Annotated in this window: 49 protein-coding genes and 1 tRNA gene (1 of these 50 only partly in view); 34 read left to right on the top strand and 16 right to left on the bottom strand. The window is 64.8% G+C overall.

Annotated elements, in window-relative coordinates; translation table 11 throughout:
• Positions 1-294: 294 nt before the first annotated feature.
• On the bottom strand, positions 295-1,302 hold the full coding sequence (locus E1H16_RS06445; RefSeq protein ID WP_166741645.1) for a diacylglycerol/lipid kinase family protein: 1,008 nt from the start codon (positions 1,300-1,302) through the stop codon (positions 295-297).
• 460 nt (positions 1,303-1,762) lie between these two features.
• Here E1H16_RS06445 and mfd point away from each other — a divergent pair, with 460 nt between their 5' ends.
• The 8 genes from mfd (at position 1,763) to E1H16_RS06405 (ending at position 12,647) form a co-directional block, all read left to right on the top strand.
• Positions 1,763-5,314, top strand: a complete 3,552-nt coding sequence (mfd, locus tag E1H16_RS06440; protein ID WP_134322850.1) for a transcription-repair coupling factor — start codon at positions 1,763-1,765, stop codon at positions 5,312-5,314.
• A 68-nt stretch (positions 5,315-5,382) separates the two neighbouring features.
• A complete protein-coding gene (locus E1H16_RS06435) occupies positions 5,383-6,492 on the top strand; it encodes a SurA N-terminal domain-containing protein (protein WP_166741644.1) in 1,110 nt (369 codons plus the stop codon).
• Positions 6,492-7,112 carry a MazG family protein gene (locus tag E1H16_RS06430; RefSeq protein ID WP_134322848.1) on the top strand — a complete coding sequence of 207 codons (621 nt, stop codon included), beginning with the start codon at positions 6,492-6,494 and terminating at the stop codon, positions 7,110-7,112. The genes E1H16_RS06435 and E1H16_RS06430 overlap by 1 nt, the downstream gene beginning before the upstream one ends.
• Before the next feature lie 237 nt (positions 7,113-7,349).
• On the top strand, positions 7,350-8,633 hold the full coding sequence (eno, locus tag E1H16_RS06425) for a phosphopyruvate hydratase (protein WP_134322847.1): 1,284 nt from the start codon (positions 7,350-7,352) through the stop codon (positions 8,631-8,633).
• 6 nt (positions 8,634-8,639) lie between these two features.
• Entirely contained in the window at positions 8,640-9,284 is a 645-nt protein-coding gene (locus E1H16_RS06420) for an FtsB family cell division protein (RefSeq protein WP_134322846.1), read from the top strand.
• Positions 9,281-9,811 carry a DUF501 domain-containing protein gene (locus E1H16_RS06415; protein ID WP_134322845.1) on the top strand — a complete coding sequence of 177 codons (531 nt, stop codon included), beginning with the start codon at positions 9,281-9,283 and terminating at the stop codon, positions 9,809-9,811. The genes E1H16_RS06420 and E1H16_RS06415 overlap by 4 nt, the downstream gene beginning before the upstream one ends.
• Entirely contained in the window at positions 9,812-10,750 is a 939-nt protein-coding gene (locus tag E1H16_RS06410; RefSeq protein ID WP_134322844.1) for a Ppx/GppA phosphatase family protein, read from the top strand.
• A gap of 109 nt (positions 10,751-10,859) precedes the next feature.
• Positions 10,860-12,647, top strand: a complete 1,788-nt coding sequence (locus E1H16_RS06405) for an alpha/beta hydrolase (RefSeq protein ID WP_243837731.1) — start codon at positions 10,860-10,862, stop codon at positions 12,645-12,647.
• Here E1H16_RS06405 and E1H16_RS06400 read toward each other — a convergent pair.
• Together E1H16_RS06400 and E1H16_RS06395 are read right to left on the bottom strand one after the other, a co-directional pair.
• Positions 12,644-13,816 (bottom strand): hypothetical protein, encoded by a 1,173-nt coding sequence (locus E1H16_RS06400; RefSeq protein ID WP_134322842.1) that lies wholly within the window; start codon positions 13,814-13,816, stop codon positions 12,644-12,646. The genes E1H16_RS06405 and E1H16_RS06400 overlap by 4 nt on opposite strands.
• A 101-nt stretch (positions 13,817-13,917) precedes the next feature.
• Positions 13,918-14,307 carry a hypothetical protein gene (locus E1H16_RS06395; protein WP_134322841.1) on the bottom strand — a complete coding sequence of 130 codons (390 nt, stop codon included), beginning with the start codon at positions 14,305-14,307 and terminating at the stop codon, positions 13,918-13,920.
• A gap of 97 nt (positions 14,308-14,404) precedes the next feature.
• Between E1H16_RS06395 and E1H16_RS06390 the strand changes: the two genes are divergently transcribed.
• Positions 14,405-14,477 (top strand) — tRNA-Leu (locus E1H16_RS06390).
• A 199-nt stretch (positions 14,478-14,676) separates the two neighbouring features.
• A complete protein-coding gene (locus E1H16_RS06385) occupies positions 14,677-15,597 on the top strand; it encodes a Bax inhibitor-1/YccA family protein (protein ID WP_208378883.1) in 921 nt (306 codons plus the stop codon).
• 85 nt (positions 15,598-15,682) lie between these two features.
• Here E1H16_RS06385 and E1H16_RS06380 read toward each other — a convergent pair whose 3' ends face one another.
• The 3 genes from E1H16_RS06380 to greA all read right to left on the bottom strand — a co-directional run bounded on the left by E1H16_RS06380 (position 15,683) and on the right by greA (position 18,089).
• Positions 15,683-16,477 (bottom strand): SGNH/GDSL hydrolase family protein, encoded by a 795-nt coding sequence (locus E1H16_RS06380; protein WP_166741643.1) that lies wholly within the window; start codon positions 16,475-16,477, stop codon positions 15,683-15,685.
• Between the two features lies 1 nt (position 16,478).
• Positions 16,479-17,534 (bottom strand): SGNH/GDSL hydrolase family protein, encoded by a 1,056-nt coding sequence (locus E1H16_RS06375; RefSeq protein WP_134322838.1) that lies wholly within the window; start codon positions 17,532-17,534, stop codon positions 16,479-16,481.
• Between the two features lie 66 nt (positions 17,535-17,600).
• Complete coding sequence (gene greA / locus E1H16_RS06370) at positions 17,601-18,089, bottom strand: transcription elongation factor GreA (RefSeq protein ID WP_243837711.1); 489 nt, start codon at positions 18,087-18,089, stop codon at positions 17,601-17,603.
• A 168-nt stretch (positions 18,090-18,257) separates the two neighbouring features.
• On the opposite strand from greA, the gene mca reads away from it, so the two are divergent.
• Both mca and E1H16_RS06360 read left to right on the top strand, forming a co-directional pair.
• Complete coding sequence (gene mca, locus E1H16_RS06365) at positions 18,258-19,151, top strand: mycothiol conjugate amidase Mca (protein WP_134322836.1); 894 nt, start codon at positions 18,258-18,260, stop codon at positions 19,149-19,151.
• On the top strand, positions 19,148-19,543 hold the full coding sequence (locus E1H16_RS06360; protein ID WP_134322835.1) for a hypothetical protein: 396 nt from the start codon (positions 19,148-19,150) through the stop codon (positions 19,541-19,543). Before mca ends, E1H16_RS06360 begins: the two co-directional genes overlap by 4 nt.
• A 199-nt stretch (positions 19,544-19,742) precedes the next feature.
• On the opposite strand, the gene E1H16_RS06355 is transcribed toward E1H16_RS06360, so the two are convergent.
• Positions 19,743-20,735 (bottom strand): NAD(P)/FAD-dependent oxidoreductase, encoded by a 993-nt coding sequence (locus tag E1H16_RS06355; RefSeq protein WP_134322834.1) that lies wholly within the window; start codon positions 20,733-20,735, stop codon positions 19,743-19,745.
• Positions 20,736-21,016: 281 nt separating this feature from the next.
• On the opposite strand from E1H16_RS06355, the gene E1H16_RS06350 reads away from it, so the two are divergent.
• Positions 21,017-22,996 (top strand): thioredoxin domain-containing protein, encoded by a 1,980-nt coding sequence (locus tag E1H16_RS06350; protein WP_134322833.1) that lies wholly within the window; start codon positions 21,017-21,019, stop codon positions 22,994-22,996.
• A 225-nt stretch (positions 22,997-23,221) separates the two neighbouring features.
• Here E1H16_RS06350 and trhA read toward each other — a convergent pair whose 3' ends face one another.
• The gene (gene trhA / locus E1H16_RS06345) at positions 23,222-23,959 is read right to left on the bottom strand and encodes a PAQR family membrane homeostasis protein TrhA (RefSeq protein ID WP_134322832.1); all 738 of its coding nucleotides are present in this window, start codon (positions 23,957-23,959) and stop codon (positions 23,222-23,224) included.
• A 192-nt stretch (positions 23,960-24,151) separates the two neighbouring features.
• Between trhA and E1H16_RS06340 the strand changes: the two genes are divergently transcribed.
• The 6 genes from E1H16_RS06340 to tuf all read left to right on the top strand — a co-directional run bounded on the left by E1H16_RS06340 (position 24,152) and on the right by tuf (position 30,097).
• The gene (locus E1H16_RS06340; protein WP_243837709.1) at positions 24,152-24,979 is read left to right on the top strand and encodes an isoprenyl transferase; all 828 of its coding nucleotides are present in this window, start codon (positions 24,152-24,154) and stop codon (positions 24,977-24,979) included.
• Between the two features lie 70 nt (positions 24,980-25,049).
• A complete protein-coding gene (locus E1H16_RS06335) occupies positions 25,050-25,460 on the top strand; it encodes a hypothetical protein (protein ID WP_134322831.1) in 411 nt (136 codons plus the stop codon).
• Between the two features lie 298 nt (positions 25,461-25,758).
• Positions 25,759-26,133 carry a 30S ribosomal protein S12 gene (rpsL, locus tag E1H16_RS06330; protein WP_106849762.1) on the top strand — a complete coding sequence of 125 codons (375 nt, stop codon included), beginning with the start codon at positions 25,759-25,761 and terminating at the stop codon, positions 26,131-26,133.
• Positions 26,133-26,606 carry a 30S ribosomal protein S7 gene (rpsG, locus tag E1H16_RS06325; protein ID WP_134322830.1) on the top strand — a complete coding sequence of 158 codons (474 nt, stop codon included), beginning with the start codon at positions 26,133-26,135 and terminating at the stop codon, positions 26,604-26,606. The genes rpsL and rpsG overlap by 1 nt, the downstream gene beginning before the upstream one ends.
• A gap of 84 nt (positions 26,607-26,690) precedes the next feature.
• A complete protein-coding gene (gene fusA, locus E1H16_RS06320; protein ID WP_134322829.1) occupies positions 26,691-28,781 on the top strand; it encodes an elongation factor G in 2,091 nt (696 codons plus the stop codon).
• 119 nt (positions 28,782-28,900) lie between these two features.
• Positions 28,901-30,097, top strand: a complete 1,197-nt coding sequence (tuf, locus tag E1H16_RS06315; protein ID WP_134322828.1) for an elongation factor Tu — start codon at positions 28,901-28,903, stop codon at positions 30,095-30,097.
• A gap of 115 nt (positions 30,098-30,212) precedes the next feature.
• Here the strand turns inward: tuf and E1H16_RS06310 are convergent, their stop codons facing one another.
• From E1H16_RS06310 to E1H16_RS06290, 5 genes are all read right to left on the bottom strand, one after another.
• Positions 30,213-31,799, bottom strand: a complete 1,587-nt coding sequence (locus E1H16_RS06310) for an ABC transporter substrate-binding protein (protein ID WP_134322827.1) — start codon at positions 31,797-31,799, stop codon at positions 30,213-30,215.
• 233 nt (positions 31,800-32,032) lie between these two features.
• Positions 32,033-33,616 carry an ABC transporter substrate-binding protein gene (locus E1H16_RS06305; protein WP_166741642.1) on the bottom strand — a complete coding sequence of 528 codons (1,584 nt, stop codon included), beginning with the start codon at positions 33,614-33,616 and terminating at the stop codon, positions 32,033-32,035.
• A 193-nt stretch (positions 33,617-33,809) separates the two neighbouring features.
• Positions 33,810-35,387, bottom strand: a complete 1,578-nt coding sequence (locus tag E1H16_RS06300) for an ABC transporter substrate-binding protein (protein WP_134322825.1) — start codon at positions 35,385-35,387, stop codon at positions 33,810-33,812.
• A gap of 36 nt (positions 35,388-35,423) precedes the next feature.
• Complete coding sequence (locus tag E1H16_RS06295; RefSeq protein ID WP_134322824.1) at positions 35,424-36,659, bottom strand: alpha-hydroxy acid oxidase; 1,236 nt, start codon at positions 36,657-36,659, stop codon at positions 35,424-35,426.
• A gap of 2 nt (positions 36,660-36,661) precedes the next feature.
• Positions 36,662-37,441 (bottom strand): SDR family oxidoreductase, encoded by a 780-nt coding sequence (locus E1H16_RS06290; RefSeq protein WP_134322823.1) that lies wholly within the window; start codon positions 37,439-37,441, stop codon positions 36,662-36,664.
• A 186-nt stretch (positions 37,442-37,627) separates the two neighbouring features.
• Between E1H16_RS06290 and ilvD the strand changes: the two genes are divergently transcribed.
• Both ilvD and E1H16_RS06280 read left to right on the top strand, forming a co-directional pair.
• Entirely contained in the window at positions 37,628-39,334 is a 1,707-nt protein-coding gene (gene ilvD / locus E1H16_RS06285) for a dihydroxy-acid dehydratase (protein WP_134322822.1), read from the top strand.
• Positions 39,335-39,405: 71 nt separating this feature from the next.
• A complete protein-coding gene (locus tag E1H16_RS06280) occupies positions 39,406-39,945 on the top strand; it encodes a VOC family protein (protein WP_208378881.1) in 540 nt (179 codons plus the stop codon).
• 84 nt (positions 39,946-40,029) lie between these two features.
• On the opposite strand, the gene E1H16_RS06275 is transcribed toward E1H16_RS06280, so the two are convergent.
• A complete protein-coding gene (locus tag E1H16_RS06275; protein ID WP_134322821.1) occupies positions 40,030-40,599 on the bottom strand; it encodes a DoxX family protein in 570 nt (189 codons plus the stop codon).
• A 184-nt stretch (positions 40,600-40,783) separates the two neighbouring features.
• On the opposite strand from E1H16_RS06275, the gene chrA reads away from it, so the two are divergent.
• Genes chrA through E1H16_RS06250 form a run of 5 tightly spaced genes read left to right on the top strand, consistent with a single transcriptional unit; the run spans position 40,784 to position 44,911 of the window.
• A complete protein-coding gene (gene chrA / locus E1H16_RS06270; RefSeq protein WP_134322955.1) occupies positions 40,784-41,998 on the top strand; it encodes a chromate efflux transporter in 1,215 nt (404 codons plus the stop codon).
• Positions 41,999-42,057: 59 nt separating this feature from the next.
• Positions 42,058-43,068 carry a hypothetical protein gene (locus tag E1H16_RS06265; RefSeq protein ID WP_134322820.1) on the top strand — a complete coding sequence of 337 codons (1,011 nt, stop codon included), beginning with the start codon at positions 42,058-42,060 and terminating at the stop codon, positions 43,066-43,068.
• A gap of 28 nt (positions 43,069-43,096) precedes the next feature.
• Complete coding sequence (locus E1H16_RS06260) at positions 43,097-43,735, top strand: FMN-binding negative transcriptional regulator (protein WP_243837707.1); 639 nt, start codon at positions 43,097-43,099, stop codon at positions 43,733-43,735.
• A 3-nt stretch (positions 43,736-43,738) separates the two neighbouring features.
• Entirely contained in the window at positions 43,739-44,515 is a 777-nt protein-coding gene (locus E1H16_RS06255; protein ID WP_134322819.1) for a hypothetical protein, read from the top strand.
• Complete coding sequence (locus tag E1H16_RS06250) at positions 44,516-44,911, top strand: hypothetical protein (protein WP_134322818.1); 396 nt, start codon at positions 44,516-44,518, stop codon at positions 44,909-44,911.
• Here the strand turns inward: E1H16_RS06250 and E1H16_RS06245 are convergent.
• Positions 44,890-45,648 carry an SIR2 family NAD-dependent protein deacylase gene (locus E1H16_RS06245; RefSeq protein ID WP_134322817.1) on the bottom strand — a complete coding sequence of 253 codons (759 nt, stop codon included), beginning with the start codon at positions 45,646-45,648 and terminating at the stop codon, positions 44,890-44,892. The two genes, E1H16_RS06250 and E1H16_RS06245, sit on opposite strands and share 22 nt — an antisense overlap.
• Positions 45,649-45,864: 216 nt before the next feature.
• Between E1H16_RS06245 and E1H16_RS06240 the strand changes: the two genes are divergently transcribed.
• From E1H16_RS06240 to E1H16_RS06205, 8 genes are all read left to right on the top strand, one after another.
• Positions 45,865-47,304: an MFS transporter gene (locus E1H16_RS06240; protein ID WP_243837706.1), complete on the top strand. Its 1,440-nt coding sequence runs from the start codon at positions 45,865-45,867 to the stop codon at positions 47,302-47,304.
• Positions 47,304-49,391 carry a molybdopterin oxidoreductase family protein gene (locus tag E1H16_RS06235; RefSeq protein ID WP_134322816.1) on the top strand — a complete coding sequence of 696 codons (2,088 nt, stop codon included), beginning with the start codon at positions 47,304-47,306 and terminating at the stop codon, positions 49,389-49,391. The genes E1H16_RS06240 and E1H16_RS06235 overlap by 1 nt, the downstream gene beginning before the upstream one ends.
• A complete protein-coding gene (locus tag E1H16_RS06230; RefSeq protein ID WP_134322815.1) occupies positions 49,392-50,873 on the top strand; it encodes an FAD-dependent oxidoreductase in 1,482 nt (493 codons plus the stop codon).
• Between the two features lie 88 nt (positions 50,874-50,961).
• On the top strand, positions 50,962-53,553 hold the full coding sequence (gene nirB, locus E1H16_RS06225; RefSeq protein WP_134322814.1) for a nitrite reductase large subunit NirB: 2,592 nt from the start codon (positions 50,962-50,964) through the stop codon (positions 53,551-53,553).
• Positions 53,553-53,936, top strand: coding sequence for a nitrite reductase small subunit NirD (gene nirD, locus E1H16_RS06220; RefSeq protein WP_134322813.1), 384 nt, complete (start codon positions 53,553-53,555; stop codon positions 53,934-53,936). The genes nirB and nirD overlap by 1 nt, the downstream gene beginning before the upstream one ends.
• On the top strand, positions 53,929-54,684 hold the full coding sequence (cobA, locus tag E1H16_RS06215; protein ID WP_134322812.1) for a uroporphyrinogen-III C-methyltransferase: 756 nt from the start codon (positions 53,929-53,931) through the stop codon (positions 54,682-54,684). Before nirD ends, cobA begins: the two co-directional genes overlap by 8 nt.
• A gap of 5 nt (positions 54,685-54,689) precedes the next feature.
• Positions 54,690-55,817 (top strand): uroporphyrinogen-III synthase, encoded by a 1,128-nt coding sequence (locus tag E1H16_RS06210; RefSeq protein WP_134322811.1) that lies wholly within the window; start codon positions 54,690-54,692, stop codon positions 55,815-55,817.
• Between the two features lie 296 nt (positions 55,818-56,113).
• The gene (locus tag E1H16_RS06205; protein WP_243837704.1) at positions 56,114-56,944 is read left to right on the top strand and encodes a sirohydrochlorin chelatase; all 831 of its coding nucleotides are present in this window, start codon (positions 56,114-56,116) and stop codon (positions 56,942-56,944) included.
• A 268-nt stretch (positions 56,945-57,212) separates the two neighbouring features.
• Here E1H16_RS06205 and E1H16_RS06200 read toward each other — a convergent pair whose 3' ends face one another.
• Positions 57,213-57,671: the 3' portion of a hypothetical protein gene (locus E1H16_RS06200; protein ID WP_134322810.1), read on the bottom strand. The gene runs 117 nt beyond the window's last position; only the last 459 of its 576 coding nucleotides appear in the window; its start codon lies beyond the right edge, outside the window; its stop codon occupies positions 57,213-57,215.

Raw genomic sequence — 57,671 nt, 5'->3', positions numbered from 1 at the left:
GAAACGCAGGGATGTCTGGCTCTGTTCGTTTGTTGAGGTCGGCTCGGGTTGAGCACGCGAGTCGTGCAAATAACGCAGTGAAATCGAGGGGGCATCGCGCAGAGCGCGATGCCCTGCTGTTTTCACTGCGTCTTTTGCGGCCCGGTGCGCTGAGGTCGGTTGCTTTCGGGACGTCGGCAGCATTTCAACGCTGGTGGACTGGCTGCCCGGAACAATCGTGTTTCGCGGTCTGATACGTCTGGCTGAGGCAGGTCTGATGCTGGTCGATGGTCCTCGGCAGTCGGGATGCCGCGTTCACGCCCGCGGTTTCGGCACCCGTACCACCACCGCCCGATGATCCACACCGACGTCCAGTCGGCGCACGCCCGTGATCACGTCGCCGTCCACCTGTACCGGTTGAGGTTCACTGGGCTCGATCGTCACCTGGGGTGCGAATGCGTGCCGTAATCCCGGTGTGCGCGCACGCAGATGCAACAGTCCTTTCACCCCGATCGGTACCCATTGCACCGGATGCGTCACCGTGACCTCGAGTACGTCGAGTACGCCGTCGTCGATTACTGCGCCAGGGAACACAGCGATTCCGCCTGGCACCTTGCCGCAGTTTCCGATGACCACGCTCCAGGCCTGCACCGTGCGCGGTGGGTTGGCCGGGTACTGCAAGGTCATCTCAATCGGCCGCAGCCACGCGTGTCGACTGGCTGATTCCAGATATGCCAGCCATCCGGCGCGTTCCTTGAGCGCCGGACGGGTGCCCTGAACCGTAGTTGCGTCGTGTCCGATTCCGGCTAGGACCAGAAACACGTGATCGCGTTGCTGCGCGGACGTCGTCGTACGTGCCACTCCGATGTCGACCGCCGCCGCCTCGCCATGCATCGCGATCATCACCGCGACATTCAGATCGCGGGTCGGCAGCACCAAGTTACGAGCAAAAATGTTCGCAGTCCCGATCGGTATGATTCCGAGCGGGATCCGGGTATGCCGCAGCGCGTCAGCAACGACACGCACCGTGCCGTCTCCGCCGCACGCAATAATCAGATCGCAGCCGTCGGCTAGCGCGCGGCGAGTTTGTCCGGTTCCCGGTTCGGCGATACTCGTCTCGTAGAACAGCGGACGTGGCCAGCCTGCCTTCGCGGCGCCCTGATCCAGCAGTTCGCGCGCGAGCGTCGAATCACGCTTCTGCGGGTGCAGTACAACACCGATCTGGTGCGAGCCCTTTGCTGACCCGATCAGGCGGCCAGCGATCGGGAATCGGGTGGAACGCCGCCGCCCGAATGGTAGGCGAGTGGCGGGTAGCGGCGACATGATTCTCATCGTGCCGCAGACGACGTCCGTGCGGAACCGACCCGCTGTTGAGCGGGTCGCGAACCCGTATGAGTGCCGAGTAGCCCGCGGGGAATAGGTGGCTTTCTTGAGCCGGTCGTGGAAATGCGCGTGAGCGTAGATGGCACGCGGCGAGCGGCGGGTTCCTGAGGCGCTCGTGAAGTTCTCGTGAGCGCAGACGACGCCGGTGGTAAACCCGCGGGTTTGTTGAGCCGGTAGTGGAATCCTTGCGCGCCATGGCCCCGGGGAACGACAGATTGTCCAGCCGCCCGAGGAACCCTTGTGAGCGTTGGCGGCCCCGCGGGGCACCGACGGTTCGTGGACCGGAAACATGTCGCGCGGCGGCGTTAAGATGGGTGCATCAACCCCCTCGAAACCTCGTAGTGGGGCTGTTCTGCGTGCTGCCAGCACGCGGGCCTCAGCACGATCACGGAGATACGCGATGACCCAGCAGGCAACCGCTCGGCTACGGGGGCTGCTGGGCCTCCTCGATGACGACCCGGCTTTCGCGGCCGCGCTGGATTCGTTGGGGGCCGGTACCGATCAATCGGTGCGCTGCCCGCAACCGGTCCAGCCGTTCTTGATCGCCGCCGCGATCGCTCGCAATGAGCAGCGGCCGGTTGTCGCGGTGACCGCGACGAACCAAGACGCAGAACGGCTCACCGCTGCACTGGGTGCACTGCTGCCCGCAGACGAGGTCGGACACTTTCCGTCCTGGGAGACGTTGCCGCACGAACGACTTTCCCCGCGCGCCGACACCGTAGGCGCCCGGTTGTCCGTGCTGCGCCGACTGAAGTACCCCGAAGAGCACGGCAGATTGCGGGTGATCGTCGCGCCGGTGCGTAGCCTGCTGCAACCGATGGTTGCCGGTCTCGCTGAGTTGCGCCCGGTGCACCTGCACAAGGGCGATGAACGCGAACTCGAGCAGATCGTCACCGATCTGGTCGCTATCGGTTACGACCGCTGCGACATCGTGGAGAAACGTGGCCAATTCGCGGTACGCGGCGGGATTGTCGACGTATTTCCGCCGGTATCCGAGCACCCCGTCCGCGTCGAACTGTGGGGCGATGAGGTCGAGGAGTTGCGATTCTTCTCCGTGGCCGACCAACGCTCCCTCGGTGAGCTGCCGGAATCTCTGTGGGCGCCGCCGTGCCGCGAATTGTTGCTGACCGAGGAGGTGCGCAGTCGTGCCGCCGATCTGCTCGGCGAGCACCCCGAACTGGCTGAGATGCTCGAACCAATCAGCCTGGGCAACGTCGTGGAGGGTATGGAGTCACTGATCCCGGCGCTCGTCGACGCCGATCATGGGCTGGAGTTGCTCGTTCAGCAGATACCGAAGCAGTCGCTGATCGTGCTGTGCGATCCGCAGCGCGCCGGCGCTCGCGCGCTGGAAATGGTGCAGTCCAGTGAGGAGTTCCTGGATGCCTCGTGGGCGGTCGCGGCAGGTGGTGGCAGCTCACCTATCGATCTCGGCGCATCGACGTACCGAACCATCGAAGATGTACGCGAATCAGCGCTCGCTGCCGGACAGACCTGGTGGGATCTCGACCCGCTAGGTGGCGATACCGAGGGTGAACTGAGCGTGGACGCGCACGCCGTCGATCAGTACGTCGGCGATCCCGACCGGCTGATGCGCGACATCCGCGACTACACCGGCCGCGGCTGGTCAGTGGTGCTGACGTTCGCCGGTCATGGCCCGGCGTCCCGGTCGATCGAACGGCTCGCCGATGTCAATATCGCCGGGCAGCTGATCGAGGAGATCGCGACCTCGCCGCGAGGCGGCATCGTCACGGTCACGACCGCCGACCTGGATGCCGGCTTCCTCGCGCCGTCCGCCAAACTCGCGCTGATCACCGAGTCGGACATCACCAGTTCACGCGGCGCCGCGAGGAAGCAACTAGGCCGGATGCCGACCCGCCGTCGTAACGCGATCGACCCGCTGCAACTGCAGCCAGGCGATTTCGTCGTACACGAACAGCACGGCGTCGGTAAATACATCGAGATGGTGCAGCGTCAGATCAACGGCGCCGACCGTGAGTATCTGATCCTCGAGTACGCGTCCTCCAAACGCGGGCAACCGGGCGATCGGCTGTTCGTACCGACCGATCAACTCGAGCAGGTCACCAAGTATGTCGGCGGTGATATGCCGACCGTGCACAAACTCGGTGGAGCCGACTGGCAGAAAACCAAGAGCCGTGCGCGTAAAGCGGTTAAGGAGATCGCGGGCGAACTCGTTCGGTTGTACGCCGCACGCACGTCCGCGCCCGGATATGCCTTCGGGCCGGACACCCCATGGCAGCGTGAACTCGAGGACGCGTTTCCGTACGTCGAAACCCCCGATCAGTTGGCGGCGATCGACGAGGTCAAGGCCGATATGCAGAAGTCGGTCCCGATGGATCGGGTGATCTGCGGGGACGTCGGATACGGCAAGACCGAGGTCGCCGTCCGTGCGGCGTTCAAAGCCGTCCAGGACGGTAAGCAGGTTGCGGTGCTGGTGCCGACCACGCTGCTTGCGCAACAGCATTACCAAACATTCGTGGAGCGGTGCGAGCAGTTCCCGGTCAAAATCGCGCAACTGTCCAGGTTCACTCCCAAAAGCGATGCCGACACGTTGCTGGAAGGCGTCGCAGATGGTTCGGTGGATATCGCAATCGGTACGCACCGGTTGCTGCAGCCGTCGACTCGATTCAAGAACCTGGGCCTGGTGATCGTCGACGAGGAACAACGATTCGGCGTCGAGCACAAGGAATATCTCAAGCAGTTGCGTACCGCCGTCGACATGCTGACGATGTCGGCAACACCCATCCCGCGCACGCTGGAGATGAGCCTGACCGGTATCCGTGAGATGACCACGATGCTCACCCCGCCGGAGGAGCGGCACCCGATCTTGACCTTCGTCGGAGCGTATTCCGAGAAACAGGTCGGCGCGGCAATACGCCGTGAACTGCTGCGCGATGGTCAGGTGTTCTACCTGCACAACCGGGTGAGCTCGATCGATAAGGCTGCGGCCCGGATTCGCAATTTGGTTCCCGATGCCCGCGTAGCGGTCGCGCACGGAAAAATGAGCGAGGACCAGCTCGAGAAGGTGATGATGGGCTTCTGGGAACGCGAGTACGACGTTCTGGTGGCCACCACGATCATCGAAGCTGGACTGGATGTACCGAACGCGAACACCTTGATCGTCGAGCGCGCGGACATCCTCGGACTGAGCCAGTTGCACCAGATCCGCGGTCGGGTGGGCCGCTCGCGTGAACGCGCCTACGCATATTTCCTGTACCCGCCGGACAAACCGCTCGGTGACGTCGCGTACGACCGACTGGCCACTATCGCGCAGAACTCGGAACTGGGCGCCGGTATGGCCGTGGCGATGAAGGACTTGGAGATCCGCGGCGCTGGAAATCTGCTCGGTGGCGAACAGTCCGGGCACATCGCCGGCGTCGGGTTTGACCTGTACGTGCGGCTGGTGGGGGAGGCCGTCGCGGAGTACCGCGGTGACAAGCAGGCGCAGGACGTCGCCGAAATCCGCATCGATCTGCCGGTCAGCGCGCACGTACCGCACGATTACATCGACGGCGAGCGGCTACGGCTGGAGATCTATCGCAAACTAGCGGCTGTCACCAATGAGGAAGAAGCGGCAGCGGTGCGTGACGAACTGACCGACCGCTATGGCCCAGTTCCTACCGAGGTGGAGAATCTGATCGCCATCGCGCTGCTACGCGAGCGAGCCAAGGTCAGCGGCGTGCACGAAATTGCCGCTGGAGGCAAAATGGTGCGGATACAGCCGATGAAACTCGGTGACTCCGCTCAAATGAAGCTTGCCCGGATGTACAAGGGTGCGACGTACAAGCCAAACCTGTCGTTGGTCAGCGTTCCGCGGCCGACGGAAGGCAGCGGGGTTGCTGCACCGCCACTGCGCAACGCGGCGGTTGTCGAGTGGGCGCGGCAGTTGCTGCAGGACCTCGCACCCGTCCCGCAGCCAGTGGCCGGTGGTTAACGAGGTCACCAAGTCGGGTGTGAGACAGTAGTTCGGTTGTTCTACCTCTGCGAAAGGTCCTCTTCGTCGTGACTGTGAAGTTCCGTCGGCGTGCTGCCGGTGTCCTCGTTGGGGCAGCGCTCGGTTTCGCCAGCTTGACCGCGTGTTCGATGAACGCGAACACCGTTGCCGAGATCGGCGATCAGACCATCACGACCCAGGAGCTGGATCAGGCGCTTGAGGACGCGTACGCCGACCCGATTGTCGGTGACGCGCTCGAGGAGCAGGGTGAGGCGTTCCGCACCGAGTACCTCAACGACATGCTGTCGTACGAAATCTCGAAGGCCGTCGCTGCCGAGGCCGGGGTGAGCGTGAGTGACGAAGAGATCGACGATATGTTCGAGGAGTCGTTGCAGGGTCAGTCGATCGAGTCGGTCCAGGAAGCCGCCGCGGCCCAAGGCACTCCGCTGACGGCTGAACAGATGCGGATGCGGATCGCGACGAATCTGGTGAACGCGAAGTTCGGCGAAGAGGTCACCGGTACGACGCAGGAAGAACTGTCGGCCGAGAAGTTCGAGGAGCTGCAGAAGCAGCGCGAGGAGAACCCGGGGCAGTACTCCACCTATGACGTGCAGGCCACGGTCACTGCCGACCAGGCATTTGCCGACGATTGGGCCGCGAAGGTGAACGAGCAGGGGATGACCTTGCAAGAGGCGGTCGACAGCAACCCGGACGAGAACAATCCGGCTGGTACGAACGAGGTGTCCTCCGAAACCGTCGACGGTGCCCAGATGGCGCAGAACCCCGACGTGCTCGAACAGTTGCAGGCGATCGATGAGGGCGACACTGGCGTCATCGTGCAGGGCCCGGACCAGAACGGCGCCTTCGTTTACCTCGTAGTGACGATGGACAAGGTCAACCTCACCCCCGATGCGGACCTTCAAGCGCAGGCAGATCAGGCCGCTCAGCAAGAGTTCTTCCAGGCAGGAATGACCGAGGCTGCGGCGCAGGCGAAGAAGATCGATATCGACGTCAACCCGCGTTACGGAACAGTTGAATACCCGCAGCAGGGGTTGCCGAGTATCGGTACGCCGAACCCGAACACCTTTAGCGAACCCGAGCAGGCTGCCGACCCGAGCGGCGGCGTGCCCGGCGGTGGATTGCCCGGCGGTGTTCCGGGCGGCGTACCCACCTCCTGATGACCGACACGCAGCGGGGGCTGGCTCGCGCGGTGCGCGTGATGGACCGGTTGCGTTCACCGGGTGGCTGTCCGTGGGATGCCGAGCAGACCCACGGATCGCTCGCGAAGTACCTCATCGAAGAGGCCTACGAGGCGGTCGACGCCATCGGATCCGGCGATCGCGAGCACCTCAAGGAAGAACTCGGCGACGTCCTGCTGCAGGTGCTGTTTCACGCACGTATCGCCACTGAACACGACGAAGACCCGTTCGGGATCGACGACATCGCCGAGACGCTGTGTGAAAAGCTCGAGCGCCGTCACCCGCACGTGTTCGGCGATACCGCAGTCAGCGGCGCGGACGAGGTCAACGCGAACTGGGAGACGATCAAGGCCGCCGAGAAGCAACGTTCCGGCCCGTACGACGGAATCACCTGGTCTGCTCCCGCTCTCGCCGTCGCCGCTGCGGTCGTACGGCGAGAGCGACGTAGCGGTGCTGAGTTGCGGATCGATGTCGGTGATTCGCACAGTGAGGTTGCGGCGGATCTGCTGGCGGTGGTACGTCGAGCCGATGCGGTCGGTGTCGATCCCGAGACGGCACTTCGCGCTGCCTTGCGCGCCGCGACCGACTCGGCGCAGTGACTGGCAACTTCGCTGCGTGCCGTGACTGACTTGGCGGAGTGACCGGCCGCGCAGAGCCAGCCGGAACCGGCCGCGCAGAGCCGCCCGGCACCGGTTCAGGCGAAACTCACACTCGCGGATGCGCGCGCAGCCCAGCAGCGGCGGAATGCGCCGTTAAAGTGGACCAAAGGCGTGCCGCTCTGGATGCTCGAGCACCGCAACGCCCTGTTCGTTCGTACAGACCTTTAGGAGTCACAAGTGGCCAGTATCGAGGCAGTCGGCGCCCGGGAGATCCTGGATTCACGCGGCAATCCCACCGTCGAGGTCGAGGTTCTGCTCGACGATGACACGTTCGCTCGCGCGGCGGTCCCCAGCGGTGCCTCGACCGGCCAGTTCGAGGCTGTCGAGCTGCGCGATGGTGGCAAGCGCTACTTGGGCAAGGGTGTGCAGAAGGCCATCGCCGCGGTCAACGACACTATCGGCCCGGAGCTCGTCGGGTACGACGCTGAGGAACAGCGTCTGATTGATCAGCGGATGCTGGAGATCGACGGCACCAAGGACAAGGGCAAGCTCGGCGCCAATGCCATCCTCGGTGTGTCCCTCGCGGTTGCGCAGGCCGCGGCGAAGTCCGCGCAGCTCCCGTTGTTCCGGTACGTCGGTGGACCCAGCGCGCATGTGCTGCCGGTACCGATGATGAACATCCTCAATGGCGGCGCGCATGCCGATTCCAACGTGGACATCCAGGAGTTCATGATCGCACCGATCGGCGCGGCGACTTTCGCCGATGCGCTGCGTGCCGGCGCCGAGGTCTACCACGCGCTGAAGGCCGTGCTGAAGAAAGAAGGCCTGGCGACCGGCCTGGGTGACGAGGGTGGTTTCGCGCCGAACCTGTCCAGTAACCGCGCGGCTCTCGAACTGATTGAGAAGGCCGTCTCGTCGGCGGGACTGAAGACCGGCAAGGACGTTGTGTTCGCGCTCGACGTCGCGGCAACCGAGTTCTACTCGTCGAAGAAGTACGTCTTCGAGGGCGGTAAGCGCTCCAGCGACGACATGATTTCCTACTACGAAACCCTGGTGAAAGACTTCCCGATCGTGTCGATCGAGGACCCGCTGAACGAGGAAGACTGGGCCGGCTGGGCCGACATCACGACCCAGTTGGGCAGCAAGGTCCAGCTCGTCGGCGATGATCTGTTCGTGACGAACCCGGAGCGCTTGGCCCGCGGCATCAAGGATGGCGCGGCGAATTCGCTGCTGGTGAAGGTCAACCAGATCGGTACGCTCACTGAGACGTTGGATGCGGTCAACCTCGCGCATCGCAACGGATTCACCTGCATGATGTCGCACCGTTCGGGCGAAACCGAGGACGTCACGATCGCGGACCTGGCGGTAGCGACCGATTGCGGCCAGATCAAGACCGGTGCGCCGGCACGCTCTGAGCGCGTCGCCAAGTACAACCAGTTGCTGCGTATCGAGGAGATGCTCGACGACGCCGCGCGGTACGCCGGCCGTTCGGCCTTTCCTCGTCTCGACGTAAAGAAGTAGCGCTCGATGGCCTCCGCACGTGATCGCAAGCCGCCGCAGTCCTCGCGACGCGGCGGCTCGTCGCGCTCGCGTGCGGGCGCCAAGAACGCGAACGGTCGTGGCGTCAACGCGACGTCCGGTCGAGCTGCGGGCGCGCGCAACACCGCGCGTCCCGGGTCGAAACCCGCTCGTAGGGCTACCGAGCGGCCAACGCAGATCCGGCGGTCGGCGGCGCAGCCTATGCGCGCGACGACCAATGCTGCCGCACGCGCCCGGACCGGCGCGCGAGGGCTGAACTCGCGTGCGATCACTCTCGGGGTTCTAGTGATCGGCGCGGTGTTGCTGCTCATCCTGCCGATCTCCAGTTATATGAACCAACGAGCCGAACTCGAGAGTCTGCAACAGCAGATTGCCGACAAGAAAGCGTCGATCGCAGAGTTGACCGACGAGATCGATTTGCTGGACGATCCCGCCTACATCAAGTCGCAGGCGCGCGATCGGCTGAACTACATCGAGCCGGGCGAGAAGATGTACGTCGTGGCGAACAATGACCCCGACAGCGATGTCGCCGCCGATGAGAAGGCGGCTGAGGAAGCGGCAAAGAAGGAAAATACCTCCGCCGGGCAGGACCTCGCCGACTCCATCGCGGATGCCGACGGAGCCGCCGAGTGAGCACGCACGAGGCGTTCACCGACGCCGATCGCACCGCGGTGCATCATCAACTACGCCGCAGCCCGCGGGCGACGCGAGCGGTTGCCCATCGGTGTCCGTGCGGGATGCCGGACGTCGTGCAGACGAACCCGCGGACCGAGGACGGCGCACCGTTCCCGACGATGTACTACCTCACCTGCCCCCGTGCGGCCTCGGCTATCGGCACGCTCGAAGCCAGCGGGCTGATGAAAGAGATGACCGCTCGCCTCGAGGAGGACGCCGAACTGGCCGAGAAGTACCAGGCGGCGCACGAGCAGTATCTGGCGACGCGGGACGCTATTGAGCCGCTGGGTCACGAGGTCACTGCGGGGGGTATGCCGACCCGGGTGAAGTGCTTGCACGTGCTGGTCGCGCATTCTCTAGCCGAGGGGCCGGGGGTGAATCCGCTCGGGGACGAGGCGTTGGCCATGTTGCCGCAGTGGTGGGCTAAGGGTCCTTGCGTGGATGCGTCGGCGCCACTGCCCCCGGCGAAGAAGGGCAAGCGCTAGGTGGGTGGCGTACGTCGGGTCGCCGCGATCGACTGCGGTACCAACACGCTGCGGCTACTCATCGCAGACGTGGCGCCCGGCACCGACCGCCGAGTTCGGCAGGTGTTGCGCGAGATGCGCACCGTGCGCCTGGGTGAAGGAATCGATGCGACCGGGCGGTTCGCCGATGCGGCGTTGCGGCGTACCGAAGCAACCTTGCGGGAGTATGCGCACCTGATCGCCGACCATGAGGTTGCCGCAACGCGGATGGTCGCGACCAGCGCGAGTAGGGACGCAGCGAACCGGGAGGAGCTCATCGACCTGGTGAACGCGACCGTCGGCGTCACCCCGGAGGTCATCTCCGGAGATCAAGAGGGTCGTCTGACGTTTGCCGGCGTACTCAGCGGGTTCGAGCTGACCGAAGAGTCGATTGTCATCGATATTGGCGGGGGATCTACCGAACTTTTCATCGGTGACGCCGCCGGGGTAGATCAAGGAATTTCGATGAATATCGGTGTCGTTCGGCTCAGCGAACGACACGTCCACTCGGACCCGCCGTTGCCCGCCGAACTCGCCCTCGTCGCTGACGACGTACACCGCGCGCTGGCGGACGGTCTCGCGCAGATCCCTCCGTTACCGCACGCGAGGGTGATCGCAGTCGCGGGAACCGCGACCACCGCTGCTGCGATTGCGCATCAGTTGCCCGGATACGACCCCAGCGTGATTCACGGGCTGCGCACGTCATCGGCCGAGTTGCGGCGCGTCTACGACTGGGCGAGTGCGCGCGATACTGCGCAGCGCGCAGCGCACCCGGCGATGCATCCGGGACGAGCCGGTGTGTTTCCCGCCGGGATGGTCATCCTCGATTCGTTGCTGCGCGAGCTCGGCGCCGACGAAATGACGGTGAGCGAGAGCGACATTCTCGATGGCATCGCCTTGTCAATCGCGGACGGCGAGTAATCCACAGTTCTACCGGTTTTCCCCATTGAATCGCGCGTTCGCGCGGCTGCCTAGTTTTGCCCGTAGCGTCCGGATCCTCGAGTGGTGAGGGGAATTAGACGTGGGTGCGATGCAGGTGGCGGATTTTCTGGCAGCCGCGGGCCTCGATCCGCACGCGCGGGCGGAGGCCATACTCAGCGCGCGCCCGGGTGAAGTATCGGCATTAGGCGAGGCGTTCACTGCCGCGGCTGATGCGTTACTCGCGTCCGGAAGTTTGTCCTCCCTCGCCGGTCAACTCGCCGATGCCAGCGCGGTGTTCGACGGTGCGAGCCCGACCGACTTGATGGCCGAGGTGAGCGCCGTACGCGACACTCTGGCCGCAGGGCCCCAAGTGTTGGCCGGACTTGGTGCGCAATTGAGCACGCTCGCTGGACGGACTGCTATAGCGCAACAACAAGTGAGCGCTGCCCTGATGGAGATGCAGGAGAAGGCTGGCCAAGTTGTGCTCAACTACGCCTCGCTCGCTGACGAGATGGTGATCGGGGCGCAGGCGTGGTGGGAGATGAACCTCGCTGACGGCGTTGGCATCGTGCAGAGTTGCGATAGCGCGATCGCGGCGATCGTTGATGAGTACGACGCGGACTTGGGTGCGGTGCTGCTCGTGCTGCAGTCCGCCGGGTACCTCCTGCCGCCGGATGTCGATGTCGGACTCGCGACGCCGTCGACGTCGGCGACCACGGAGGTGTTGTTTGAATACGCCGACTTCGGGGTGCCAGATCCACACGGTCAGATTCCGGTCGCGACGGCGTGGTGGGCATCGTTGAGCGCCGCTGAGCAGGCTGTGATGCTTCAGGCCAATCCGTCGCTGGTCGCGATGATGCGCGGACTGCCGGCCGACGCCTATCACGCCGTGAACGCGCGAGCACTGATCGACGATTCGGTCGATACCGACGAGCAGCTACAGGAGGTCTGCGAGAAACTGTGGAACACGCTGTGGATCCAGTCGGTCGCGCCGCGGTTGGGGATCGAATCTGCGGCGGAACTCGCCACGATGCCGTCGTGGAAGATGTCGCTGTTGATGCCGATGGCGCCCATGGTGTTGGGTTCGCTGCCAGCACTACGTGAGAAGGCGGCGACAATCAACGGCGTGCAGCAATCCATTACCGTCGGCGGCGACGGCAAGGATCGGTATCTACTCGAGTACGACAGCGCGGCGTACGACGGCGATGGACTCGCAACGATCGCGATCGGCGAGGTCGACACGGCCGAGAACGTAGCGGTTGTCGTACAAGGCGCGAACCACGACCTCGGCACGATCACTGCGCAGACGGCAGATGCCGAGGCCGTGCTGGGCGAGATGGACGCGATGAGTGACGATGAGAACGCGGTGATCGTCTACGGCGGGTACGACAACCCGACGATCCTGCAATCGCCGTTCACCGAACGAGCCGAGTACGCCGGGCAGGTCCTGGCGGACGATCTCGCCGGGTACGCCGCCGCACACCACGAAGCCAGCGGTGGGGCTGATCCGCACACAACGATCATCGGCCACTCGTACGGGACCGTCGTCGCGGCCGAGGCCCTCAAAGATGGCGCTTCGGCGTACGCCGACGACGTCGTGCTGTACGGGTCACCCGGGGTCGATGCCGATGACATCGGCGATCTGGGCATGACCTCTGGACACGTGTTTGTGTCCATGACGCCATCCGACGTACTGATCGGCGCCAGCGGTGTGTCGGCGGTGCTGACTGGGCACCCGCTGTCGATGAATGTGTACGACTCGTCTTTCGGCGCGACGTTCATCGGTTGGGATGGTGTCGATGACCACGGCGACTACTTCGGGTATGAGAACGGCGAACCGAACCAAACCCTCAAGGGTGCCGCCGCGGTCGCGGTGCAGCAGTCGCCGGGCGATTAGGCCTCGACGAGCGTCAGTGACGCTTCGATGCTGAGTTTTTCGCCGCCACAGGCCGACGAGTTGTTGATCGTTGCCTGCCCCTCGAGTTCGGACTCCGAGTTCTGGCTGCCCGGGATCGTGATCTCGAGTTCGAGATTGTCCGACGCGCCGCTCTCGCAGGTGACCGGGTACGACATCGTCGTGGTCCACGAGGTGCCGTCGTATTCCAGCGAGTATGGCCCGTCCGAAGAGGTGTCGGAGAAGTCGGTCAGCACGGCCGAGCATTGGACATCGGTCGTGCACGGGGTGGTCATGATCATCCACTCGTGCGGGCCTTCCCAGATCGAGCCGCCGGTACCCACTGAGCCGGAACTGGATTCGAGATCGCCATCGATACTGGTGATTGCCGCGTCGACATTCCAGGTGCCGTCGATGACGTCCGCGGCGGCCTCGGCGTCATCGCCTTCGCCACCACCGGAGCATTCGATGATGTCGCCGGTCTCGGGGTCGATCTTCGCGCCGTACTCTCCGGGCGCGCATTCAGCGCTGGACGAGCCGCCACCTTCCTCGCCGTCCGAACCCTCGCCGGCTGAACCCTCACCGGCTGATCCTTCGCCGTCGCTTGCGGCGCCGTCGCATTCGATGCTCTCGCCAGTTTCGGGGTCAATCTTGATCCCGTAATCGCCCTCGTCGCATGTCAGTGAGGACTGGCCGCCGCCATCACTCTGCTCGGATCCGCCGCCGCCGGCGGATTTCTTGCCGTCGTCATCGCCGCCGAGGACGACGATCAGTACGACCCCGACGATCGCGAGCAATGCGACGACAGCGCCGCCGACGATCCACGGCGTTTTGTTCTTCGATGGCGGTTGGCCGTATCCGCCGGGCGCCAGCGGATACCCGGGTTGGTTCAAGCCTTGCGGTGGTTGGCCTTGCGATGGGTATCCGAGTGGCGGCTGGCCGTACGGGGGGGTGCCCTGCGGCGGGTAGCCGTACGGGGGTGTGGCCTGCGGCGGGTAGCCGGCGGCCGCACCGCTTGCCTGGGGCCCGGTCTGCGGCGAGCCGACCGGCGGGACTCGTCCTGGCGACCCTGGGGTTGCACCGGTGGAAGGCGGTGGGAATCCTCCTGTCGGAGGCTGCTGGGGATGTGTGCCTTCCTGATGTGGACCGTTGGGGTTATTCGGGTCGGTCATGGGCGCTCCACGGTGCTATCAGCGCGATCACGTTTAAATCGTGGCGAGTGAACAGAATGTCACCATGCGACTGCGTGCGTACCTGGAACGTTCCGAATCGACTAGGTTGCCTTGGCCGCCGCGGCGCCCTGGCGAGCGCCCACGTCGCTGGCGGAGGTGAGCGCACGGCCGAGGGGTGGGTTTGCACCGGTGAAGAACCGATGCACTTCCTGCGCGCTGCGTTCGGCGACGTACCGTACGGCGACGATGCTCATCGCGGTCAGCGCGGTCCACATGATCGCATCGGCCACTTTCGGTTCCTCGATAGGCCGGGGGAGCAGGCCCAACTTGGCCGCCTCTTTATTCGCCTTCTCCTGCTCTTTGCGGCGCTTCGCGGACGGCGGCTCTGTCCCGGTGGCGCCGCGCCAGGATGCCGCTAACTTCTTGGTCGCGAACTTCTGCAACGGAATGGCGATGAGCCCAGCGAGAACTTTCACTCCGGTGCCGGCCATGTCATCTCCTACCAGTTCGCGTTCATGTCAGCGACTCCTACGTTAGTCGATCCGGCGAATCGCACGGGACGTAAGGTAGGAGGGCGTTTGCTGCTTGGCCCCCGTAGCCCAATGGCAGAGGCAGGCGACTTAAAATCGCTGCAGTGTGGGTTCGAGTCCCACCGGGGGTACTTCCAGTGTCGCGTTCTTGCGACGTTCCACTGCGTTTTGACCGCGCAACGACCCGCTTCATGAGTGGGTCGAGGTGGTTTTTCCAACTAACTAAACTTCGACTGCACATTCCGGAACACGAGAGTGCGGTCGCACGTTTCACAAGTGGACTTCTCTCAATAGATGGCCCAGACCGGGCTACGACGTCAAGGAGTACACGTGAGTAACCCGTCCCTCAAGAGGGTGGTCAGCGGCGCGGTGGGATCCCCGTCCCCGTCGCAGGGCTACCAGACCTGGAACGCGCCGGGCCAGCCTCAAGCGGGTGGCCCCGGTGGTCCGCCGCCGATGGGCGGCTTCCCGAACCAGGGCATGCAGCAGGGCTACGGTCAGCCCGGATTCGGCCAGCAGGCCTATCAGCAGCCGCCGGTACGCAGCGCGTCCAGCTACCTCGATATGAATGATGTCGTCACCAAGACGGCGATTTCGATCCTGACGGTCATCGTGGCCGGCATTGCGACCTGGTTACTGCTGGCCCCGTCGGACGCCGAGATCTACAGCGAGGGTAACGGGGCATTCGGTGCGCTGACCGCTGCGGCGATCATCGGTGCGCTCGGCGGCTTCGTGCTCGGGTTGGTCATCAGCTTCAAGCAGATGACGAGCCCCGCGCTGGTGCTGATCTACTGCGTCCTCGAAGGCATGTTCCTCGGCGGCATCACCGGAATGTTCGAGATGGTGTACCCGGGCATCGCCGTGCAGGCTGTCCTCGGCACCGCCGGTGTATTCATCGGAATGTTGGTCGTCTACCGCACAGGCGCGATCCGGGTGACCCCCAAGTTCCAGCGGTGGTTGGCGGCTGCGCTCGTTGGCGCGCTCGTCCTGATGCTGTTCAACCTCGTCTACTGGCTGATCTCCGGCGAGGCGAGCATGCTGCGCGATGGCGGTCCGCTCGCGATCGGGTTCAGCCTCCTGATGATCGGCATCGCGTCGTTCACGCTGCTGTCGGACTTCGATCTCGCTGAGCAGGCCATCCGCCGTGGCGCACCTAAGAAGTTCGCCTGGGGTATCGCGTTCGGTCTTGTTACCTCGCTGGTGTGGCTGTACATCGAGATCCTGCGCCTGCTGTCGTACCTGCGCGAGTAGTTGCTCCAGCAGACGCTCACATAGCAAACGACCCGGTCACTCCTGCGTGACCGGGTCGTTTGCTATTCGCTAGACCTGCTATTCGCTAGACCGCGCGACGGGCGCGGGCGGCGGCCCGGACCGTCGGCGCGATGGCGTCGGCGATGATTCGATAGCCGTCGGCCGAAGGGTGGAAGCCGTCTTCGGCGTACAGCGAGGCGTCACCGCTGAATGCATCGCCGGTCAACTCGGCCAGGTTCACGACCTCGGCGCCACCGGCGAGGGCACCGTTGATCTGCGCCTCGGTGACCTGCCCGGTACGCAACCCCCACAGCCAGCGCAGCGGGGGTTTGACGCACGGCACCGAGCCCATATCCGGTGTAGTTGCTAGCACCACGCGAATGCCGCGGTTAACCAGCGCCGTGATCGTGCGCGCTGTGACGTGCTCAATCGCGCGCGGTGAGGTCCACGCGCACACGTCCATGGCGCCGACCACGATGACGGCAATGTCGTACGGGTCGGACTCCGAGGTGATCAATGCGCGGGAGGCTTGGATCTTCACATCGACCGTGTACGAGTTCGGGACGGCGACGGTGCGGGCTGCGACCCGGTTTCCGTCCGCGACCAGTGCACGGATCAGACGTCCGGCGAGCGACGCGCGTTCGGATCCCGCGCCGACGCTGGCGGCGATGCTGTCACCGAGCATCACCAGCCTCAGCGGTGTGCCGTCGGTAGGGCCCTGATCGCCGACCATGGCCGGTGCTCGTCGCGGATCCAGCGAGGGACGCCGCCGCGCGGCAATCGCCTGACCAGCGATGATTCCGGCGCTTGCGAAGACTCCCGCTACGGCCCCGGCGGCGGCGCCGTACGCCGCGAAGCGGATCGGATTCATTCGGATCATGTCACTCCTCGGTAGCGGAATTATCCGCATCGTCGGTGGCAGCGAGGTCGGCGATGAGGTCGGGATGGCTGCCAGGAGGGCGCCGCGGAACCGGTAGCGGCACGGGCAGCAAACGGCTGATCCGCGCCCGGTCCTGGCGGTGTCCATCAAGGGTGGTGACCTCATCACTGGTCACCTCGGAGCCGGTCTGCTGAGAGGACCGGGCGGCGGTGGTCGTGATGTTGCGTTTGCGACGCGCCAGCGCCTTCTTTCGGATGTCGCCGCGGGAGATGGGCCAATACCCGAGGGCATCGGCCACGGATGGCAGCACGAACGACGCCGCGGTGGCGTACCCGGCGGCCGAGGGGTGGAAGCCGTCATCGCTCCACAGTTCGTCGTACCGTGCGAACGTCGGGCCCAGAGATGAGCCGAGGGCAACCGTGCGCCCGCCGGCCTGCAGCACAGCGACGATCTGCGCTGCGGCCATATCGCGGCTCCACTTTCGGGCAATCGTGCGCAGCGGTTGCGGAATCGGCCGCACCGTACCTAGGTCGGGACAGGTAGCGACAACGACGTGTACGCCCGCGGAGCGCAGCCGGCGTACGGCGTCGCCGAGATAGGTCGTCGCGACTTTCGGATCGGTGCGGGCCGTGACGTCGTTCGCGCCGATCATGATCACGGCAACATCGGGTGTTTCGGGCAGGACGTCGGTGACTTGCTGGTCTAGATGACGAGATTCGGCTCCGCTGATCGCGTGCCTGGTCAGTTGCACCGGACGACCGGCTAACCGCGACAGACCGGCGGCGATCAACACACCGGGCGTCGACTCGACCTCATCGACGCCAAGTCCGACCGCTGAGGAGTCACCGAGAATCGCCAGCACGATCGGTTCGCCCGCGCCGTCGCCCCAGATTCCGTTTCCGGTGGGGGGATCGTCGACGGGAGTGTATTGCTCGACGCGTCGGCGAGCGGTGCGCGCTTCGGCGAGAAGAAGTGCGCCGGCCGCGGCAGACGCGCCCGTGACACCTATACCGATAGCGCCGATCATCGAGACCAGTCGTCGCGCAAATTGACCCATGATGAGGCCAGCCTACCCCCGGCTGGCGAGGGAGTTATTGCGTGCGTGGCCCGGCGATCACGCCCGTTACGGGATGAAGGTCTCGACCCCGAGCACCTTCACGGTGATGCTCGCTCCGGTGGGCGTTTCGTAGGTGACCTCGTCACCGACCTTGTGACCGGTAAGCGCGCCACCGATGGCCGATTCAGGGGAGTAAACCTGGAGATCCGTGGTCGCGCCGATTTCGCGCGAGCCGATCAGGAACTTCTCGGTGTCGTCGTCGCCGACGTACTGAATGGTGACCACACTGCCGATGCCAACCCCGGAATTCGGATCCGGCGCCTCGCCGATCTCCGCGTTGCGGATCAACTCCTCGAGCTGACGAATACGGCCTTCCTGCCTGCCCTGCTCTTCGCGAGCGGCGTGGTAACCGCCGTTCTCCTTGAGATCGCCTTCTTCGCGGCGTTCGTTGATCTCGGCCGCTACGGCGGGACGGTTGGCGATCAGCTCGTCGAGCTCCGACTGCAGCTTGTCGAACGCGGCCTGGGTCAGCCAGGTCTTGCCGGGATCGGACACGGGAGTACTCCTCATCGGGGACAGTGAACTCCCAACAGTACATGTGAAGTCAAGGCCCGTCTGTGTTCCGCGAGGCGGCCCAAACGCGTCCGCGGCGTGCGGCGAGGCGACTGTCACAGGGATGCGTGCGGTTTGTCGGGACGGATCGGTAACAATATAGGGATGCCGATGAACGACACCGAACAGTTGCGCCTGATGGCCGTGCACGCCCATCCAGATGATGAGTCCAGCAAGGGCGCCGCGACGATGGCGAGGTACGTTCGCGAGGGTGTAGATGTCGTGGTCGTGACCTGCACCGGCGGTGAACGGGGCAGCGTGCTCAACCCGGCACTCGATACGCCGGAAACGTGGGAACGGATCAGTGAGATCCGCCGGGCGGAGATGGAACGCGCGCGCGAGATCCTCGGCGTCAAACAGTGGTGGCTCGGCTTCGTCGATTCCGGTCTGCCGGAGGGGGACCCGCTGCCGCCGCTCCCGGAGGGCTGCTTCGCGCTGGCGCCGTTGGAGGAAACTGTGCCACGGCTGGTGGAGATGATTCGCCGGGACCGCCCGCACGTGATGTTGACGTATGACGAGAACGGTGGGTACCCGCACCCCGACCACATCATGACCCACACGGTGTCGATGGCGGCTTTGGAAGCAGCGGCCGATCCGGCGTACCACCCGGAGCTCGGTGAACCGTGGCAGGTGCTGAAGACCTATTACCACATGAATTTCTCGCGCGCGCGGATGGAAGCCATCGACGCGTATCTTGAACAGCATGGGCACGAAGCTGCCTATAAGGAATGGCTCGCGAGTTGGGGTGATCGGCCCGATATGTTTCACCGGATCACCACCCGGGTGCCGTGTGGCGAGTACTTCGAGGTGCGCGACGATGCGTTACGCGCGCACGCGACGCAGGTCGATCCCGAAGGGCGGTGGTTCGCGGTGTCGATGGAAGCGCAGCAAACTGCGTGGCCGACCGAGGACTACGAACTTGCGGTCTCGCACGTCACCTCGAGCATGCCCGAGGACGACCTGTTCGCCGGTGTGCGCGAGTACCTGAGCAAGGAGGCGTCATGATCGGTGAATTGGTCGCTGGAGCCCATGTGCTCCTCGCCGAGGCCGGGCCGAGTAACGCGCCGGAGGGTAATCCGGAATGGGGCAAGGCGGCTCCGACGGGCTTGTTTGTGCTGCTGGCATTCGTCGTGGTCTGCATCTTCCTATTCCGCTCGATGAACCGGCACATCCGCAAGGTGCCCGGCAACTTCGGTGGCAAGGCTCGTCAGCAGCAGACGGAGGACCTTGCCGGTAAGGCAACCAGTGCGGTCCCGACGGTGGAGTCGGTCGATTTGAGTACGCAGACGCCGCCGCGGTTGGGAACGCCGACGCAGTTGGCGACTGATCAGAAAGCAAAGCGGGCTGAGCAAATTCGCAAGGCGAAGGCGAAGGTCAATAAGGACCGCGACAAGTAACCGCGACAAGTAGTAGTGCGCCCAGGCTGAGGCGTCCCTAGTCACTCGGGCTGCGGTCTTCCGGTCACGCCGCTGTTGACGTCTGGGTCGTCAATCCGCTGTTGGCTGAGCGGTGATCTGTCTCAGGTGCGCACCTAAAGTAGCGCGTGGCACCTCGCCCGTGCCGTTCCGCACGTGTCGCTCCGGCGTGCCGAGCAGGCTAATGCGGGTCGGAAGAGTGCCCGGGGAACACCTTCGACCCGGGCCTGATCACCGGTACGGCGTTGTTGACTGCGGTCGCGGCCTCACCGAATCCGACTGCGATCAGCCGCACCTTTGCGTCCGCGTCGCTGTCGTAATCGATGATGTCTCCGGCCGCAAACACCCGGGGCACGTTAGTGCGCATCGCGGCGTCCACGACGAGATGACGCTTGCGCTGGGTGATGCCCCACGAGGCGAACGCCCCCATGTCCGCGACGAACCCGAGCGCAGCCACAACCGCTTGGACCTTGAGAGTGCGCCGCTCATCGGTCTTGCTGTGAAAGATGTCGACGCTGGTGATCGCGTCACCGCCATGGATCTTGGCAACTTCGAACGGGGTGAGCACTTCGGTGTCGCTGGCCAGCACCTTTGCCACAGATCCCTCGTGCGCGCGAAACTGTTCGCGGCGGTGAATCAGAGTGCGCGAACGCGCGATACCCTCGAGGCTCTCGGCCCAGTCGAATGCCGAATCTCCGCCGCCGACGATCAGAACGTCTTGATCGCGCAGGTCATCCAATTTGGGTACGAAGTACCGCAGCCCGTGTCCTTCGTACTCGGCGGCGTCAGGCAGCGGGCGCGGCGTGAACGTGCCGATTCCGCCGGTGATGATCACTGCTTTCGCATGGATTACGGCGTCCTTGCTGGTCACGACCTCGACGTACTCGTCGTAAGACTCAAGGTGCTCGGCACGGTGTGTCAACAGATACGTTGGCTTGTACTGGTCGGCCTGCTCGACCAGTTGGTCGACGAGCGTCTGACCCTTGATCTCGGGGAAGCCAGCCACGTCGTAGATGATTTTCTCGGGGTAGAGGGCGCTGACCTGACCGCCCGGCTCGGGCAGTGAGTCGACGATGACGGTGCTGAGCTCGCGGAATCCTGCGTAGTACGCCGCGAACAGGCCCGCGGGTCCGGCGCCGACGATGAGTAGGTCGCAGTCAATGGTCTGGTCCATGCGTTTCAGCCTAGTCATGGCGTGTGGTCCGCGTCACGCGCGACGGAGGCGCTGGTCGCCAGCAACGCATCGCGACTATGAGGTGCGGCTGGGTGGGGTTCGGCAACCCCCGAGTGCTGGACGCCGCCGCATCCATGTTTGTCCGCACGTCGCGGAACACCAGTCGCGGGCCCTGCGGGATATCGGTGTTGCTCCTAGGCTGGGCGCCAAGGGAGCCGTCGGCTTTCGAAAATTCGCCCGTCTCGCGAGAATCCCGATGCGCACGGGTTGAGGAGCGATCTATGACTAATCGACTGTCCGCCGCAACCAGCCCATATCTGCAGCAGCATGCCGACAACCCGGTGCACTGGCAGGAATGGGGTGATGCTGCGTTCGACGAAGCCCGTCGCCGCGACGTCCCCGTCTTCATCTCCATCGGGTACGCGGCCTGCCATTGGTGCCACGTGATGGCGCACGAGTCCTTCGAGGACCCGGCGCTGGCCGCGCTGCTCAACGAGAATTTCGTCAGCATCAAGGTCGACCGTGAAGAGCGTCCCGACGTTGACGCCGTCTATATGTCCGCCACCGTCGCGTTAACCGGCCAGGGCGGCTGGCCGATGACTGTGTTCGCGACGCCTGACGGGCAACCGTTCTATTGCGGGACGTACTTTCCGCCGTCCCCGCGCCAGGGCATGCCGTCGTTCACTCAACTGCTGCATGGGGTCCTGGATGCGTGGCGCGAGCGTCGCGAGCAGGCGTTGGAGACCGCCGGGACCGTCGCCGCCCATATTCGCCAACGCCAGCTGACGGCTGGTCACCAGAGTGGCAAGGTGCCCGATTCCGACACGTTCGCTGCCGCGACCGAACGGCTCAGTGGCGTCTTCGACGCGAAGTACGGCGGGTTCGGCTCGGCACCCAAGTTCCCGCCGGCGACCGTGCTCCCTGCGCTGTGCGCTGGCAACGAACGGACGCGAGAGATGGCCGAGGCCACTATGAAGGCCATGGCGTACGGCGGAATCTACGACCAGCTTGCCGGTGGGTTCAGTCGCTACAGCGTCGATGCGCAGTGGGTCGTACCGCATTTCGAGAAGATGCTCTATGACAACGCGTTGTTGCTATCGGCGTACGCCGCGTGGATCCCGACCGACGCCACCGGTCTCGCGAGTCGCATCTGCGCGGAGATCGTCAACTTCCTGGAAAGCGACTTGCGCACCGATTCGGGTGCCTACGCCTCGTCGCTGGATGCTGACACCGATGGGGTCGAAGGGCTCACGTACGCCTGGACGCCGGCTCAGCTCGCGGAGGTGCTCGGCGAGGCTGACGCGCAGTTGGCGGCTGAGTTGCTGAAGGTGACCGAGCAAGGCACGTTCGAACACGGAACCTCAACGCTGCAGATGGCGGTCGCGATCGACAGCGAGCTCGGGTCCAAGTGGCCGACGTGGCGCGCAGCGCTACGCGAGGCCCGTGCAACTCGTCCGCAACCCGGCCGCGACGACAAGGTCATCACCTCCTGGAACGCGCTTGCAATCAGCGGCTTGTGCGATCTGTACCGGGCAACGGGGAACACCCGAGCGCTGATCGCTGCCCGCCGCGTCGCCGACGTACTCATCGACACTCATGTCATTGATGGCGTGTTGGTGCGCGCGTCGATCGGCGGCACTGCAGGATCTGTCGGCGGGATGTTGGAGGACTATGCGGCGTTGGCCGCAGCGCTGTTGCGGTTGCACCTGGCGACCGCCGCGCGGCGATACCTGGAGATCGCGATACGCCTCATCGACCGCGCGCGTTCACTGTTTGCCGACGACGAGGCGTTGTACGCCGACGCGCCCAGTGACAGCGACCTGATCCATCGGCCGGCAGACGTGTTCGACAATCCGACGCCGTCGGGGATCGCCAGCCTCGTCGATGCGCTCGCGCTCGCGCACGCGATCACTGGTGAGGGGGCATACAGCGATGAGGTTGAACGTCTGCTCGCGCATCTGAGTCCGGTGCTGGAACAAGCCCCGAACGCTGCGGGCACGATCTGGCGCGTTGCGCAGAATTGGTCGGCCGGCATGCCAACCTACGTCGTCACCGGCCCTGAAATTGATGAGGACACCAGTCGGCTGGAGGTTGAGGCGCGGCAGATCGCCGAGCCGGGGGCGCTCATTCTGGTGGGGCACGATGAGGCAGCTTCGCCGCTGCTGGCTGGCCGCGTTGGCTCCTTCGGGCGTCTATTCGCATGTCGCGGGGGAGTGTGCGATCGTCCGGTGACACAGGTCGCCGATCTTCGGGACAGGTAGCTGGCACACAAGTTGCCTGCGGTCCAGACCAAGTATGGCGATCGCCAGACCAGGCGCCCCTAGCCAGACCAGGTAGCCGGGATCCGAGCCCGGGCAGTCCCACGATCGCCGCAAAAAACGCAGCGAAATCGGCAGGGCATCGCACTCTGAACGACGCCTCGCCGATTTCGCTGCGTCTTTAGAGCGCGCCGAGTGTTGAACTCAGTCAGGGCTGCGAGATCTCAGTTAGATCAGCGGACTTTGGTACAGCACGAGAAACACTGCGATGAAATGGCTGATGGCTGCCAGCACCGTGAAGGCGTGGAACACCTCGTGGTAACCGAAATGCCCCGGCCGTGGGTTTGGTCGTTTGGTCGCGTAGCAGACGGCGCCCACGGTGTAGCAAACCCCGCCGACCAGCAGCAGCACGAGCGCCGCGACGCCACCGTTGTCCAGGATCGGCCCAAGCACGAACACGGCGGGCCATCCGACCGCGATATAGATCGGTACGCCAAGCCATCGCGGGGCCCGAGGCCACACCGTCTTCAGCGTGACGCCGAGCAGTGCGCCGCTCCAGACAACGCCGAGGATCCACCACCGCGCGGCGCCGTCGAGCGCGATCAGCCCAAACGGGGCATACGTTCCTGCGATAAACAGGAAGATCATGCAGTGGTCGAGACGCTTCATGACCATCCAGCCGCGCGGGGTCCAGCGGCGGCGGTGGTACAGGGCCGATGTCCCGAAAAGCAGGAGCATCGCAGCGCAGTAAATGGATACTGCCAGCGCGGCGCGACCGCTCTGCACTGCCGCCAACGGAACGAGCACCGCAGTTTGCGCGATGGCGGTAAAGAACGCAACGAGATGAATCCAGCCGCGCCAGGTGGGCCTGGTGTCAAGCGGTTCGTAATCGGAGTCGGATTCTGCCAACCGCAACTCAAGATCACGGTGGTCGATAGCGGCGGTGGGAGCGCTCGTGATCGTCATCAGATCACGTTACGCCCGGCCGTGATGGACAGGCGTGAGTTCTGGGGATCAAGTCGTGTGCCCTGCTGCACAGTCCGGTGCGGAACCTGACAACCGTCCACCCGCGGAGTGTTCGCGAGCACTTCACGGCGCTGCGCAGTTCACCTCACGGGGTTGCGAGAACGAACTCGAGCCAGGCGATACCCTCGGCGGGTGGCCAATCTCCCCGCCGGCGTACGTCGCCAGTTGACCAAAGCGCGCAAGCGAGCGAAGCGTTTACTCAGCCCCGCGCTGTACACCGCATATGAGAGCCGCGTGCTCGCCGACCTGCAACAGTCCGAGATTCCCCGGCACATCGGGGTAATCGTCGATGGAAACCGGCGCTGGGCGAAAGAAATGGGCTTCGACGTCGCCGACGGACACAGGTATGGCGGCCGCAAGCTCGACGATCTGATCACCTGGAGTTCTGACCTGGGCGTCGAGGTCGTCACGATCTGGCTGCTGTCCACCGACAACCTGTCCAACCGCGACCCGAAGGAACTTGGCCCGTTGTTGGGCATCATTGTCGATGTCGCGCGCAGCTTGAGCCAGTCCGCCCGCGATTGGCGGGTTCGGGTGATGGGCGCGCTAGAGCTGCTGCCGACCGAGACCGCCGCCGAATTGCGCGAGGCCGCCCGCTCGACTGATAACAAGACCGGGATCGTGGTCAACATCGCAGTCGGGTACGGCGGCCGGCAGGAGATCGTCGATGCCGTCCGCGGTGCCCTGCGCACCGCGGAGTCGCAGGGCCACTCGCTGCACGAGGTTGCCGAATCGATCAACCTCGACGACATCGGAGCGCACCTCTATACCAAAGGGCAGCCCGATCCGGACCTGATCATTCGTACGTCGGGGGAGCAGCGGCTATCCGGGTTCCTGCTCTGGCAGACCGCCAACTCGGAGTTCTACTTCTCCGATGTCTACTGGCCCGACTTTCGGCGGGTGGATTTCCTGCGTGCGGTCCGTGAATACGCCAGCCGGCACCGCCGGTTCGGTGGTTAGCGCGGCGCAGTCGGGACTCGGTGCGCCGAGGGCGGGACGACCCGCGGCGAGCGGCCAGTACTCTTGCAACGTGCCGAACGATCCCCGCTATGAACCGACGTCGGGATCTGGGCAACCTGCGTTACCCACCGTGTGGCCATCTGCCTGGCCGAGCTTGCGCGCACAAGTCGCGCTCGGCGCGACGTTTCCGGTGGTAGCGGCCGTGGCGGGCTTCATCATCCTGCTGCGTACCCAGACGCTCGCGACGTCGTGGTGGATCGCGGTGCTGCCGTTGCTGTTGCTGGCCTGGCCGCTCTCGCTGCCGGCGCGCGCACGCGCCGCCATGCGCCGCGCGCACGAGGGCTCTAGAATTGAAGTGCTTGCGACACAGCACGGCCTGGTTGCCAGGCCAATCGAGCGGCGCGGCCTCAAAGTTCGGGCATTCCTTGAGCAGGACGGCAGGGTGCGATACGAGATAGCGCCCCGCGGCGGCGCCCGCTGAGGGCGACCCGGATCACGCTATTGGTTTTCCGCCTGCTTTGACGCCCCGCCGATGCGCCGGGTAGAGTTGTTCCTCGTGCTCCCGCCGTATGGCGTCATGCACGCCGGTCGTGCTGCGTGAGAGCGCGTGCATGCCCCGATCGCCGTATCATTGGGCGCCGCCGCGACACGCCCGGTCGCGGGTACCGGTCAAGCACAACTGAAACGTCGCACCACTAACCGAGCAAGTACACAGAGCAGCAGCGCAGGCGCACCGCGTCCCGGCGGTCGCTGCGAGTTTGAGGAGACGAAGAGGCAGTATGCCTACGATCCAGCAGCTGGTCCGCAAGGGCCGCCAGGACAAGGTCACGAAGACCAACACCCCTGCGCTGAAGGGGAGCCCCCAGCGCCGCGGTGTGTGCACGCGTGTTTACACGACGACCCCGAAGAAGCCGAACTCGGCGCTGCGCAAGGTCGCGCGCGTCAAGCTGTCGAGCGGTATCGAGGTCACGGCCTACATTCCTGGCGTCGGTCACAACCTGCAGGAGCACTCGATCGTGCTCGTGCGCGGTGGCCGTGTGAAGGACCTGCCCGGTGTGCGCTACAAGATCATTCGCGGTTCGCTCGACACCCAGGGTGTGCGCGGCCGCAAGCAGGCCCGTTCGCGTTACGGCGCCAAGAAGGAGAAGAGCTAATGCCTCGCAAGGGTCCGGCCCCGCGCCGTCCGGTCATCAACGACCCGGTTTACGGCAGCCCCGTTGTCACCTCGCTCGTAAACAAGATCCTGCTGTCGGGCAAGCGCTCGACCGCTGAGCGGATCGTCTACGGCGCTCTTGAAGGTGCGCGCGAGAAGGCCGACGGCAACGATCCGGTCATCACCCTCAAGCGTGCGCTGGACAACATCAAGCCGGCACTCGAGGTTAAGTCCCGCCGCGTTGGTGGCGCGACCTACCAGGTTCCGGTCGAGGTCAAGCCGGGCCGCGCGAACACCCTCGCGCTGCGTTGGTTGGTCACCTACAGCCGTCAGCGTCGCGAAAAGACGATGACTGAGCGTCTGATGAATGAGATCCTGGATGCGTCCAACGGCCTCGGAGCCAGCGTGAAGCGTCGCGAGGACATGCACAAGATGGCCGAGTCGAACAAGGCCTTCGCGCACTACCGCTGGTAACACCCCGTACACCGCGACCGAACCGGCCGCGGTGTATACCGCCACCTCAGTACCTCCCCACTACAGCGATTGCGAGAAAATCGAGTGGCTACCGACCTCACCAAGGTCCGCAACATCGGCATCATGGCTCACATCGATGCTGGCAAGACCACGACCACCGAGCGGATCCTCTTCTACACCGGTATCAACTACAAGATCGGTGAGACGCACGATGGCTCCGCCACGATGGACTGGATGGAGCAGGAGCAGGAGCGTGGCATCACGATCACTTCCGCGGCCACCAAGTGCATGTGGAAGGATCACACGATCCAGATCATCGACACCCCCGGCCACGTCGACTTCACCGTAGAGGTCGAGCGGTCGCTGCGCGTGCTCGATGGTGCGATCGCGGTGTACGACGGTGTTGCTGGCGTCGAATCGCAGACCGAGAACGTATGGCGTCAGGCCGACAAGTACAACGTTCCGCGTATGTGCTTCGTCAACAAGATGGACCGCACCGGTGCGGACTTCTACCGCTGTGTGCAGATGATGATCGACCGCCTCGGCGCGACGCCGCTGGTGTTGCAGTTGCCGATCGGCTCTGAGTCCGACTTCATCGGCGTCGTCGACTTGATGCGCATGAAGGCGCTGACCTGGCGTGGCGAGACGAAGATTGGTGAAGACTTCGAGGTCGAAGACATTCCGGCAGATCTGCAGGAGAAGGCCGAAGAGTACCGCGAGAAGTTGATTGAAACTCTCGCGGAGAACGACGACGCCATCATGGAGAAGTACCTCGGCGGCGAGGAACTCTCCGACGACGAGATCAAGGCCGGCATCCGTCGCGCCACGATCGGTGGTCACCTGAACCCGGTGATGTGCGGTACGGCGTTCAAGAACAAGGGCGTCCAGCCGCTGCTGGACAACGTGATTGCTTACTTGCCTTCGCCGATCGATATCGGCGCTGTCTACGGCACGCTGACCGATGGCGAGACCGAAGCCACCCGCGAACCGAGCGATGATCAGCCGTTCGCCGGCCTCGCGTTCAAGGTGCAGACCGATCCGCACCTCGGCAAGCTCACCTACGTGCGCATCTACTCCGGCACCGTCTCGGTCGGTGACCAGGTCATCAACACGACCAAGGAGCGCAAAGAGCGCATCGGCAAGATCTATCAGATGCACGCGAACAAGCGCGAGGAGTTGCAGAACTCCGGTGCGGGCGACATCATCGCCGTCGCGGGCCTGAAGCAGACCACCACCGGTGAGACGCTGGCTGACGCGAAGAACCAGATCGTGCTTGAGTCGATGACGTTCCCGGAGACGGTCATTTCGGTAGCCATCGAGCCGAAGACGAAGTCCGACCAGGAGAAGCTGGGCGTCGCGATCCAGAAGCTCGCCGAAGAGGACCCGACCTTCAAGGTCGAGAACGACGAAGAGTCCGGTCAGACGATCATCTCCGGTATGGGCGAGTTGCACCTTGAGGTGCTGGTCGACCGTATGCGCCGCGAGTTCAACGTCGAGGCCAACGTCGGCAAGCCGCAGGTGGCCTACCGCGAGGCGATCCGCAAGACCGTCGAGCGCCTCGACTACACCCACAAGAAGCAGACCGGTGGGTCGGGACAGTTCGCGAAGGTCCAGATCAAGGTTGAGCCGCTCGAGCAGACCGAGGACGGCGCGACCTACGAGTTCTCCAACGAGGTCACCGGTGGCCGCGTGCCGAAGGAATACATCCCTTCGGTCGACGCTGGTGCACAGGACGCGTTGCAGTACGGCGTCCTGGCCGGGTACCCGGTCGTTGGCGTCAAGTGCACGCTGATGGACGGCCAGTTCCACGACGTCGACTCCTCCGAAATGGCGTTCAAGATCGCCGGCACGATGGCGATGCGCGAGGCGCTGCGCCAGGCGGGCGCGGTCATCCTGGAGCCGGTCATGGCCGTCGAGGTCGTTACCCCGGAAGAGAACATGGGCGACGTCATCGGTGACCTGAACTCGCGCCGCGGCATCATCCAGGCGATGGATGAGCGCAGTGGTTCGCGCGTCGTGCGGGCTCAGGTTCCGCTGTCGGAGATGTTCGGCTACGTGGGTGACCTACGGTCGCGCACGCAGGGTCGTGCGTCGTACAGCATGGTGTTCGACTCGTACGCCGAGGTTCCCTCGAACGTGGCGAAGGAGATCGTCGCGAAGGCCACGGGCGAGTAGCCCGCGACCGTAGTTCCGGGTGCACCCGGTGATCCACTTGGTGCATCAGCAATACTCAATAAGGTTCCAAGTAGACGGCACGTCAGAACGACGTTCCCAACGTCCTGAGGAGGACACCAGTGGCGAAGGCCAAGTTCGAGCGGACTAAGCCGCACGTAAACATCGGCACGATCGGTCACGTCGACCATGGCAAGACGACCCTGACTGCCGCCATCACCAAGGTTCTGGCTGACAAGTACCCAGATCTGAACAACGCTGCTGCGTTCGACGAGATCGACAACGCTCCTGAAGAGAAGCAGCGCGGTATCACGATCAACGTGTCGCACCAGGAGTACCAGACCGAGAAGCGCCACTACGCGCACGTTGACGCTCCGGGTCACGCCGACTACATCAAGAACATGATCACCGGTGCTGCTCAGATGGACGGCGCGATCCTCGTCGTCTCGGGCACCGACGGTCCGATGCCGCAGACCAAGGAGCACGTGCTTCTGGCCCGCCAGGTCGGCGTTCCGTACATCGTCGTTGCGCTGAACAAGTGCGACTCGCCGGACGTGGACGACGAGATCCTGGAGCTCGTTGAGCTCGAGGTTCGCGAACTGCTCTCGCAGTACGAGTTCCCGGGCGACGACGCTCCGGTCATCCGCGTGTCCGGTCTGAAGGCTCTCGAGGGCGACCCGGAGTGGGCGGCCAAGGTTGCCGAGCTGATGGACGCCGTGGATGAGAGCATCCCGGACCCGGAGCGCGACACCGACAAGCCGTTCCTGATGCCGATCGAGGACGTCTTCACGATCACCGGTCGTGGCACCGTCGTCACCGGCCGCATCGAGCGCGGCAAGATCAACGTGAACGAGGAAGTCGAGATCGTCGGCATCCGCGAATCGTCGCAGAAGACCACGGTCACCGGCGTCGAGATGTTCCGCAAGCTGCTGGACTACGGCGAGGCTGGCGACAACGTTGGTCTGCTGCTTCGTGGCACCAAGCGCGAAGATGTCGAGCGCGGCATGGTCGTCGTGAAGCCGGGCTCGATCACCCCGCACACGGAGTTCGAGGCGAACGTCTACATCCTGAGCAAGGATGAGGGTGGCCGTCACACGCCGTTCTTCAACAACTACCGCCCGCAGTTCTACTTCCGCACCACGGACGTGACCGGCGTCGTTACCCTCCCCGAGGGCACCGAGATGGTCATGCCTGGCGATAACACTGAGATGAGCGTCAAGCTGATCCAGCCGATCGCAATGGAAGAGGGTCTGCGTATGGCTATCCGCGAGGGTGGCCGCACGGTGGGCGCGGGTCGCGTCACCAAGATCATCGCCTAGTAGTCCGGTACGTGTAGGTACCCGAAGGCCGTCTCCCCTCATGGGGAGACGGCCTTCGTCGTTTCCGATGCGTCGGGTTGCCGGGCGTTGATGGCCGGCAACCCGTCGCATCGATCTACTCCTTGGCGATCCCGGCGCCGCGGAGGTCGATGCCGCCGTCCGGCAACATCTTCACGCCGGAGATGTTGGGGTTCACCGCTCCGGCGAGGTGCACCATGCACACCGGGACGATGTGCGGCGGGTTCTCTACCCAGATGTCCCAGTACTTCTCGTACAGCGGTTTACGCTCGGCCGGATCCAGGGGCTTCGCCGCCGCATCAGCGGCCGCGTTAAGCTCCGGGTAGTCCGTCTTTCCGCCGTTCAGCAGGGCATCCGGGCTGAGGTAGCGCGAGTGCACCTGGTACGGGTCGTTGAGCACTGTGGCGATCGAGGCGGTAGCTTCTGCTGTCGCATCGATACCGTATTCCTGCACGAGTTGGGCGGCGGGCACCGGCTTGACCGTCATATCGAGACCGACATCCTTGAGTTGCTGTTGCACGATCTCGGCGAACTTCGTGTAGATCGTGACGTTCGGCGGTACGGCGGTGAACTTGTATCCGGTCGCGCCGTGCTCCTCGATGATCTTCTTGGCCGCTTCCGGGTCGTACGGGAAGATGTCCGATCCGTCGCCGATCTTGTCGCTGTAGCCCGGGCTGGATTCCGGCACGTTCTGAATGCTTGGTGTGCAGAATCCGTCGTACAAGCCCTGCGCGATGCCTTCGCGATCGATCGCCATGTTCAGTGCCTTGCGCATCTCGGGATCATCGAACGGCGGCTGGGACGCATTCACGGCCAGGTACAGGTATAGCGGCGTTTCGTGCACCATGCCGATTGCGCCGTTCGCCTCGACCTCCTCGAGCTGGTCGGGGTTGATTCGGGCGACGTCGATCTCGCCGGAGATGAGGGCGTTGTAGCGCGCCTGGTCATCTGAGTACAGGGTGTAGGTCATCTTCGCGACCTTCTGTACGTCGGGATCCCAGTAGTCCGGATTCTTCTCGAGTTCGATGCTCACGCCCGGGTTGATGTTGGTCGCGACGAAAGGTCCGATGCCGACGGGCATCTCCGGGAGTCCGCCAGCTTTGGCGGCTTTGGGGGAGACCATCATGCCCGCGCGGGAGGTCAGTGAGATGGCCAGGGCGCCGATGCCGGTGGTCACGTTGACCTTGACCGTGTACTCGTCGACGACCTCAACCGACTTGATCATGCTGAGGTCACCGGCGATCGTGCTTTCTTTCGCGCGCGCTCGATCCAGGTTGAACTTGACCGCCTCGGCGTTGAATGGCTCGCCGTCGGAGAACGTGGCGTCCTCGCGCAGGTGCAGGATCATGGCGGCGTCGTCGTCGGCAGACTCGTAGGACTCCGCGAGCATGGGCTGGGCGGTGCCGTCCTCGCCCGTTCTCAGCAGCCGGTCGTATACCGCGACGTACGCCGTTGCATCACCGTTGGTGATGCTCTCGGTGGGATCCCAGGTGGGTGGGATCGCTTGTTCACCGGTTCGGATGTGCCCGTTGGGATCGATGTCGTCCGCGAGCGGGATGTCGGTCGTGTAGGCCTCGGCCTCAGCGGCCGGGTCCTTCGCGTCACGACTGCCGTCCCCGCAACCGGCGAGGAGTAGGGCGAGTACGGCGAGACCAACGCTGAGTTTGGTGGATCGTCTCTTCATCGGCGTACCTTTCGGTGGGTGGTACGCAGATCGTGGCGGTGATTTGGTTAAAGGGAAATATAAACCGTCGAGTAACTTCGGAACTTCTGTAAAGTAATGATCGTTCCGTTATCTCGGTGGCCTGGATGGATCGCATACCGCACACGTTCGCTCCGGGGCGGATGCCGAACACGCGATAGGCGCCGAGACTGGGCAGCCCCGGCGCCTGTCACGCATTGATAACTATCGATTAACTACTCCTTGGTGACGGAGGCTCCGCGCAGATCGATTCCGCCGTCCGGCAACATGCGTACGCCCGAGACGTTCTCGTTGATCGCGCCCGCGAGGTGCACATTGCAGATCGGGATGATGTGTGGCGGGTTCTCCACCCAGATGTCCCAGTACTCCTCGTATAGCGGTTTGCGCTCCGCGGGATCGAGCGGTTGAGCGGCCGCGTTTGCGGCGTCGTTCAGTGCGCCGTAGTCCTCGCTGGAGGGATTGAATAGCGCCTCCGGGGTGAGGTAGCGACCGTGTACGGCGTGCGGGTCGTTGATCACCGTCGCGATCGACACGGTTGACTCGGCCGTGCCGTCGATCGCGAACTCCTGAACCAACTGGGCCGGTGGCACCGGCTTGACCTTCATAGTGACGCCCACATCGGCGAGCTGCTGCTGCACAATTTCGGCAAGCTTGGTGTAAATCGTGACATTCGGGGGGACCGCGGTGATCTCAACGTCTGTTGCGCCCGAGTCCTCGAAGATCTGCTTGGCGGCTCCCGGGTCATACGGGAAGATGTCGGATCCGTCGCCGATCTTCTCGCTATAGCCGGGGCTGGACTCGGGGAACAGTTGGATACTTGGGGTGCAGAACCCGTCGTACAGCCCCTCGGCGATGGCCTCCCGGTCGATCGCCATGTTCAGTGCTTTGCGGACTTCGGGATCATCAAAGGGTTCGATCGACGTATTGATGCCGATGTACAGGAACAGTGGTGTCTCGTGCACCATGCCGATCGCGCCGGCCGCCTGGACCTCCTCGAGTTGGTCGGGGTTGATTCGGGCGACATCGATCTCGCCGGACAACAGTGCGTTATAACGCGCTTGATCATCGGTGTACAGCGTGTAGGTCATGCTGGCCACCTTTTGTGCATCCGGATCCCAGTAGTTCGGGGTTTTCTCGAGCTCGACGCTGACACCTGGATTGATATCGGTGGCGACGAACGGACCGACGCCCACCGGCATCTCGGAGAGCCCGCCAGCCTTGGCGGCGGTAGGGGAGACCATCATGCCTGCGCGGGAGGTCAGCGAGATCGCGAGGGTGCCGACCCCGGTGCTCACGTTGACCTGCACGGAATATTCGTCCAGAACCTCGACGGATTCGATCATGTTCAGATCACCGGAGATGGTGCTTTCGGGGGCCCGGGCGCGATCCAAGTTGAACTTCACCGCCTCGGCGTTGAATGGTGTTCCGTCGGAGAACTGCGCGTCTTCGCGCAGGTGCAGGATCATCGCGGTGTTGTCGTCGTTGGCCTCGTAAGATTCGGCCAGCATCGGTTGAGCGGTCCCGTCCTCACCGGTCGTGAGCAGCCTGTCGTACACGGGGGTGTAAGCCGTGGCGTCGCCGTTAGTGATGCTTTCAGTCGGGTCCCAGGTCGGCGGGATCGCTTGTTCGCCGGTGCTGATGTGACCCTCGGCGTCATAATCATCGGCGAGTGGGACGTCGGTCGTGTACTCGGATGCGTCGCCGCTGGGCGCGTCGTCCTGATCCACGTCGCCGCACCCGGATAGCACCAGGGAGAGTGACGCGAATGTGGCGAGCGACATGAGGTGGCGCTTTCGCATTTTCGCCTTCTTTCGGATGGTCGCGGTGGAAAATGTAGCGAGTGTTCCATATATGGATAGCGAAATCGTAGAGGAGGACGATGAGAACAGAAACCCGTTTGAGTCCGGTCTGCGAAATTTTCGTGATGAGGTAGAAACCGGCGGTGCCGGGACCCAATGGGCCCCGGCACCGGTACGTCGACTCGAACGGTCGTTACTCCTTGGCGATTGATGCGTATCGCAGGTCCAGACTGCCTGTCGGCAATTCCTGGACACCCGACACGTTCTTATTCGCCGCGCCTGCGAGGTGCACCATGCAGACCGGTACGACGTGGGTGGGATTCTCGACCCAGATGTCCCAGTACTTCTCGTAGAGCGGCTTGCGCTCGGCCGGATCCAGCGGGATGGCTGCTGCCTCTGCGGCGGCGTTGAGTTCGCTGTAATCGGTCCCGCCCGGGTTGAACAATGCATCGGGAGTCAGGTACCGACCGTGTACGGCCTCCGGATCGTTGATTACGGTGGCAATGGAGGCCATAGCCTCAGCCGACTTGTCGATCGAGAACTCCTGGACCAATTGCGCCGGTGGTAGCGGCTTTACTTCGAGCGAAATACCGACGTCGGCGAGTTGGTCCTGCAGCACTTCGGCGAACTTGGTGTAGATCGTGACGTTCGGCGGCACCGAGGTGATCTCGATGTCCGTGGCGCCGAGGTCCTCAAGGATCTTCTTGGCTTCTTCCGGGTCGTACGGGAAGATGTCGGATCCGTCGCCAACCTTGTCGCTGTAGCCAGGGCTGGTGGACGGGACGTACTGAATGCTCGGCGTGCAGTGACCGTCGTACAGGCCGTCGGCGATCGCTTGCCGGTCGATCGCCAGGTTCAGCGCCTTGCGGGCCTCGGGGTTATCGAACGGCTTCACCGAGGTGTTGATACCGAAGTACAGGAACAGTGGGGTCTCGTTGGCCACGACATTCGCGCCCGCGTTGAGGACGTCGTCCATCTGGTTTGCGTTGATCTGTGCGACGTCGATCTCGCCGGAGACGAGCGCGTTGTAACGGGCCTGGTCTTCGGTGATCAGCGAGTAGGTCATCGTCGCGACCCGCTGCGCTTCGGGCTCCCAGTAGTCAGGCGTGCGTTCCATTTCCATGGACGAACCAGGACTGATCGCGGTCGACGTGTAGGGGCCGATCCCGGCGGGCTTATCGGTCAGCGTGCCTGCTTTGGCGGCCTTCGGAGAGACCATAATGCCGCCGCGCGAGGTCAGCGACACGGCGAGCGTGCCAAGGCCCTTGGATACGTTGACCTTGGCCGTGTACTCGTCAACGACCTCGACACTGGTGATCATGTTGAGTTCGCCGTTTATCTTGCTGTCTGGGCCGGCGGCGCGTTCCAGGTTGAACTTGACCGCCTCGGCATTGAACGGCTCGCCATCGGAGAACTTAAGTCCCTCGCGGAGCTTGAGGATCATCGCGGAGTCGTCGTCGGCCGGCTCGAACGATTCGGCGAGCATCGGCTCCGGATCGCCGTTGTCGCCGGTCTGTAGCAGCCGATCATAGATCGGGACGTACGGCGTGAAGTCACCGTTCGTGATGCTCTCGGTGGGATCCCAGCTCGGCGGGGCGTTGGTGACGCCGACGCTCAGGTGTGCCTCCGAGTCGTAGTCATCGGACTGTTCGATGACCGCAGGGTACTCATCGGTCGCCTTCTGCTCGGCACGTTCCGCCTCGCCGCAGGCGGCCAGCAGCATTGTCGCCGCCAGTACTGAGGACAGCACAAAAGTAGGTTTGGTGCGCATTGCAACCTTTCGAAAGGTATGGAAAGTGAGGAAGTCTTAGCTGTCGGCGCGCTCGTGCGCCGCCGTGAGGCTGACTCGCTCCGAGGTGATGTCGGCCAATGTCGCGGTGCCGAGCAGCATCATGGTCCGACGAAGTTCGGCGCGCAGAATCTGTAGCGCCTTTTCCACGCCGGCCTGGCCACCGACCATCAACCCGAATAGATACGGACGACCGACCATCACGGCGCGCGCACCTAAGCCGATGGCCGCAGCGATGTCCGCGCCGGATCGGAACCCGGAGTCGATAAAGATCTCGATGTCGTCGTCCAAGGCTTCGCGCACCCGAGGGAGCACCGAGATCGGCGCATGGGTTCGGTCGAGCTGGCGACCACCGTGGTTGGAAATGACGACGCCCTGCGCACCGGCCTGCACCGACTCGACGGCGTCCTGTACGTCCATGACGCCCTTGACCAGGATTGGACCGTCCCACCGCTCGCGTAGCCATGCGATATCCGCCGGACGCAGGTTTTGCTCAACGACGACACCCGACTGACCCCACCGTTGGAAGGGGGAGTCCTCGCCGATGGTCGCGAACTTCAGTGGCTCATGCGTGACTAGGTCATAGACCCATCGCGGATTCACCGTCATGTCGACCAGCGCGCGACCAGTCAGTCGTGGCGGAATGTCGAACCCATTGCGTGCATCGCGGCGGCGCAGTCCCGTCGCCGGTGTGTCGATGGTCAGCATGATGGCTTCGAACCCGTTCGCCTTCGCTTCCGCGAGCTGGGCTTCGGTGATCGAGCGGTCGCGCATCATGTAGACCTGGAACCAGTTGCGGCCGTTGGGTGCGGCCGTGGCCACGTCGGTGATCGACGTGGTGCCCATCGTCGAGAGGGTGTACGGCGAACCTCCTGCGGCGGCAGCCCGGCTGACGGCGACCTCTCCCTCGTGGTGGCTGAGCCGGGTGAATCCGGTGGGCGCGACGATGATCGGCGCCGCGGCCTCGCGGCCGAGGATCGTGGTGCTAATGTCCGGTTTGGCAACCTGACCGAAGAAGTGCGGGTTGAAACGAACGTCGTCCAGCGCGCGCCGGTTCTCGCTGAGCGTGATCTCGTCTTCGGCGGCACCGGATACGAACTCCCAGACCGACTTTGGCACGCGATGCTTGGCGAAGCGCTCGAGGTCGCCGATACTCTGCGCGCGGGAGAGCCGGCTGGTGGTGCGGTTCAGGATCGGTTTGCGGATCCGAAGGAACGGCTTGAGGTCGCCTACCGTGGGCAGTTTGCGAGTCATGATCACACGACCATGGACAGGCCGCCGTCGACGTTGAGCGCGGTACCGGTGAGGTACGACGCCCGCGGCGACAGCAGGAACGCGGCCACATCGCCGAACTCCTGGGTGGTGCCGCCACGTCCGAGCGGGATCTTCATCGCCTCGGCGCGGCCGGCCTCGAACTCCTCGACACTGACGCCGGCGGCCGCCGCTGCGCGATTCCACTGGTCGCTGTGTATGAATCCGATCAGCGCCGCGTTGACCCGAATCTTGTACTTCGCCAGATCGCGCGACAGCCCGCCGGTGAGTGCGACTCCCGCTGCCCGGTAGACCGAGCTCGGCATCGAGTTGTTCGGCTGAAAGCGAGCGTAGATGCTCAGCACGTTCAGCACGGCCGGCGCGTCGCTCTTGGACAGCAGCTCAATGGACTGTCGGATACCGCGGACCTTCGCCAGCAGCTTCAGTTCGAAGTCTGCCTGCCATTCGTCATCGGTGGTCTTTTCGAACGTGCTGCCGGTGTGGAATCCCGCGTTGTTGACCAAGCCGTCGAGCTTGCCCCATTCGCGCCCGGCGACGTCGATAGCGCCCTGTAGGTCATCGGGATTGCGTACGTCCGCTGAAACGGTGAGCACCTGGGTCCCGGCGTCCGACAGCTCGTGTGCGGCGGCGTCGAGCTTGTCCTGGCTGCGGGCGACGAGAAGTACATTCGCGCCTTCGTCCACCAAAGTGCGGGCGAGTCCGAAGCCGAGGCCACTCGAGCCACCAGTGATGAGTACGCCGCGCCCGGCGACCTGAAGGTCCATCGTGATCTCCGTTCATGTAGTTCGTTCGAAACTAACTGATGGGTACGTGATTACTGTTACGTAGGTGACGTCGATTACGTCGTCCGCGTATGTAGCGCTCACTCTAGATCCCAAGTGGCGTATTGCTCCGGGGGGCATCCTCGGGTAAGAAATTGACCGAGCAGCCGATTAGTTAGGAAGTGTGCCATGAGCAGCGATCAGTCGAAAGGTGGGGCGCCCGACCTGCGCGAGCACAGCCGGCGTCTGACGAGCCCGGGCAGTATCGGACCACGCGCGATGCTGCGCGCCCTCGGCCTCGACGATGACGATATGAAGCGGCCGATCGTGGGTATCGCGAACACGTGGAGTGGAGCGATGCCCTGCAACGCGCACTTACGCGACTTGGCGCAGGAGGTGGCTGCGGGGATTCGCGAGGCCGGCGGTACGCCGTTGGAGATCAACACGGTGTCGGTCAGTGACGGTGTGCTCGCCCGAGGCGGAGCCTCCTTGATCAGCCGGGAAGTGATCGCCGATTCGATCGAGTTGGCTGCTACGGCGTACGCCTTCGATGCGATGGTGACCATCGGCGCCTGCGACAAGACCAACCCGGGCTGTGTGATGGGCATGATGCGGATGAACATCCCCGCAGTGCATCTGTACGGCGGTAGTACCCGCCCCGGGTGTTTCGGTGGCAAAGATGTGTCGATCCAGAGCCTCGCTGAAGCGGCCGGTGAGCATGCCGCGGGGAACCTCAGCGACGAGGAGCTGGCAGAGATCGAGCGGGTGGCGATTCCGGAGCGTGGTTCGTGTGCGGGAATGTTCACCGCGAACACCATGGCGTCGGTGATCGAATCACTGGGTCTTACCGTCACCAACAGCGCTGCGCCGCCGGCGATCAGCGCCGACCGCACGGCGATCGCACGTCAATCCGGTATTGCGGTGATGGACGCCCTGCGCGCCGGTACCCGGCCGCGTGACGTGCTCACCGTGCAGGCCATCGAGAACGGGATCGCTACCGCGGCAGCGATCGGGGGATCGACGAACGCGATCCTGCACTTGTTGGCTATCGCGACCGAAGCGGGCGTCGAGTTGAACATCGATAGATTCGGTGAGGTCAGCGACCGGACTCCCCGAATCGGTGATTTCACCCCGTCGGGTAAGTACGTGATGGCCGACCTGCATCGCGTCGGCGGTTTACCTGTGGTGCTGCGCGAGTTGATCGGCGCCGGTGTGTTGCACCCTGACGCCCGGGGGGTCGACGGCAAGACTCTCGCCGAGCGGGTTGGGGCGCAGCCGCTGCCGGAAGATCAGGATGTCGTGACGCCGGCTGCCACCCCGGTGGAGGCAACCGGCGGCTGGATCATCCTGCGGGGCAACCTCGCACCCGAGGGGTCGGTGCTCAAAGCGCCAGGGACGAAGGTTCATCAGCACCGCGGGACAGCCAAAGTGTATGAGGGGGAGCGAGAGGCGTACCGGGCTGTTATCGCGGGCGAAGTCGTCTCCGGCGACACCGTCATCATCAGATACGAGGGCCCGATCGGCGGTCCGGGGATGTCGGAGACGTCACGAGTCACCGCGGCGATCGTAGGCAAGGGGTTCAAGGACACCGTCGCGCTGATCACCGATGGTCGGTTTTCCGGGATCTCGCACGGGATCGCGGTAGGCCACGTCGCTCCCGAGGCGGCGGTCGGCGGTCCGATCGCGTTGGTGCGCACCGGCGATGCGATCGACATCGACTTGGACGCTCGCACGATCACGTTGGAGGTATCCGATGAGGAGCTTGCCCAGCGCCGCGCCGAATGGAGTGCTCCTGAACCGAAGGACTCCGGCGGGCTGTTCGCGAAGTACGCCAAGACCGTCGGATCGGCCTCGCGCGGAGCGGTCACCACGACCGCGCGCATCGGGGCTCGGTAGGCGGCTGCGATCGACCTCACGCCCCTCGCTAATGAATATAAATTCGGTTAGGCTTACCTAATATTCACTAGGTGGGCGGAGGCTGCGTGCGCGGGATCGATCACATCGGGCTGACCGTGCCCGACGTCGAGCAGGCGACGAGGTTCTTCATCGAGGCATTCGACGCTGTCGTGCTGTACGACGTCCTGGAGCGCACCGATCTGGCTCGATCGGGCGATGCGCTCTCGCTCAGGCTCGGAGTGCCACCGGATACGCGACAGTGTGCGATCCGAATGTTGCGGCTGCCGGATGGGCCTGGCATCGAATTGTTCGAGTACGCGGCCTCCTTGCAGCGGCCGCCGGCGGTGCCTAGCGACTTCGGGTGGCAGCACGTCGCGTTCTACGTCGACGACCTCGACGGGGCGCTTGCGCGGGTGGTGGATGCCGGCGGGCGCCCGCTCGGCGAGCCGCGCCCGATGCCCTACCCGGAGAACGGCCGACGCAATCAATTCGTGTACGTCGTTCCGCCATGGGGCGGCCGACTCGAACTGGTCAGTTACCCCGATCCACAGCCGTTCGCCGCGTTTGCGACCGCCGCGCGTTGGAGGCCGAGAGCCGGCGCGCATTCGTAGTCAAGTTCAAAACGACAACCCCTCAGTGGGTGCAGCATGTCGCTCCACTGAGGGGGTGTCGTGAATCGCGTGAAAGCGTTGCGATTACTTCAGCCAGGGCGCGGCGCGCACCAGTGAGGTGCTGGCCCACCACCGTCCCAGGCCAAGGTAGCGGCCCGCTCCGGTGAGTGCGACGGCGACGCCGACCAGGGCATAGAGCAGGTGCTGGTCCATGAACGGATTGTTCTCCAGCGGGAGCATCGATAGCCACAACATGAACATCAGAATGGAGCCGCCGATCGCCGCAATCCGCACGAAGACTCCCAGTAGTACGGCGATGCCGGCGCCGAGGGTGGCAGCGAGATAGAGGCCGTCGGCGATCGGGTTGCCGGCCATCGCGGTGAGCATCCCGTGCACGGGGCTATCGGGATTGACGCCAAATGATAGGTACCCCTCGGTGACTGATCCGCCGTCGACGATGCCCTGACCGCTTTCGGTGGGGTAGCCGAGGCCGAAGATCTTGTCGAGTCCGGCCCAAAGCAGGACCCAGCCGAACGCGATACGTAGTAGGCCGAGCATGGTTGTGGTGATGCCGGAATCTGTCTGGTTGTGCTCAGTGGGTGTGATCGTCGCCGTGAGTTCGCGCTCGGGAGCTGTCGCGGTGGCGTTGACCATATGTGTCCTCCAAGTTAGGTTAGGAATGCCTAAGTTCGAGCGTTACAGATTGAACCTCTAATGTCCACCCCCAAAACTTCGGTGGCTAGTTTCTGCCCTCGTCCGGTCACGTCGAGTCGCGCCGCAGCTGGATGCTCAGGTCGGTCCCGTAGTCGGGTGCTCGAGTCGGTACGGTGTTCGCGTGATGGCCGCCGCGGTGCCTGCCGAGACTCCAGAATCAGTCCCTCGACACCGCTGGTGGGAGGTGCTGCGGGCGTTCACTCTGCTCGGACTGACCTCGTTCGGCGGACCGATTGCGCACCTGGGTTACTTCCGCACCGAATTCGTCGATCGTCGCGCCTGGCTGCGTGATGAGGAGTACGCCGACCTCGTATCGCTGTGCCAATTCCTACCCGGACCGGCGTCCTCGCAGGTTGGTATGGCGATCGGGCTACGACGTGCCGGGTTGGCTGGCGCCGTCGCCGCCTGGTGCGGATTCACGCTGCCTTCGGCGATCGCGCTCGCTGCCTTCGGCCTCGGCGCCCTCAGCGGGGTGCCGGACGGCGTCCTGCACGGCTTGATGTTGGTCGCCGTCGCTGTCGTCGCTCAAGCGCTCTGGCAGATGGCGCGCACGGCATGTCGCGGTGTGCCCGAAGCGCTCATCGCGATGGCCGCTGCGGCCGCGGCAATCCTGTGGACCGACGCGTGGGTTCAGTTCACGATCGTGGCGCTCGGGCTCGCGCTTGGCTGGGCGCTGTTTCGCGCACACAGCCCGGCGGTGCCTTCCGCGGTGCAACCTCAGGTGGTATCGGTGCGAGCCGGAGTTATCGCACTCTGCGTCTTCGCCGTGCTGCTGATCGCGCTGCCGATACTGGCCGCACTCACCGCGGAGTTCGCGATCGACGTCACCGACGTGTTTTATCGAGTGGGATCGACGGTCTTTGGCGGTGGTCACGTCGTACTGCCGCTGCTCGAGTCGCAGGTCGTCGGCGCCGGATGGGTCAGCGCTGATGACTTCGTCGCCGGATATGGCGCCGCTCAGGCCGTTCCGGGACCGCTGTTCACCTTCTCCGCGTTCCTCGGTGCCTCGATGAGTAGTCCGTTGCTGATGGCACCGCTGGCATTGCTGGCAATCTTTCTGCCCAGCCTGCTGCTGGTTGTCGGCGTGATGCCCTTCTGGGACCGGTTGCGCGCAGCACCGGCGCTGCGGGCAGCGCTGCGTGGCGTCAACGCGGCAGTGGTCGGCATCCTCGCGGCAGCGTTCTATCGTCCAGTGCTGACCAGCGCAATCGGGCGTTGGCAGGACGTCGTGATCGCGCTGGTCGCATTCGCTGCGCTCGTCTGGCTGAAACTGCCGCCGTGGGTCGTCGTACTCGGCACCGTGCTCATCGGGCTCGCCGCCTGGCAACTGACGCGGTAATCCGGACGGGCTGGACGGGCTCACGCATGGCCCGCGGCGCATGCCTCTAGTCTGAGGGCATGGCTGCCATCGAGTTCGTAGAGCATCAGATCACCGCTCGGGTGCCCGAGCTGACCAACCCGTCGAACATCATCGAAGTTCCGCTGACCGTCCGCGTCGACCCGCTCACCGGCCGTACGTCGCGCATCATCACCGGGTCCAAACTGAGCCCGACCGAGCGGCCCGATATCAGCGCATTGACCGCCACGCCGCCGTTCTGCCCGTTCTGTGCGGACAAGATCGAGATGGCCACGGGAGTCTTTGATTCCGCCATCACCACCGAGGGGCGGATCCGTCGCGGCACCGCCACTATCGTGCCGAATGTCATGGCCTACTCCGAGTTCTCCTCGGTCGGGCTGTATGACACGACCTCGCACTTTCAAGACCTGAACGAACTCACCGGCCAGCGCGTAGGTGACCTGCTGACTGCCTTCGTGGCCTACACCAAAGGTGTGCACGGTCTGCGCGCGATGTACTCCTCGATCAACGCGAACTACCTGCCGCCGAGCGGTAGCTCGCTGGTGCACCCGCACGCGCAATCCGCGCACGACGATATCGGCACGACTACTCAGCGTGAGCTGATCTCTCGTTCGCTGGCATGGGACGGCGAACCGTACTGGCAGAGTTTGGTCGCCGCCGAGACCGACGGTCCGCGGTGGATCGGTCGTCGTGGTCGAGTCGCATTCTTTACCCCCTTTGCGCCCGCCGGATTCCATGAGGTGTGGGCGGTCGTGGACGGTTGCGCCGACATCGTCGATCTCACCGAGGCGGACTGTGCAGACCTCGGCGGGGGCATGTCCGCCGTACTCGGCACGTACCACGCACTGAACCTGACCTCATTTAACTGGGCGCTCGCCGGCGGCGGCCCGAACCCGTCGCAGCGTTACTCGTTGCTGCTGCGGATGGTGAGCCGTTCGAACGTGGATGCGATGTATCGCAGCGACGTGACGTACTTCGAGAAACTGCACAATGAGGCCATGGTGGACGTCGGCCCGGAGGCGGTCGCAGCACTGGTGCGCGAACATTTCTAAGGTAACCCGCAGCTAGGATTCCCCGCTGATGACTGACATGTACCTGCCTAAGCATTTCGCGATGCCGGACGACGACGTCCGCGACGTGCTGGAGAACCTTGGCGCGGCAGACCTGGTGACTCCGACTGCCGACGGCCTTGCATCCACGTTCATGCCGATGCTGTACGACGAGCAGGCTGGGGCACTGTGCGGACACTTCGCCCTGCAGAACGAGCACTGGAAGGTCGAGCCAACCGGTGATTCCCTGGTGATCGTGCACGGCAGCGACTCCTACATCACGCCGATGTGGTACCCGTCCAAGAGCCAGCATGGCCGCGTCGTGCCGACCTGGAATCACCTGACGATCAACATTCGCGGGGAGTTGATCGTGCATCACGACCTCGACTGGCTGCGCGAGAACGTGACCCGGTTAACCGAGCATTTCGAGCAGCCGTTCGCCGAGACGTGGCGGGTCAGCGATGCACCAACCGCGTTCATCGATGGCCAACTGCGCGCCATCAAAGGGATGGAACTGCGTATTCACAGCATCCAGGCCAAGGCCAAGCACAGTCAGAATCGGCCGCCGGCTGATCGTCAAGGAGTGATCGACGGGCTCCGCGCCGTCGGCGACTTCGACGGTGCCGGGGCGGTTGCGCATTACAATCCTGCGAATCGCAGCGAGGAGTGAACCATGACGATCCCGCCAACCGGACCGCAGCCGCCTGAGCCACAGCCGAATGACTCCGACGGCGCGCAGCGACCACCTGGTCCGTCGCAGCCGCCCTCGCAGCCCTACGGCGGGCACCAGCAGAACGGCGCACCTCAGAACGGTTGGTCCGAACCAGGAACGCAGCCCGGCGCACCGCAGAGCGGTTGGCCTGAGCCGGGATCACAGCAGCCTGGCGCTGCGCAGCGCGGAGAGCCGCGAACCCAGCAACCCGGCGAGTGGCACCCGGGAACCCAGCAGGAACTGCACGATCCGGCGATGACCTCGCGCGAGCGACGTCTGCTACCCATTGCCGTTGCCGTTGGCATCCTCGCGCTCGTCGTGATCGTCGTCATCCTCGTCACGAGCCTGTCCGGTGGCGGTAGCGGTGATGCGAGCGATTACGGACTGGACGAGGCTGCGATCGACCAGGCGCCCGAGGTCAGCGAACTCGCCGGCGAAGCGGCAGCGGCCGCCGACGACGTCGACATCGAGGCCGGGCTCGCGCTCATGTGCCAAGCACCCCCGGCCGAAGACATCGAGGCGCTGAAGGACGCGATATCCCAGGCCAACGAGATGGCCGGTGGTGAGGCCAAGAAGAGCATCACGATCACCGACGCCACCCAGGACGGCGATTCCGGCACTTTTGACGTGCAGGTACAGGGCGAGGGGGCGTTGCAGGAGTACGACTTCGCTGCGATCGTGCACGTTTCGAAGGTCGGGGACGACTGGTGCATCGACTCGATCGGGCCTAGCGACTAAGTGGGGCGCTATGCCGTCGTACTCGGCGCCGCATTCGTCGGCGCCTGGTGTGCGATAGCGGCGACGGTGCTGATCGTCGTCGGACCGCTGCAATGGTGGCGGATCCTGACGCGCTCGGCAGCGCACGGCCACTTGCGGTTCGTTCTGGTCGGAGTTCTTGTGGTGGTGCTCCCGCTCCTCCTGCTCGCGACGCTGCTGCGTTTCCGGCGCAATTGGATTCCCTATGTTTCAGTGGTGGCGATCGCAGCGGTCACTCCGGCGCTCATCGTGCCTCGCCTGGCGCACCTGATACCGCCGGTGGGGTGGATTGCGTTGATCGCCGTGGAGATTCTCGGGATGTTGTCGGCGTACGCCGTGACGCAACGGGCGATTGGTCAGTCGAGTACGGCCCGTTGAAGCGTCTCACCGGCATTCGCGTGGATCACCAGGTCGGCCTGCGAATCGTACGGTGTTTCCTCGCGGTTGATGATGACCATCCGCGCGCCGGCTTCCTTACCGATCATCGGGATTTCAGCGGCCGGGTAGACCTGTAGTGATGAGCCGATGGTCAGTACGACGTCCGCCTGCTGCACGATGTCTACCGCCTCCTCCATCGCGTCGGTCGGCATCATCTGCCCGAAGCTGATCGTCGCTGATTTAATGATCCCGCCGCACTGCGGGCAGCGCGGATCATCCTGACCGCCCTCGAGTAGCGCGAACACCCACTCGGCCTCGCGCCGGAAGCCGCACCCGTCCGGGGTGCCCATCCGTGGCGCCGCGCCGATGCACTCGACGTCCCGCATCGTGCCGTGAATCTCGATCACCTTGCGCGAACCGGCGTCCTGGTGCAATCCGTCGATGTTCTGAGTGATCACGCCGAGCGCGCGCCCTTCGGATTCCAATTGGGCGAGCGCGCGATGGGCGGCGTTCGGGCTGGGGCGACCGTCGAACAGTTCGGTGCGCATCGCCCAGGAGTTGCGGCGTACCTCGGCGGATTCGACGTACCGGTCGAAGGTGAACTCGCGCGGATCGTAGCGCGTCCAGACGCCGCCGGGGGATCGGAAGTCGGGAATCCCCGATTCGGTGGAAATCCCGGCGCCGGTAAAGGCTACGACGCGCTGCGCGTCACGAAGTAACTCAGCGAGTTCAGTCATGCCGCAAGCCTACGACGTCCCGCAGCCACGGCCGGATGATCGCGGAGCCGGAGCCGGAGCCGGAGCCGGAGCCCGGGCTCGAATCGAGCGCCCGCACACCTCACACACCGCCGGTGGCCTTGTGAGCACGAGTTGATCGGCGGGTAACAGAAGGCGCGGGGGCTCGAAACATCCAATTCCTAGGTTCGCTACATCCACCGGAACCGAGGAGTTCGCATGCCGCCCGTGCAGAACATGCCACCTGTGCAGAATCCACCCACCGCTACCGACACCGACGATGCCGCACATCCGCACTCATCCGCGGCCCTTCACCAGTCAACGCTCACCGAGAATCCCGAGCGCCTCCTACCGGGAGTCACGCTCACGCGTGGGCGTTGGATGCACGGTTGGAACCCCGAAGAGCCGAAGCAATGGCGCCACGGCGGTAAGGCGATTGCCCGCGTCAATCTGGCGGTCTCGGTCTTTGCCGAGTTCCTCGGATTCGCCCTCTGGGCGATCTGGAGCATCGTCGTACCGCAATTACCCGCGGCCGGGTTCGTCCTCACCGTCGATCAGATGTTCTGGCTAGTCTCGGTGCCCAGTCTCGTCGGTGCGACGCTGCGCATCCCTTACACGTTCGCCGTACCTCGGTTCGGCGGTCGTAACTGGACCATTATTTCGGCGCTCTTACTGATCATCCCGGCCGGAGCGCTAGCCTGGGTGGTCTCCAACCCGGACACCTCCTTCGGCATCCTGTTACTCGTGGCGGCGCTCGCCGGCTTCGGCGGCGGAAACTTCGCATCGTCGATGGCGAACATCTCGTTCTTCTATCCGGAGGCCGAGAAAGGTAAGGCGCTCGGCCTCAACGCCGCCGGCGGAAACGTCGGCACGGCTGCAGTCCAGTTCGCCGTACCGCTGATCATCGTCTCGGGCGCGGGTATCGCGCTGGAGCGGGCCGGGCTGATCTTCATCCCGTTGAGCCTGCTGGCCGCCGTACTGGCCTGGAAGTTCATGCACAACGTCGCCGACGCGTCCTCGGACTCGCGTAGCTTCCGCGCAGCGCTGCGGCACCGGCATACCTGGATTCTGTCGATCATCTACATCGGCACCTTCGGGTCATTCATCGGCTACGCCGGTGCCTTCCCGACCCTGCTCGCCGGTGAGTTCGCCGAGATCGACCTGTCGATCGCCTTCCTGGGTGCCCTCGTGGGATCGGTCTCTCGCCCCATTGGAGGCGTGCTGGGCGACCGATTCGGCGGAGCGATCGTCACGGTCGTGTCGTTCGCGGCAATGATTCTGGGAGCCATCGGCGTCATCGTCGGGCTGAATGCGCACTCGTTCGGACTGTTCTTCGTGTCGTTCCTGTGGCTGTTCGTGTTCACCGGTATCGGCAACGGCTCGATCTACCGCATGATCCCGGCGATCTTCCGGGCCACGGCGCGAGGCGCTGATGCGGCTTCGACCAAGCGGATCGCCGCGGCGTGTATCGGTATTGCCGGCGCCATCGGTGCGTTCGGCGGATTCTTGATCCCGCGCACCTTCGCACTCTCGACCGGCGCCACCGGCGGTATCGAGGCTGCGCTGTGGGTGTTCATCGGCGTGTACCTCGCGATGGCCGCCCTCACCTGGGTTGTGTATTGCCGTAAGAGCAGTGCGCTCGCGTCGGAGGTCGTCTGATGACGGCTGTCGACACCCACTGCCCGTACTGCGCCTTGCAATGCGCGATGACGCTCACCGAAACCTCTTCGGGGGTTCAGGTACGCGGGCGTGATTTCCCTACGAATCGCGGTGGGCTCTGTCAAAAGGGGTGGACCAGTTCGGCGTTGCTCGATGTCGAGGACCGGTTGCTCACGCCACTGATTCGCACCGCCGCAGGTGAGTTGGAACCCGCGAGTTGGGACGACGCGCTTACGCTGATCGCCAACCGGATTCGCGCACTGCGGGCCGAATACGGACCGGACGCCGTCGCGGTGTTCGGTGGCGGCGGGTTGACCAACGAGAAGGCATATCTGCTCGGCAAACTGGCCCGGCTCGCGATCGGCACGGCGATGATCGACTACAACGGCCGGTTCTGTATGTCTTCGGCCGCGGCGGCTGGTAACCAGTCATTCGGCATCGACCGCGGCCTGCCGTTCCCAGTTACCGATCTGGACTCCGCGGAATCAATCCTGCTGATCGGGAGCAATATCGCCGACACGATGCCGCCGCTGGTGCAGCACCTCGCCGCTGCCCGTCGCCGCGGTGGACTCATCGTGATCGACCCGCGTCGCAGCGCCACCGCCGCATTGTGCGATGACGGGCAGGGGCTACACCTGCAGCCGTTACCCGGCACGGATATTCCGCTGTTGCTGGCGCTGCTGCACGTGCTGATTGCCGACGATGTGCTGGACGACGATTTCCTGCAAGCGCGGGTGGACGGCGTCGCCGGGGCGCTCGCGAGTGCCAATGAATGGTGGCCCGAGCGCGCCGAGCAGGTCACCGGCGTACCGGCGCACAGCATCCGGCAGGCCGCGCGGACGTTGTGGCGGGCAAGCGGCCACGGCGGCGGTCAGGGTGCATACGTGCTCACCGGCCGGGGTGCTGAACAGCATGCGAACGGAACGGACACGGTGCAAGCAGCCATCAACCTAGCCCTCGCGCTTGGATTGCCGGGCCGCCGCGGTAACGGATACGGCGCCTTGACCGGTCAGGGCAATGGGCAGGGCGGACGTGAACACGGGCAGAAGGCCGATCAGCTGCCGGGTTACCGTTCGATCGCCGATCCGGCCGCCCGTGCGCACATTGCCTCCGTATGGGGAATCGACCCCGCCGACCTCCCCGGTGCAGGGCTGCCGGCGATGCAGTTGCTGACGTCGCTCGGTGAACCTTCTGGTCCGAAGGCGTTGCTGGTGCATGGTTCGAATGTGGTCGTGTCGGCGCCGAATGCCGAAGACGTGAAGCGACGTCTGGCCGGCTTAGATCTGCTCGTCGTCACCGACTTCGTGCCCTCGGAGACGGCGATGCTCGCGGACGTCGTCCTGCCCATAGCGCAATGGGCCGAAGAAGAGGGCACGATGACGAATCTGGAGGGCAGGGTGATTCGTCGGCGGCGGCTGCGACCGCCGCCGGGTGAGGCTCGCGATGAACTCGCCGTGATCGCTGACCTCGCTGCAGCCCTCGGCCACGAGTTCGCGCGCACCGCGCTGGACGTATTCACCGAACTAGGGGCGGCAAGCTCTGGCGGGCTCGCCGACTACGCGGGCATCGATTACGACCGTCTTGACGAGCCGCTGCCGGCGCATTGGCCGTACGCGGCCGGAACGCCGGGTACGCCGCGACTATTTACCTCACGTTTCGCCCATCCGAACGGGCGGGCGCGGATGCGTCCGGTGCACGCCAGCGATGTCCGTGACGACGTACGCCCCGGAGCGCCGATGTACCTCATCACCGGGCGCGTGCTCGCGCACTATCAATCGGGCGCACAGACCAGGCGGATACCCGAACTCGCTGCGGTCAGCCGCGGCGCGTTCGTACAGATCCATCCGTTGACTGCGGCGCGGCTACAGATCACCGACGGCGACGACGTACAGGTCGCCTCCGAACGCGGCGTAGTGAGCGCGCCGGCGCGGTTGTCGTACGACATTCGCCCCGAGGTCGTGTTCATGCCGTTCCACTTCAGCGGTGAGGGATCGGTCAACCGCGCGACCAACCCCGACAGCGACCCGATCAGCGGTATGCCCGAATTCAAGGTGTGCGCGGTCGACGTACGCCGCAAGGAGGCCTGAATGCGCAAGATCATCGTGGTCGGCGGCGGCATGGTCGGGACCAGGTTTGCCGGTGAGGTGGCCGCCGAACTCGCCCGCGCCGGCCAACAGGCGCAGATCACCATGCTCGGCGAGGAGCCACATGCGCCGTACAACCGAGTATTGCTCTCGGAGGTCGTTGCCGGTCGAATGACGCTGGCGGGCATCACCATGCCGGAGCTGCCGGATTCTGTGACCCAACTACGCGGCGTCCGAGTGCGCGCCGTCGATCGCGCGCACCGTCGGATTCGTACCGACGAAGGGCTCGAACTCGGCTATGACGACCTGGTTCTCGCGACCGGTGCTCACGCTCGGATCCCCGATATAGAAGGTATGGAGGACGGTCACGGCGTTCGAGTACTGCGTACCCTCGACGATGCGCGCGGGATCATCGCCGTAGCCGCCGTCGGTACGCCGATCGGGGTACTCGGCGGTGGTGTGCTCGGGGTCGAGGTGGCCGCAGGTCTAGCCGGGCGAGGCGCGCAGGTGAGCCTGCTGCACACCGGCGACGCGCCGATGCAGCGCCAGCTCGACGCTGATTCGGCGGCTGTCGTGGCACAGGCGCTACGGGAAAGCGGCATCGACGTCCTCGGCGACGCCGACGCGTGCGCGATCGAGCGCACCGACGGCCGGATGCGCGGCGTACGGCTCGGGGACGGGCGATTCGTTCCTGCCGAGACGCTGATCATCACCGCGGGGATTGAACCCGCGACCGAACTCGCGCGCGCAGCGGGACTGAGTATCGACGAAGGGATCCTGGTCGGGAACGACCTGCGCTCGATCGACGATCCGAACATCGCGGCGATCGGTGATTGTGCTCAGCCGCCGGAAGGAATCCGTGGACTGATCGGTCCGGGCTGGGAGCAGGCACGCCGGTTGTCGAGGGCGATGGCGGGCATTGCGGTAGCGCCCGCGCCGCTCGAACGCGACGTCGTGCGGCTCAAGGCAGGCAGTATCAGCGCCGTCACCCTCGGCGATGCGACGTTGTTGCGCGAGCCGAGCGACGTGCGGCTGGTCAGCCTGTACGACCCGCGTGGCGGGCGCAGTATCAAAGTGGCAACCGACGGCGACCAACTGCGAGCAGCCGTCTGCGTCGGTGCACCGGAGATCGCCGCCGAGTTGCAGGCGCTGTTTGAACGTCACTTATCGGTGCCGGCCGATCCCGCGCACCTATTACTGGACCGATCACTGCTCGCCGCGCCGTCCGGTGAAGCGAGCATCACCAAGATCCCCGACAGCGCGACGCTGTGCCGCTGCAACGGAGTCACCAAAGGGCACATCATCGCCGCCTACCGCGCTGGTGATCGCAGCGTCGCGGAGGTCGCCGCCCGCACCCGCGCAACCACCGGATGCGGCGGCTGCGCCGCGGCCGTCGGCGATGCGCTCGTGTGGCTCAAGAGCGCGGATCCGGATGCCGAAAGCAGCAGCCCTGCCGCCTCGCACACCGAAGCGGCCGTGCGGTGAGCGGGATGTTTCCTGGCGTTAACACGGCTCGGCGGGCTTGAAACATTCGGCTGGAAATCTCGAAGGCAGCACGACAGAGAGGCCAATCATGACCACCACGAATACCCACGGCGCCCGGCGCATCGTCGTCATCGGCGGCGGAATGGTCGCGCACCGATTCGTTGAGGCTATCCGTCCAGGTACCGCCAGCGGCGAACTTGAGGTCACGGTGCTGGCTGATGAGCCGCGCGCGCCGTACGACCGGGTCGCGCTGACCACGTACTTCACCGGTCGAGATCCGCAGTCGCTGAGTCTGGGGGACCGTGAGTTCTGGAACGCCGATGGAGTCCGGCTGCGCACCTCATGCCGCGCCACAGCAATTGACCGTGCATCCCGGCAGATCACGCTTCAGGACGGTGCGCAACTCGGCTACGACCACCTCGTACTCGCGACCGGCTCCTACGCGTTCACCCCGCCGATCAAGGGCAATGACATCGACGGATGTTTCGTGTACCGCACGATCGACGACGTCGCCTCATTGCGCGGGTACGTCGAAGAGCTGCGTAAGGAGGACCCCGACCGGGTGCTGAACGGGGTGGTGATTGGCGGTGGGCTCCTAGGCCTGGAGGCTGCCGGTGCCTTGCAGGCACTCGGCGCACGCAGCCGGGTTGTCGAATTCGCACCGCGTCTGATGCCGATCCAGGTCGATGACGGCGGTGGTCAGGCGCTGCGCCGGCTGATTGAACAGCTCGGCGTCACCGTGCACACGGAGACCGCCAGCTCGCGGATCCACGGTCGCTACGGTCGAGTGCACCAGGTCGAGTTTGTGAACTCCGATCGTGTGCCAGCAGACGTCGTGGTGTTCGCCACCGGTGTGCGGCCTCGGGACGAACTCGCCCGTGATGCCGGACTGCCCACCGGCGAGCGCGGCGGTGTCATCGTCGATGATCGTTGCCGCACCGCGGATGACGCGATCAGCGCTATCGGTGAGGTGGCGTGCATTGACGGCGCGGTATGGGGCCTCGTCGCGCCCGGTAACGCGATGGCGGAGGTAACCGCGAACCAACTGCTGGGTGGCGACGGCACGTTCCCGGGCGTCGATGCCTCGACGAAGCTCAAACTGCTCGGCGTGGACGTCGCCAGCTTCGGTGACGCGTTCGGTCAGGAAAGCGGATCTCTGGAGGTCGTGTACGCCGACCCCGTCGCCGGCGTCTACAAGAAACTGGTGATGAGCGACGACGCTCGCACCCTGCGCGGCGGCATCTTGGTCGGCGACGCCTCGGCGTACGCCGCGCTGCGGCCGATGGTCGGCCGCGAACTTGGGTCGGACCCGGCCGCGTACCTCGTACCCGAGGGGCTCGCCGCACCGGGCACCGGCGATCTGCCCGATGACTCCGTGGTGTGCTCGTGCAATAACGTCACCGCGGGCACGATCCGGGCCTCCGTCGTCGACGGAGCACACGACCTCGCCGCGGTGAAGTCATGCACCAAGGCCGGCACGAGTTGCGGTTCGTGTCTGCCGATGGTGAAGAACCTGATGATCGCCGGCTTGGAGGCCGCTGGCGTCGAGGTGTCGAAGGCGCTGTGCGAGCACTTCTCGATGTCGCGCGCCGAACTGTTCGCCGCGGTCTCCGTCAGTGGCCTCACGACGTTCTCCGAGATCATCGCTCGCCACGGCGACTCGGGTCGCGGCTGCGATATTTGCCGGCCGACGGTGGGTTCGATCCTCGCTAGCCTCGGCGGCGGGCACATCCTCTCCGGTGAGCAGGCGAGCTTGCAGGATACGAACGACCACGTGCTGGCGAATCTGCAGAAGGACGGCACGTATTCCGTCGTACCACGCATCCCGGGCGGCGAGATCACCCCCGACGGCCTGATCACCGTCGGTGAAATCGCTCGTGACTTCGGGCTGTACACGAAGATCACTGGCGGGCAGCGGATCGACCTATTCGGGGCACGCATAGAGGAACTGCCGTTGATCTGGCGGCGGCTGGTGGACGCCGGGTTCGAGTCCGGACACGCATACGGAAAATCGCTGCGCACGGTGAAGTCGTGCGTCGGATCGAGCTGGTGCCGGTACGGCGTACAAGACTCGACCTCGATGGCGATCCTGCTGGAGAACCGCTATCGCGGGCTCCGCGCGCCACACAAACTCAAACTCGGCGTATCGGGCTGCGCTCGCGAGTGCGCAGAGGCGCGCGGCAAGGACGCCGGCGTGATCGCGACCGACAAGGGCTGGAACCTGTACGTCGGCGGCAACGGCGGATTCACGCCCCGACACGCCCAACTACTGGTTGAGGATCTTGACGATGAATCGCTGATTCGCACCATCGATCGGTTCTTCATGTACTACATCCGCACCGCTGACCGGCTGCAACGCACCGCCGCATGGCTGGAAAACCTCGAAGGCGGACTGGAGCATCTGCGTTCGGTCGTCATTGACGACTCGCTGGGGATCGCCGCGGACCTGGATGCCGCGATGGCCCGGCACGTGGCCAGCTACTCCGATGAGTGGCGCGATGTGCTTACCGATCCGGCGAAACTCTCCCAATTCACGTCGTTCGTGAATGCGCCGGATGTTCCGGACCCGGATTTGGCGTACATCGACGAGCGTTCGCAGATCCGACCTGTCGATCCGCACCAGCGACCGGTGTTGATTAGTGGTCCTCGGATTCCCGTTTCTGGCGGAGGTGTGTCGTGATGAATGTTGATGCGCCCTCGACGTGGCGAGCGGTCTGCCGCGATGAGGGGTTACCGACCGAGCGTGGTGTGGCCGCGTTGCTGGCCGAAGGTCAGGTCGCGATCGTGCGGATGAGCGACGGGACGCTGTACTGCGTGGGTCACCGTGATCCATTCGGTGGGGCTAACGTGATCGCCCGAGGCCTGGTTGGATCGACGACAATCGATGGAGTCCGGGTGCCGACCGTCGCGTCCCCGATGTACAAGCAGGTCTTCGACCTCCGCGACGGGTCTTGCCTGAGCGAACCTGGTGTGACACTCGGGTCCTGGGAGGTGCGGTCCCGTGACGGAAATATCGAAGTAGGCCGATGCGTGGCTGAGCCGACGGGGTGCCGTGATGAGTGAGCGAGGGAGAGTTGTACTCATTGGCGGAGGACCAGGAGACCCGGGACTGCTGACCGTTCGCGGTCGTGACGAACTGCTGGCCGCCGACGTCGTCGTCGCCGACAGGCTCGGGCCGACCGATTTCCTGCACGAGATCGGCGTACGCGCGCAGATCGTCCCCGTCGGGAAGCGCCCGTACCACCACCCGGTGCCGCAGGAGGAGATAAATCGGATCCTCGTCGAGCGTGCCCTCACAGGGCAGCGGGTCGCCCGGCTGAAGGGCGGGGATCCGTTTGTGCTGGGTCGCGGCGGTGAGGAGTACGCCGCTTGCGTGGCGGCCGGCGTACAGGTAGAGGTCATCCCAGGGGTCTCGAACGCCATCGCCGCACCGGCCGCGGCCGCAGTACCGGTGACTCACCGTGGTGTGGCGGCCGGCGTCCTGGTCATCTCCGGCCACGATGAGCTCGAGGTCGACCTACTAGTCCGCTGGCCACACACGATCGTGGTGCTGATGGGCGTTGCGCGGCTGCGCGAACTGTCCGCGGCGCTGGTGCGCGCCGGCATGTCGCCAGATCGGCCAACGGCGGTTGTGGAGCGCGCGTGGACCTCTCGGCAGCGATCAATCCGCTCGAAGCTGTCCACAATCGCCGACGACGTCGCCCGGATTGGCCTGGAGAATCCGGCGACCATCGTGATCGGGGACGTCGTCAACGCCGTGGCGGACGACGCCCTCGCTCAGGTGACCGCGCAGATGGCGGTGTCGGCGTGAGCACGATGACCTCACCTCGGCGTCTCGTCGGCAGGCGGGTACTGGTGACCGCGCAACGGCGCGCCGCCGAACTTGCTGCCGCCCTACAGCGACGCGGCGCCAGCGTCGATCACGCGCCGATGCTGTCAGTGGTACAGCACGCGAACGATCACGCACTGCTGACTGCCACGCTGGACTTGATTGAGGAGCGGCCGGACGTCGTGGTGATCACGACCGGAATCGGGCTGCGCGGCTGGATCGAAGCGGCGGACGGCGCGGGAGTCGCCGACCAACTGTTGGACACGCTGCGCGAGGTCCGGTTGATCGTGCGCGGTCCGAAAGCGCACGGGGCCGCTCAGTCGGTTGGACTGGTGCCCGACTGGGTCGCCGAGTCGGAAACGCACGGCGAGATCCGCGACCTGCTGCTGTCCGAAGGCGTCGCAGGGCGGCGAATTGCAATCCAGCATCACGGTGCGGGAGCCGACGGGCTCGATGCCGACTTCATCGCCGCCGGCGCCGACGTCGTACCGCTGGTTGTGTACCGCTGGGGTCGGCCGGAGGACATCGATGAGGCGAGCGCCGCCGTCCGCAAGGTGGCTGACGGTGAGTACGACGCGGTGGTCTTCACGTCGGCCCCCGCGGCCCGTGAGTTCTTGTCGGTAGCCGACCGGATCGACGTACTCGAGGAGGTTTGTGAAGTGTTCGGACCGAGCGGGCCAGTGCTGGCCGCGGCCGTGGGTACGACGACCGCGGCGCCGTTGCGCAACGTCGGCATCGTGCCGCTGGTGCCCGACCGGTTTCGGCTCGGTGCCCTGGTGCGTGCGCTACTGCACGAACTCGATGATCAACGAGGACTTCGGGTGCAGACCGCGGCGGGCTCGCTGCATCTGCTGCGGTCGGCGGCCGTCCTGGACGACGAGGTGCTGGCGTTATCGCCGACGGGATTGTCCCTGCTGCGCCGATTGGCCGAGGCGGACGGTGCGGTAGTGGGCCGCGATGAACTGGTGCGGGTGATGCCGGGGGAGACGGTGTCACCGCACGCGCTCGAGGTGGCGATTGGTCGATTGCGCGAGACGTTACCGGGGCGCGATCTGATCGCGACCGTGATCAAACGCGGGTACCGACTTCAAGTCCAACAGCGCGACGACACGTAGCCGCGCTGGCTGGGTGAGGCGTCTGCCTGGAGCAAGGAGCTAGCTGTGCGCGGAAGTCTCGAGGATGGGGCCGACCGGATCGCGTGTCACCCGCCGTCGACGGAGCGTGGGGATCAGTGGCGGTAACCCCAGTCGTCGATGCAGCGAGGGGATCGGCGGGGGCAACCCGCGGTTGTCGATGGAGTGGGGGATCGGCGGGTGGCAGCCCCGGTTGTCGCAGGAGCGTGGGCTGGCCGATGGCAACCCCGGTCGTGGATGGGACGAGGGACGAAGGATGGACGAAGGAGTAGGACCTAGTGAGTACAGACGTCGCAGATCGAGGGAGTTCTCGGCCGTCCGTAGCGCCGCCGCGCCCGGTCACCCTGGCGGGCGACCGCCCCGAGCCGACCCTGGTGCTGTGCGCGCACGGTACGCGTGACGCCGCCGGCGCGCGAGTTGTTCGAGAGATCGCGCGCAGCGTCGCGGCTGAAGGTATCGACGTCCGTCTCGGATACGTCGATGTGCAGGCACCGCACATCGCCGAGGTGACGGCCGACCTCGCGATTTCAGGGCGAGAGTTTGTCGTTGTGCCGTTGTTGTTGTCCGCCGGGCATCACGTGCTCGTCGATATCCCGGCGGCGTTGCAGACGGCGGACGGCGTCGGAGGGTGGCCAGAGGGTGGTATGCCGCCGGGTGCCGCTGCGGGTGGGGCCGCCGCGCCGGCCTTAGGGCCGGACCCGCTGCTGGCCGATCTATTGGTGCGCCGTTTGGTCGAGGCGGGGGCCAGGCCAGATGACGGCGTCGTCCTTGCCGCTGCGGGGTCGAGCCGCGCTGAGGCCGCAGTCGATGCTGTGCGTACGGCGCAGATGTTGCGTGAGCGGTGGCCAGGTCCGGTCTCGGTCGGCTACGGCGCGTCGGCGACGCCGAGCGTCACCGATGCGGTCGCTACGTTACGGACGCAGGCACGGCGTGTGGCGATTGCGTCCTACCTCATCGGGCCGGGGCACTTCCACAGTCGGCTTGCGGGTTGCGGCGCCGATCTCCTCAGCGCTCCGCTCGGGTCGGACGACGCCGTCGTCCGTCTCGTGCTGACTCGTTACCAACAGGCGGTGTCAACACAGTTGCGCAACGCGCTGCTGAGCGCTTAGCGCGTTCGTGAGTGCCGCCGAGCGTGCCGAGCAGCGCCCCGCCCCGCCGTTGGACGAGGCCTGGCGCAGGAAGGCCGCGCAACCGGTAACGCCGAGTCGGCGTGAGGCCTCGCGTAGGAAGTAGGAACGATGGGCATCCCGGTAACGCTGCACCGGAGTCGGAGTTGACGCGAGGCTCCGCGCAGGAAGGATAGGCATCCGGTAACGCTGCACCGGAGTCAAAGTTGACGCGAGATCCCGCGGAGCATGGGCCTGCATCGGCCGCGTCTCAGGCGGCGTGTTTCTCATCGTGGTAGGTCCGGGCCAGGTGAACGCACACCAGCGTCAGTGCCGCTCCGATCGTGATCGAAAGTGTCGCGGGGGAGAAGGCGCTCAGGTCGTCCGAGCGCCCGGCGAGCACCGCCACCAGCAGCCATGCCCCGGCGCAACCGAGGATGAGAATGCCACCGCTGATCGATGCGAACTTGATTCGGCCGACGGTGGGGTGCTCGGCGAGGCAGGCGATCGCAACCGCCGTGAGGAGAGCCGCGAGCGCGAGTATCCCGACGAGCACCGCGACAATGATCGCCTGCGTTTCGAAGGGGCCACCGCCAGCGTCGGCCAACGCGAAGATCGCGGGCAGCAGGGTGATCGAGTCACCGTCCGCGCCGCCAACGGACCGGACGAAAGGCAAGAACAACCCCACCGCGATCCCGAATAACGCGAGTACCGCGCTCGCGGTGAGGAG

The sequence above is a fragment of the Cumulibacter soli genome, assembly GCF_004382795.1.
Lineage (GTDB): Bacteria > Actinomycetota > Actinomycetes > Mycobacteriales > Antricoccaceae > Cumulibacter > Cumulibacter soli.
This window is presented reverse-complemented; position numbering and strand designations above follow the sequence as displayed.

Bases quoted from the DNA above. Each gene is read 5' to 3' on its own strand.
- E1H16_RS06445 (WP_166741645.1), bottom strand. From the start codon at position 1,302: ATGTCGCCGCTACCCGCCACTCGCCTACCATTCGGGCGGCGGCGTTCC.
- mfd (WP_134322850.1), top strand. From the start codon at position 1,763: ATGACCCAGCAGGCAACCGCTCGGCTACGGGGGCTGCTGGGCCTCCTC.
- E1H16_RS06430 (WP_134322848.1), top strand. From the start codon at position 6,492: ATGACCGACACGCAGCGGGGGCTGGCTCGCGCGGTGCGCGTGATGGAC.
- E1H16_RS06420 (WP_134322846.1), top strand. From the start codon at position 8,640: ATGGCCTCCGCACGTGATCGCAAGCCGCCGCAGTCCTCGCGACGCGGC.
- E1H16_RS06405 (WP_243837731.1), top strand. From the start codon at position 10,860: ATGCAGGTGGCGGATTTTCTGGCAGCCGCGGGCCTCGATCCGCACGCG.
- E1H16_RS06400 (WP_134322842.1), bottom strand. From the start codon at position 13,816: ATGACCGACCCGAATAACCCCAACGGTCCACATCAGGAAGGCACACAT.
- E1H16_RS06395 (WP_134322841.1), bottom strand. From the start codon at position 14,307: ATGGCCGGCACCGGAGTGAAAGTTCTCGCTGGGCTCATCGCCATTCCG.
- E1H16_RS06380 (WP_166741643.1), bottom strand. From the start codon at position 16,477: ATGATCCGAATGAATCCGATCCGCTTCGCGGCGTACGGCGCCGCCGCC.
- E1H16_RS06375 (WP_134322838.1), bottom strand. From the start codon at position 17,534: ATGGGTCAATTTGCGCGACGACTGGTCTCGATGATCGGCGCTATCGGT.
- mca (WP_134322836.1), top strand. From the start codon at position 18,258: ATGAACGACACCGAACAGTTGCGCCTGATGGCCGTGCACGCCCATCCA.
- E1H16_RS06360 (WP_134322835.1), top strand. From the start codon at position 19,148: ATGATCGGTGAATTGGTCGCTGGAGCCCATGTGCTCCTCGCCGAGGCC.
- E1H16_RS06355 (WP_134322834.1), bottom strand. From the start codon at position 20,735: ATGGACCAGACCATTGACTGCGACCTACTCATCGTCGGCGCCGGACCC.
- E1H16_RS06350 (WP_134322833.1), top strand. From the start codon at position 21,017: ATGACTAATCGACTGTCCGCCGCAACCAGCCCATATCTGCAGCAGCAT.
- trhA (WP_134322832.1), bottom strand. From the start codon at position 23,959: ATGACGATCACGAGCGCTCCCACCGCCGCTATCGACCACCGTGATCTT.
- rpsL (WP_106849762.1), top strand. From the start codon at position 25,759: ATGCCTACGATCCAGCAGCTGGTCCGCAAGGGCCGCCAGGACAAGGTC.
- rpsG (WP_134322830.1), top strand. From the start codon at position 26,133: ATGCCTCGCAAGGGTCCGGCCCCGCGCCGTCCGGTCATCAACGACCCG.
- E1H16_RS06310 (WP_134322827.1), bottom strand. From the start codon at position 31,799: ATGAAGAGACGATCCACCAAACTCAGCGTTGGTCTCGCCGTACTCGCC.
- E1H16_RS06305 (WP_166741642.1), bottom strand. From the start codon at position 33,616: ATGCGAAAGCGCCACCTCATGTCGCTCGCCACATTCGCGTCACTCTCC.
- E1H16_RS06300 (WP_134322825.1), bottom strand. From the start codon at position 35,387: ATGCGCACCAAACCTACTTTTGTGCTGTCCTCAGTACTGGCGGCGACA.
- E1H16_RS06295 (WP_134322824.1), bottom strand. From the start codon at position 36,659: ATGACTCGCAAACTGCCCACGGTAGGCGACCTCAAGCCGTTCCTTCGG.
- E1H16_RS06290 (WP_134322823.1), bottom strand. From the start codon at position 37,441: ATGGACCTTCAGGTCGCCGGGCGCGGCGTACTCATCACTGGTGGCTCG.
- ilvD (WP_134322822.1), top strand. From the start codon at position 37,628: ATGAGCAGCGATCAGTCGAAAGGTGGGGCGCCCGACCTGCGCGAGCAC.
- E1H16_RS06275 (WP_134322821.1), bottom strand. From the start codon at position 40,599: ATGGTCAACGCCACCGCGACAGCTCCCGAGCGCGAACTCACGGCGACG.
- chrA (WP_134322955.1), top strand. From the start codon at position 40,784: ATGGCCGCCGCGGTGCCTGCCGAGACTCCAGAATCAGTCCCTCGACAC.
- E1H16_RS06265 (WP_134322820.1), top strand. From the start codon at position 42,058: ATGGCTGCCATCGAGTTCGTAGAGCATCAGATCACCGCTCGGGTGCCC.
- E1H16_RS06260 (WP_243837707.1), top strand. From the start codon at position 43,097: ATGACTGACATGTACCTGCCTAAGCATTTCGCGATGCCGGACGACGAC.
- E1H16_RS06255 (WP_134322819.1), top strand. From the start codon at position 43,739: ATGACGATCCCGCCAACCGGACCGCAGCCGCCTGAGCCACAGCCGAAT.
- E1H16_RS06245 (WP_134322817.1), bottom strand. From the start codon at position 45,648: ATGACTGAACTCGCTGAGTTACTTCGTGACGCGCAGCGCGTCGTAGCC.
- E1H16_RS06240 (WP_243837706.1), top strand. From the start codon at position 45,865: ATGCCGCCCGTGCAGAACATGCCACCTGTGCAGAATCCACCCACCGCT.
- E1H16_RS06235 (WP_134322816.1), top strand. From the start codon at position 47,304: ATGACGGCTGTCGACACCCACTGCCCGTACTGCGCCTTGCAATGCGCG.
- E1H16_RS06230 (WP_134322815.1), top strand. From the start codon at position 49,392: ATGCGCAAGATCATCGTGGTCGGCGGCGGCATGGTCGGGACCAGGTTT.
- nirB (WP_134322814.1), top strand. From the start codon at position 50,962: ATGACCACCACGAATACCCACGGCGCCCGGCGCATCGTCGTCATCGGC.
- nirD (WP_134322813.1), top strand. From the start codon at position 53,553: ATGAATGTTGATGCGCCCTCGACGTGGCGAGCGGTCTGCCGCGATGAG.
- cobA (WP_134322812.1), top strand. From the start codon at position 53,929: ATGAGTGAGCGAGGGAGAGTTGTACTCATTGGCGGAGGACCAGGAGAC.
- E1H16_RS06210 (WP_134322811.1), top strand. From the start codon at position 54,690: ATGACCTCACCTCGGCGTCTCGTCGGCAGGCGGGTACTGGTGACCGCG.